Annotated in this window: 55 protein-coding genes (1 of these 55 only partly in view); 27 read left to right on the forward strand and 28 right to left on the reverse strand. The window is 58.1% G+C overall.

The features are described from left to right. Nucleotides 1-180: 180 nt before the first annotated feature. The 6 genes from AC2FLG_RS18130 to AC2FLG_RS18155 all read right to left on the reverse strand — a co-directional run bounded on the left by AC2FLG_RS18130 (nucleotide 181) and on the right by AC2FLG_RS18155 (nucleotide 3692). Nucleotides 181-843: a DUF2461 domain-containing protein gene (locus AC2FLG_RS18130; RefSeq protein ID WP_496707411.1), complete on the reverse strand. Its 663-nt coding sequence runs from the start codon at nucleotides 841-843 to the stop codon at nucleotides 181-183. Between the two features lie 16 nt (nucleotides 844-859). Further along, on the reverse strand, nucleotides 860-1204 hold the full coding sequence (locus AC2FLG_RS18135) for a TfoX/Sxy family protein (protein WP_496679459.1): 345 nt from the start codon (nucleotides 1202-1204) through the stop codon (nucleotides 860-862). After that, nucleotides 1204-1602 (reverse strand): MAPEG family protein, encoded by a 399-nt coding sequence (locus AC2FLG_RS18140; protein ID WP_496679462.1) that lies wholly within the window; start codon nucleotides 1600-1602, stop codon nucleotides 1204-1206. The genes AC2FLG_RS18135 and AC2FLG_RS18140 overlap by 1 nt, the downstream gene beginning before the upstream one ends. Nucleotides 1603-1626: 24 nt before the next feature. Next, complete coding sequence (locus AC2FLG_RS18145; protein WP_496679467.1) at nucleotides 1627-2013, reverse strand: VOC family protein; 387 nt, start codon at nucleotides 2011-2013, stop codon at nucleotides 1627-1629. Nucleotides 2014-2080: 67 nt separating this feature from the next. Then, the gene (locus tag AC2FLG_RS18150) at nucleotides 2081-3316 is read right to left on the reverse strand and encodes an RNA polymerase sigma factor (protein WP_496707413.1); all 1236 of its coding nucleotides are present in this window, start codon (nucleotides 3314-3316) and stop codon (nucleotides 2081-2083) included. A 4-nt stretch (nucleotides 3317-3320) separates the two neighbouring features. Continuing rightward, on the reverse strand, nucleotides 3321-3692 hold the full coding sequence (locus tag AC2FLG_RS18155) for a YciI family protein (RefSeq protein ID WP_496707414.1): 372 nt from the start codon (nucleotides 3690-3692) through the stop codon (nucleotides 3321-3323). Nucleotides 3693-3850: 158 nt separating this feature from the next. Here AC2FLG_RS18155 and AC2FLG_RS18160 point away from each other — a divergent pair, with 158 nt between their 5' ends. From AC2FLG_RS18160 to AC2FLG_RS18170, 3 genes are read left to right on the forward strand one after another with little or no spacing between them, the layout of a single operon-like run. Continuing rightward, nucleotides 3851-5332, forward strand: coding sequence for a DUF4153 domain-containing protein (locus tag AC2FLG_RS18160; RefSeq protein WP_496707416.1), 1482 nt, complete (start codon nucleotides 3851-3853; stop codon nucleotides 5330-5332). Further along, entirely contained in the window at nucleotides 5329-6006 is a 678-nt protein-coding gene (locus AC2FLG_RS18165) for a response regulator transcription factor (RefSeq protein ID WP_496707418.1), read from the forward strand. The genes AC2FLG_RS18160 and AC2FLG_RS18165 overlap by 4 nt, the downstream gene beginning before the upstream one ends. After that, the gene (locus AC2FLG_RS18170) at nucleotides 6003-6959 is read left to right on the forward strand and encodes a sensor histidine kinase (protein WP_496707420.1); all 957 of its coding nucleotides are present in this window, start codon (nucleotides 6003-6005) and stop codon (nucleotides 6957-6959) included. Before AC2FLG_RS18165 ends, AC2FLG_RS18170 begins: the two co-directional genes overlap by 4 nt. A gap of 51 nt (nucleotides 6960-7010) precedes the next feature. On the opposite strand, the gene AC2FLG_RS18175 is transcribed toward AC2FLG_RS18170, so the two are convergent. Genes AC2FLG_RS18175 through AC2FLG_RS18190 form a run of 4 tightly spaced genes read right to left on the reverse strand, consistent with a single transcriptional unit; the run spans nucleotide 7011 to nucleotide 10237 of the window. Then, nucleotides 7011-7304 (reverse strand): hypothetical protein, encoded by a 294-nt coding sequence (locus AC2FLG_RS18175; protein WP_496707421.1) that lies wholly within the window; start codon nucleotides 7302-7304, stop codon nucleotides 7011-7013. Next, nucleotides 7294-8346 (reverse strand): hypothetical protein, encoded by a 1053-nt coding sequence (locus AC2FLG_RS18180; protein ID WP_496707423.1) that lies wholly within the window; start codon nucleotides 8344-8346, stop codon nucleotides 7294-7296. The genes AC2FLG_RS18175 and AC2FLG_RS18180 overlap by 11 nt, the downstream gene beginning before the upstream one ends. Next, entirely contained in the window at nucleotides 8343-8753 is a 411-nt protein-coding gene (locus AC2FLG_RS18185) for a hypothetical protein (RefSeq protein WP_496692670.1), read from the reverse strand. The genes AC2FLG_RS18180 and AC2FLG_RS18185 overlap by 4 nt, the downstream gene beginning before the upstream one ends. Next, entirely contained in the window at nucleotides 8750-10237 is a 1488-nt protein-coding gene (locus AC2FLG_RS18190; RefSeq protein ID WP_496707424.1) for an FAD-binding oxidoreductase, read from the reverse strand. The genes AC2FLG_RS18185 and AC2FLG_RS18190 overlap by 4 nt, the downstream gene beginning before the upstream one ends. 567 nt (nucleotides 10238-10804) lie before the next feature. Between AC2FLG_RS18190 and AC2FLG_RS18195 the strand changes: the two genes are divergently transcribed. From AC2FLG_RS18195 to amaB, 7 genes are all read left to right on the forward strand, one after another. Continuing rightward, nucleotides 10805-12385, forward strand: a complete 1581-nt coding sequence (locus tag AC2FLG_RS18195; RefSeq protein ID WP_185956712.1) for an ABC transporter substrate-binding protein — start codon at nucleotides 10805-10807, stop codon at nucleotides 12383-12385. Nucleotides 12386-12489: 104 nt separating this feature from the next. Then, complete coding sequence (locus AC2FLG_RS18200) at nucleotides 12490-14055, forward strand: ABC transporter substrate-binding protein (RefSeq protein WP_496707426.1); 1566 nt, start codon at nucleotides 12490-12492, stop codon at nucleotides 14053-14055. A gap of 96 nt (nucleotides 14056-14151) precedes the next feature. After that, nucleotides 14152-15129 (forward strand): ABC transporter permease, encoded by a 978-nt coding sequence (locus AC2FLG_RS18205; protein WP_496707427.1) that lies wholly within the window; start codon nucleotides 14152-14154, stop codon nucleotides 15127-15129. Next, nucleotides 15126-16076: an ABC transporter permease gene (locus tag AC2FLG_RS18210; RefSeq protein ID WP_271950952.1), complete on the forward strand. Its 951-nt coding sequence runs from the start codon at nucleotides 15126-15128 to the stop codon at nucleotides 16074-16076. Before AC2FLG_RS18205 ends, AC2FLG_RS18210 begins: the two co-directional genes overlap by 4 nt. Nucleotides 16077-16080: 4 nt before the next feature. Next, nucleotides 16081-17790, forward strand: coding sequence for an ABC transporter ATP-binding protein (locus tag AC2FLG_RS18215; RefSeq protein ID WP_271950949.1), 1710 nt, complete (start codon nucleotides 16081-16083; stop codon nucleotides 17788-17790). A gap of 139 nt (nucleotides 17791-17929) precedes the next feature. Further along, entirely contained in the window at nucleotides 17930-19036 is a 1107-nt protein-coding gene (locus AC2FLG_RS18220) for a saccharopine dehydrogenase family protein (protein WP_281973853.1), read from the forward strand. An 18-nt stretch (nucleotides 19037-19054) separates the two neighbouring features. Continuing rightward, a complete protein-coding gene (amaB, locus tag AC2FLG_RS18225) occupies nucleotides 19055-20551 on the forward strand; it encodes an L-piperidine-6-carboxylate dehydrogenase (protein ID WP_496703792.1) in 1497 nt (498 codons plus the stop codon). 38 nt (nucleotides 20552-20589) lie between these two features. On the opposite strand, the gene AC2FLG_RS18230 is transcribed toward amaB, so the two are convergent. Then, a complete protein-coding gene (locus AC2FLG_RS18230) occupies nucleotides 20590-22167 on the reverse strand; it encodes a DUF5928 domain-containing protein (protein WP_281973851.1) in 1578 nt (525 codons plus the stop codon). Between the two features lie 142 nt (nucleotides 22168-22309). Here AC2FLG_RS18230 and AC2FLG_RS18235 point away from each other — a divergent pair, with 142 nt between their 5' ends. Next, a complete protein-coding gene (locus tag AC2FLG_RS18235) occupies nucleotides 22310-23128 on the forward strand; it encodes a sulfotransferase family protein (protein ID WP_142638414.1) in 819 nt (272 codons plus the stop codon). A gap of 185 nt (nucleotides 23129-23313) precedes the next feature. On the opposite strand, the gene ilvD is transcribed toward AC2FLG_RS18235, so the two are convergent. Beyond that, nucleotides 23314-25146, reverse strand: coding sequence for a dihydroxy-acid dehydratase (gene ilvD, locus AC2FLG_RS18240; RefSeq protein ID WP_271950937.1), 1833 nt, complete (start codon nucleotides 25144-25146; stop codon nucleotides 23314-23316). Between the two features lie 107 nt (nucleotides 25147-25253). On the opposite strand from ilvD, the gene AC2FLG_RS18245 reads away from it, so the two are divergent. The 4 genes from AC2FLG_RS18245 to AC2FLG_RS18260 all read left to right on the forward strand — a co-directional run bounded on the left by AC2FLG_RS18245 (nucleotide 25254) and on the right by AC2FLG_RS18260 (nucleotide 28202). Then, nucleotides 25254-25811 (forward strand): helix-turn-helix domain-containing protein, encoded by a 558-nt coding sequence (locus tag AC2FLG_RS18245; protein ID WP_142638464.1) that lies wholly within the window; start codon nucleotides 25254-25256, stop codon nucleotides 25809-25811. 2 nt (nucleotides 25812-25813) lie between these two features. Beyond that, nucleotides 25814-26083, forward strand: coding sequence for a CBU_0592 family membrane protein (locus AC2FLG_RS18250; protein ID WP_142638410.1), 270 nt, complete (start codon nucleotides 25814-25816; stop codon nucleotides 26081-26083). An 80-nt stretch (nucleotides 26084-26163) separates the two neighbouring features. Further along, a complete protein-coding gene (sseA, locus tag AC2FLG_RS18255; protein WP_496707430.1) occupies nucleotides 26164-27018 on the forward strand; it encodes a 3-mercaptopyruvate sulfurtransferase in 855 nt (284 codons plus the stop codon). Then, the gene (locus AC2FLG_RS18260; RefSeq protein ID WP_496707431.1) at nucleotides 27018-28202 is read left to right on the forward strand and encodes an amino acid aminotransferase; all 1185 of its coding nucleotides are present in this window, start codon (nucleotides 27018-27020) and stop codon (nucleotides 28200-28202) included. The genes sseA and AC2FLG_RS18260 overlap by 1 nt, the downstream gene beginning before the upstream one ends. A gap of 63 nt (nucleotides 28203-28265) precedes the next feature. On the opposite strand, the gene AC2FLG_RS18265 is transcribed toward AC2FLG_RS18260, so the two are convergent. Together AC2FLG_RS18265 and AC2FLG_RS18270 are read right to left on the reverse strand one after the other, a co-directional pair. Continuing rightward, on the reverse strand, nucleotides 28266-29588 hold the full coding sequence (locus AC2FLG_RS18265; RefSeq protein WP_281973849.1) for an ammonium transporter: 1323 nt from the start codon (nucleotides 29586-29588) through the stop codon (nucleotides 28266-28268). A gap of 33 nt (nucleotides 29589-29621) precedes the next feature. Continuing rightward, the gene (locus AC2FLG_RS18270) at nucleotides 29622-29960 is read right to left on the reverse strand and encodes a P-II family nitrogen regulator (RefSeq protein WP_142638403.1); all 339 of its coding nucleotides are present in this window, start codon (nucleotides 29958-29960) and stop codon (nucleotides 29622-29624) included. 258 nt (nucleotides 29961-30218) lie between these two features. Here AC2FLG_RS18270 and AC2FLG_RS18275 point away from each other — a divergent pair, with 258 nt between their 5' ends. Next, nucleotides 30219-32402 (forward strand): transglycosylase domain-containing protein, encoded by a 2184-nt coding sequence (locus tag AC2FLG_RS18275; protein WP_496707433.1) that lies wholly within the window; start codon nucleotides 30219-30221, stop codon nucleotides 32400-32402. Nucleotides 32403-32580: 178 nt separating this feature from the next. Here AC2FLG_RS18275 and AC2FLG_RS18280 read toward each other — a convergent pair whose 3' ends face one another. The 4 genes from AC2FLG_RS18280 to AC2FLG_RS18295 form a co-directional block, all read right to left on the reverse strand. Then, a complete protein-coding gene (locus tag AC2FLG_RS18280; RefSeq protein ID WP_496691970.1) occupies nucleotides 32581-33201 on the reverse strand; it encodes a cysteine hydrolase family protein in 621 nt (206 codons plus the stop codon). Next, nucleotides 33198-33611: a MarR family winged helix-turn-helix transcriptional regulator gene (locus tag AC2FLG_RS18285; RefSeq protein ID WP_496691971.1), complete on the reverse strand. Its 414-nt coding sequence runs from the start codon at nucleotides 33609-33611 to the stop codon at nucleotides 33198-33200. Before AC2FLG_RS18285 ends, AC2FLG_RS18280 begins: the two co-directional genes overlap by 4 nt. A gap of 246 nt (nucleotides 33612-33857) precedes the next feature. Then, the gene (gene leuB, locus AC2FLG_RS18290; RefSeq protein ID WP_496707435.1) at nucleotides 33858-34961 is read right to left on the reverse strand and encodes a 3-isopropylmalate dehydrogenase; all 1104 of its coding nucleotides are present in this window, start codon (nucleotides 34959-34961) and stop codon (nucleotides 33858-33860) included. A gap of 141 nt (nucleotides 34962-35102) precedes the next feature. Continuing rightward, on the reverse strand, nucleotides 35103-35996 hold the full coding sequence (locus tag AC2FLG_RS18295) for a LysR family transcriptional regulator (RefSeq protein ID WP_142638394.1): 894 nt from the start codon (nucleotides 35994-35996) through the stop codon (nucleotides 35103-35105). Nucleotides 35997-36082: 86 nt separating this feature from the next. On the opposite strand from AC2FLG_RS18295, the gene AC2FLG_RS18300 reads away from it, so the two are divergent. Next, nucleotides 36083-36982, forward strand: coding sequence for a sugar nucleotide-binding protein (locus AC2FLG_RS18300; protein ID WP_496707437.1), 900 nt, complete (start codon nucleotides 36083-36085; stop codon nucleotides 36980-36982). Between the two features lie 6 nt (nucleotides 36983-36988). On the opposite strand, the gene AC2FLG_RS18305 is transcribed toward AC2FLG_RS18300, so the two are convergent. The 6 genes from AC2FLG_RS18305 to AC2FLG_RS18330 form a co-directional block, all read right to left on the reverse strand. Next, a complete protein-coding gene (locus AC2FLG_RS18305; protein WP_496707438.1) occupies nucleotides 36989-38017 on the reverse strand; it encodes an endonuclease/exonuclease/phosphatase family protein in 1029 nt (342 codons plus the stop codon). Beyond that, on the reverse strand, nucleotides 38014-38844 hold the full coding sequence (locus AC2FLG_RS18310; protein ID WP_496707541.1) for a hypothetical protein: 831 nt from the start codon (nucleotides 38842-38844) through the stop codon (nucleotides 38014-38016). Before AC2FLG_RS18310 ends, AC2FLG_RS18305 begins: the two co-directional genes overlap by 4 nt. 362 nt (nucleotides 38845-39206) lie before the next feature. Further along, nucleotides 39207-39812 (reverse strand): 3-isopropylmalate dehydratase small subunit, encoded by a 606-nt coding sequence (gene leuD / locus AC2FLG_RS18315; RefSeq protein ID WP_142638386.1) that lies wholly within the window; start codon nucleotides 39810-39812, stop codon nucleotides 39207-39209. A 42-nt stretch (nucleotides 39813-39854) separates the two neighbouring features. After that, the gene (locus tag AC2FLG_RS18320) at nucleotides 39855-40409 is read right to left on the reverse strand and encodes an HdeD family acid-resistance protein (protein WP_142638384.1); all 555 of its coding nucleotides are present in this window, start codon (nucleotides 40407-40409) and stop codon (nucleotides 39855-39857) included. A 37-nt stretch (nucleotides 40410-40446) separates the two neighbouring features. Further along, on the reverse strand, nucleotides 40447-41850 hold the full coding sequence (gene leuC, locus AC2FLG_RS18325) for a 3-isopropylmalate dehydratase large subunit (protein WP_496689877.1): 1404 nt from the start codon (nucleotides 41848-41850) through the stop codon (nucleotides 40447-40449). 52 nt (nucleotides 41851-41902) lie between these two features. Beyond that, nucleotides 41903-42001: an isopropylmalate isomerase gene (locus AC2FLG_RS18330; RefSeq protein ID WP_246097255.1), complete on the reverse strand. Its 99-nt coding sequence runs from the start codon at nucleotides 41999-42001 to the stop codon at nucleotides 41903-41905. Between the two features lie 102 nt (nucleotides 42002-42103). On the opposite strand from AC2FLG_RS18330, the gene AC2FLG_RS18335 reads away from it, so the two are divergent. The 4 genes from AC2FLG_RS18335 to AC2FLG_RS18350 all read left to right on the forward strand — a co-directional run bounded on the left by AC2FLG_RS18335 (nucleotide 42104) and on the right by AC2FLG_RS18350 (nucleotide 44983). Next, on the forward strand, nucleotides 42104-43456 hold the full coding sequence (locus AC2FLG_RS18335) for a mechanosensitive ion channel family protein (RefSeq protein WP_142638378.1): 1353 nt from the start codon (nucleotides 42104-42106) through the stop codon (nucleotides 43454-43456). 162 nt (nucleotides 43457-43618) lie between these two features. Further along, on the forward strand, nucleotides 43619-43981 hold the full coding sequence (gene rsfS, locus AC2FLG_RS18340; protein WP_142638376.1) for a ribosome silencing factor: 363 nt from the start codon (nucleotides 43619-43621) through the stop codon (nucleotides 43979-43981). Nucleotides 43982-44025: 44 nt separating this feature from the next. Continuing rightward, nucleotides 44026-44496, forward strand: a complete 471-nt coding sequence (gene rlmH / locus AC2FLG_RS18345; RefSeq protein WP_142638374.1) for a 23S rRNA (pseudouridine(1915)-N(3))-methyltransferase RlmH — start codon at nucleotides 44026-44028, stop codon at nucleotides 44494-44496. Nucleotide 44497: 1 nt separating this feature from the next. Further along, a complete protein-coding gene (locus AC2FLG_RS18350) occupies nucleotides 44498-44983 on the forward strand; it encodes a flavodoxin family protein (RefSeq protein ID WP_142638373.1) in 486 nt (161 codons plus the stop codon). A 2-nt stretch (nucleotides 44984-44985) separates the two neighbouring features. On the opposite strand, the gene AC2FLG_RS18355 is transcribed toward AC2FLG_RS18350, so the two are convergent. The 3 genes from AC2FLG_RS18355 to AC2FLG_RS18365 all read right to left on the reverse strand — a co-directional run bounded on the left by AC2FLG_RS18355 (nucleotide 44986) and on the right by AC2FLG_RS18365 (nucleotide 48095). Next, complete coding sequence (locus AC2FLG_RS18355) at nucleotides 44986-45333, reverse strand: hypothetical protein (RefSeq protein ID WP_142638371.1); 348 nt, start codon at nucleotides 45331-45333, stop codon at nucleotides 44986-44988. Nucleotides 45334-45570: 237 nt separating this feature from the next. Next, a complete protein-coding gene (locus tag AC2FLG_RS18360; RefSeq protein ID WP_496707440.1) occupies nucleotides 45571-47049 on the reverse strand; it encodes a pyridoxal phosphate-dependent decarboxylase family protein in 1479 nt (492 codons plus the stop codon). Continuing rightward, nucleotides 47049-48095: a PLP-dependent cysteine synthase family protein gene (locus AC2FLG_RS18365; protein WP_496707442.1), complete on the reverse strand. Its 1047-nt coding sequence runs from the start codon at nucleotides 48093-48095 to the stop codon at nucleotides 47049-47051. The genes AC2FLG_RS18360 and AC2FLG_RS18365 overlap by 1 nt, the downstream gene beginning before the upstream one ends. A 131-nt stretch (nucleotides 48096-48226) precedes the next feature. Here AC2FLG_RS18365 and AC2FLG_RS18370 point away from each other — a divergent pair, with 131 nt between their 5' ends. Then, entirely contained in the window at nucleotides 48227-49762 is a 1536-nt protein-coding gene (locus AC2FLG_RS18370) for a winged helix-turn-helix domain-containing protein (protein WP_496707444.1), read from the forward strand. Nucleotides 49763-49992: 230 nt separating this feature from the next. Here AC2FLG_RS18370 and AC2FLG_RS18375 read toward each other — a convergent pair whose 3' ends face one another. After that, nucleotides 49993-50703, reverse strand: a complete 711-nt coding sequence (locus AC2FLG_RS18375) for a DUF599 domain-containing protein (RefSeq protein WP_496697322.1) — start codon at nucleotides 50701-50703, stop codon at nucleotides 49993-49995. 82 nt (nucleotides 50704-50785) lie between these two features. On the opposite strand from AC2FLG_RS18375, the gene AC2FLG_RS18380 reads away from it, so the two are divergent. From AC2FLG_RS18380 to AC2FLG_RS18400, 5 genes are all read left to right on the forward strand, one after another. Next, nucleotides 50786-52240, forward strand: coding sequence for an FAD-linked oxidase C-terminal domain-containing protein (locus AC2FLG_RS18380; RefSeq protein WP_496707446.1), 1455 nt, complete (start codon nucleotides 50786-50788; stop codon nucleotides 52238-52240). Between the two features lie 14 nt (nucleotides 52241-52254). Next, a complete protein-coding gene (locus AC2FLG_RS18385) occupies nucleotides 52255-53355 on the forward strand; it encodes an FAD-binding protein (protein WP_496707447.1) in 1101 nt (366 codons plus the stop codon). 4 nt (nucleotides 53356-53359) lie between these two features. Beyond that, nucleotides 53360-54682: a glycolate oxidase subunit GlcF gene (gene glcF, locus AC2FLG_RS18390; protein ID WP_496707449.1), complete on the forward strand. Its 1323-nt coding sequence runs from the start codon at nucleotides 53360-53362 to the stop codon at nucleotides 54680-54682. Between the two features lie 105 nt (nucleotides 54683-54787). Next, nucleotides 54788-55579 (forward strand): trypsin-like serine peptidase, encoded by a 792-nt coding sequence (locus AC2FLG_RS18395; protein ID WP_282022199.1) that lies wholly within the window; start codon nucleotides 54788-54790, stop codon nucleotides 55577-55579. A gap of 38 nt (nucleotides 55580-55617) precedes the next feature. After that, nucleotides 55618-56022 carry the 5' portion of a trypsin-like serine peptidase gene (locus tag AC2FLG_RS18400; RefSeq protein ID WP_496692695.1) on the forward strand. It continues 369 nt past the right edge of the window, so only the first 405 of its 774 coding nucleotides appear in the window; the start codon lies at nucleotides 55618-55620; its stop codon lies beyond the right edge, outside the window.

The raw sequence follows: 56022 nt of genomic DNA on the forward strand, positions 1-56022 counted from the left end.
GAAGCACCGTGGAAGCAAGCAGTACGAGAAAAACACTGTGACGGACCCGTAATAGATAATGCCAACCCGTAGGAAACGGGCAGCAATGTTGGTGACGCACCCTCGCTGCCTGACCCGCTCAACGTGAGACCCTTGGCGTTGAAGAAGGCGAAGGGATACCATGATCCTGTGTTAGGTCTGCTAGGTGCCAAGGGACTGCAAGGCCCGAAACACCGGGTGGAAGAGCTGAAATTGATTTAGACATTCTTCCCTAAGACCTGCCTGGGTTACGGTGGGTTGGGCGGTAAGATCCGTCCAAACGGTAAGCCCCTTGCGGCGCAGAAGGTCCAGATGGGGGTGATCACTCGCATAGCCTGACGGTCCGCGCTTCAACTCGGGCTCGCTGATCCTGACATTCCTGGCCGTAAGGTCATTGATTATTGCCATGAGATCATTGCCCGCTGGTCCTGCTACGCCGGTCCGATACCTCTCTAGGGCTGCTTTTACATATTGGAAGACGCCGCACCCAAGGGACAGGCAATCCGGGGACAGCCCGAAATGCCAAAGCGGGGGCTGGTCTCCGCAATCCCAGGGTACGAAAGACATGCGCAGATGAGGATTATAGGGTGACTTGTCGTTTGATAACCGCACGTCTCGATGAATACGGTAGATCTTGGCCGAATGGGGCATGTGCGTCATTTCGGCCAGCGCCTGTGACATCTGAGCCGCAAATTGTTCTGCGGGCTGCTTGATCGCAGCCTCATAGATCTGTTTGTTGGCGTGAAACCACTCGCGTCGGTTATTGGCTCGCAGATCAGAAAGAAACTGAAGGGCCTCGGGCGAAAAGCAGCGGAACTGATCCATCATCTTCTCCTGATATTCAACTTTTCGGCGGCAGGCTGGCGGCGTGCGCCAGGCACAGGCTCAGCCAGTCACCCAGCGCAGCCGGATCGCAGTTGGCCTCGTCTACAACGACAAACCCACCGAGTTTTCGCTTTCCGTGGACAATCGGGTTTGCAAACGGATTAGAAAGCGCCTCGGTCTCTTTGGCCTTGCCGACACGGAACATGAACCGTCCAAACCCGTCTTTGTCGCGGCGCGCGCCGCACAACATATTGCCGTTCAGAAAAAAGCAGGTGCCACCCATCATCCGCATTTCGGAAATTCCAATATGCGCCTCGAGGGCGAGGCGCATACGTTGATTCAGGTGTTCATCATTTGGCATCAGACTGATCCCACCAATTGCCAAAGAATTGACAGGGACAAGACGAGCATCACCAATGTTGTCAGTGCGGCACCGATCACCCGACCTTTGCCGTCGGGGGTGGAACGCAGGCTGACATAATGCACGGCGCGAGCCACCAACAGCACAAGACCGCATCCCCCGACCAGCCAGTCTGAGGCACCGGCAATCTCCGCCCCCGCCAAAGCCAGCAGGGCCAGTGGAACATATTCAGTAAAGTTCCCATGTGCCCGAATCCGCCGCAGCAGCTCGTCGTCATCCCCGTGCAGCAGTAAAACTCCGGTCTGGGATCGTCTGATGCCTACAAGAATTCCCATCGGAATACTCATAAGCACAAAGATTGCTGTAACAAGCAGAGCGATTTGCGGTGTGTGTTCCATGGGAATTCTCCTGTCTGCCCAAGATTAAGACGCCATGCTTTCATAAGTAATCAACGCAAACCGTGCGCCTTGTGGGTCGTTCAGAGTGGCCATCCGGCCGACCCCGGGCATATCTATGGCGTGTTGCAAGACTGAGGCTCCCTGTGCAACTGCGGCTGCTAGGCTGTTATCGACATCAGCAACCGTAAAATAGATCGTCCAGTTTCCATCCGTCTCGGGCATGGGCGAGAACCCTCCGATTGGCGTTTCACCAACCACCGCGGCGGCATAGCTTGACCCGTCCTGCATCGGCATCTCGTTAATGTTCCAGCCCAGCACATTTTTGTAGAATTGCTTGGCCTTGGTCTGGTCTGGCCCGGAATGCCCGATCCAGCCCGAGTTTCCAACGGTGGTCATGTCCAGAATGCTCATCTTTATCTCCCTTTGATTGCCCGCTGCATGCGGGACTGAACAAAGGACGCGTGAGGATCGGCCTTTCCTACAACTGGTTCAAATCTTTTTCACAGGCGGCGATTTCTTTCAGTACCGCCACACGTTCCGGTCCCGTCGGGCCGAGGTTCAGAACACGGTTAAGGGACTGGATCGCGGCGGGAAGATCGCCGATCTCTCGCAACATTGCCGCGCGCAAGGCATGGAACCAGCGATAAGACGCCAGATCATTCGCCACGGCATCCAACGCAACAAGCGTGCGGCGTGGGCCATGAACCCTGGACCCGGCGGCGATCTGGTTCAGGCGGATAACCGGCGAGGGCTGGAGGCGATAGAGCGCGGCATAATGCGCCTCGATCAGAGACCAGTCGGTATCTTCTGTCGATTTGGCATGCGCATGAACGGCGGCGATTGCGGCCTGAATACCGTAAACACCCACTTGGTTCAGCCGTTCGGCCTTTTGCATCAGGGCTGTCGCTTCGGCGATGTTGGCCTTGTCCCAAAGGGCCCTGTCCTGATCTTCCAAGGCTACAAGATCACCTTGATCGTCTAGCCGTGCTTCACGACGGGCATGTTGCTGAAGCAACAGGGCCAGCAGTGAAATCTGCTCGGCCATCGTCGGGAACAAGGCAACCAGCAGCCGGGCCAGACGTATCGCCTCATCGCATAGTTTGAGCCGGATTTGCACCGGGCCACCCGAGGTTGACCAGCCTTCGTTGAACATCAGGTAGATCATCAAAGACACTTCGCCCAAACGCGCAGCCCGCTCCTGTGGCGTGGGTGTTTCAAAAGCGACAGAACTTCCTGCGATCCTTTTCTTGGCGCGGGTAATTCGCTGTTCCATTGCCTTTGTACTGACAAGGAAACCACGGGCGATTTCTTCCACACGCAACCCGGCAACAATTTTTAGGGCCAGCGCAATCTGGTCTTGCCGGCTTAGGTCCGGGTGACAACAGATGAACAGCAGGCGCAGAACATCGTCGCGCAGCTCGTCCGGATCTGGTGGGTCATCAGCCATGGAATGAAATTCTTCCCTGTGGCGGGTCAGGATTGCGCTGCGGCGTTGGGATTTGCGCAAACCATCCAGCCCGGCATTACGGGCGGTGGTCAAAAGCCAAGCCAGCGGATCGCGCGGCGCGCCTTGTTTGCCCCATACGGTCAGGGCCTTTAGACACGCTTCGGCAAATGCATCTTCGGCAAGGTCGATGTCCCGGAAATACCGCGTCAGGGCCGCGATGGCCTGCGGGCGTTGCTGCAAGAACGTGGCCTCTAGCCAATCCGACACGCGGTCAATCCAAGGTCATCGACCCGCCTGCCCAGGCGGCGGGGCGGACCTCAAGCCGGGCAACAGGTGACGAGATCATTCGCGCATGTTCAAGCGCCTCATCCAGATCGTTGAACTCGGCCAGATATAAGCCCAGAAAACTTTCTTTCGTCTCAGCGAACGGGCCGTCGACGATCATAGGTTGCAGAGCCTCGGCAGCCGCGGGTTCGACTGTGACAGCCGTAGTCGGGGGCATCAGTTTGACGGACAGGAAATCCCCGCGCTGCCTGAGGGCATTCTGTAGCACCGTATGTCCAGCCATGACATCGTCCTGACGGTCCTGTGGCAACGCTTCGAACACACCCGCCTGACCATAGATCGAGATTGCATAGATCATTTTTACCTCCGCGATGTTGGTTTCATCCTGCTAGGACGCGCGAGCCTTTGCAAATCCGACACTCATTTCACCGATCTGCACAGTTTCTGCAGATCTTCTGCACCCGAGCTTCCTGACCTTTGGGTCAAACCAGTCCCTTAAAACACAAGAGGGAAGAAATGGCGCAGCAACTTATAATATCTGGAGTTCCGAATTCTGTGGCGCTGGACGCTTGGTGGCTGTCGGAAGAGACGGTGATTTCAGGCACCAAGGGCCCGCCGGGTTCAACCCTGGCGTTTGCCACCGATGGTCGCGCATGGCGCGTGATCGGGTTTATCTTGCTGGTCGCGCTGGCGGATTACCTGTTCTGGGGACATCAGGCGGGTGTGTCTCTGGCGGTCTTTGCTGTGGCGGTCTTTTTGTGCGGCCTGCCCGCGGATCGGTCTGGCAAAGGGGTGCTTATGCCCGCAACGGTTTTGGTGCTGAGTGTTTTGCCGGTCGTGGATTTCGTTCAACCATTATCGGTCGCGTTTCTTTTGTCCGGGCTCGTCCTTGCGATTGTCTGGGTCAGGCACCCGAAAGGCCAGGTTCTGGAACTGCTTTTGCTGGCGCTGGGGTTTCTGACTGATCTTCCAAAGAACTGGCTTGGCCCGGTCCGCGCGATACCCGGCCTGAAAACCACGATTGTCAGCGATGCCGGAGGCGGCTGGAAGCGGGTTCGGCAGTTCCTGCGCAACTGGGGTCTGCCGATTGGCGGGACGATGGTTTTTGTGACCCTGCTCGCCGAGGCGAACCCGGTATTCCAATCCCTTGTCACCCCAGATATCGCTTTCGGTCAACTGCTGCAGCGCGCCATGTTCTGGGGCGGGATTGCGCTGATCATCTGGCCGTTTGTTGACAATCACCCGCTTCGCGGACTGAACCCGCGACCATTCGCAGGCCCTCAGACGATCCCCGGCCTCAACGGTGGTTCGGTCCTGCGGGCGCTCTGGGTGTTCAATGCACTGATTGGTGTTCAGACTGTGCTGGACCTTTCGATTCTGCTGGGCGGGGCCTCATTGCCCGAGGGGATGAGCTATGCATCCTATGCCCATCGCGGCGCATATCCGTTGCTGGTAACGGCGCTGCTGGCCGGTGCATTCGCCCTGGCGGCGCGGCCGTTTCTGGATGAAAATCGGGTGCTGAAACCGCTGATGGTGTTGTGGCTGGCACAAAATGTGGCTCTGTGCGGTGCGGCATTGATGCGTCTGGATTTATATGTCGGCACCTATGGCCTGACCTACCTGCGTATCTATGCGCAGATCTGGATTGGTCTTGTTGCGGCAGGTCTGGCGCTGGTTGGGTGGCAAATAGCGTTCAGGAAATCCAATAGTTGGTTGATCGCGCGAACCGGCATTCTGAGCGTTCTGGTCCTCTATTGCGCCAGTTTTGTGAATTTTGCCCATGTGATCGCGACCCGAAACCTGAAACTGTCCGAACCGGACTATGCCTATCTGTGTTCGTTGGGGCCCATGACCGGGATGCATATCAGCTACGGGTATCCGAATTCGTTGTGCTATTTTGAAGCTGACCCGATCAACAGCTGGCAGGAATGGGGCTTTCGAAAGTGGCGCCTGTCCCGCTATGGTGCCGATCTGAGCAGTATCGGTCCGGGTATATGAATATCTTAGTTGTCGATGATGATCCGCGGTTGCGTGAAGTTGTGCGTCTGGGGCTGGAACGCGCTGGCTACAGCGTTTCGACCGCCGCCAACGGTCAGGAAGCCGTAATCAGCACGTTTCGCGACGAACCGGACCTGATCGTTCTGGATGTTGGCCTGCCCGAACTGGATGGCTTTGCCGTATGCCAGAAAATTCGAACCCGTTCGGACGTCCCGATCCTGTTCCTGACCGCCCGCGATGATGAGGTCGACCGGATTCTGGGGCTGGAGCTTGGGGCCGATGACTACGTGACCAAGCCTTTCAGCCCGCGCGAACTGGTGACGCGGGTCAAGGTGATCCTAAGGCGTGCCAATCGCGTTCAGACCGCGCCGGGTATCCTGCGGCACGGCCTGCTGAGCCTGGACCGGACGGCCAGAAACTGTGCTTGTCACGGTGCTGAAATCGCCCTGACCGGGACCGAGTTTCAGATCATGGCTTTGTTGCTGGACAACCCCGAACGCCTTGTCTCTCGCAGGGCCCTGATTGCCGAGATATGGGGCGCGCGCAGTCAGGTCTCGGACCGGACGTTGGACAGCCATCTGCGGAACTTGCGGAACAAACTGGCGCAGGTTGGATTGCCCGACGCGGTGGAAACCGTGCATGGTCAGGGTATCCGGATGCGGAGGCTGGGGTGACCCGGCGCTGGCGGCCCTCCTTGGGATTTGTGCTGGGCGGTGCGCTGGTCGGAACTTTGGGCCTGTCTTTCGCGGGTCTGGTGGCGCTGCGCTATCTGGGGCCGGAATTCGGCTTTCGGAATTCCGCTCTGGTTCTGGGCGGGGTGATCTTTCTGGCCACGTCGGGGCTGGGCTGGTTGCTGGTGCGCCTGCTGCTGCGCCCGATCAAATCCCTGCAGGCCTATGCCGGGGCGCAAGAGGCGGGTACCCAGGCGGCCTCAATCCAGCATTTCGGCACCAAAGAGCTGCACCAGACCGCAACTCAGGTCGTCACCATGGCCGAGGCGCTGCGCGACCGCGAGGCGACCATCCGGTCTTATACCGATCACGTCACGCATGAGCTGAAATCGCCGGTAACCGCAATCCGCGCGGCGGTTGAGATGCTACAGGACACCCCGGATGGCAGCGATGACTCCAAAGCCCTAATCGCGCAGATCGACGGGGCGCGGGAGCAGATCGAGACCCAGCTTGTAGCACTTCGGGATGCCGCCCGTGCGCGTGAGGCCCGATATGTCGGCACGACAACCCTGCGCGATGCGCTGCCGGCGGCGCAGCTAGAACTAAACCTGTCCGGGGCTAATGATATCGCAATCCCGATCTCGGCAGAGGGGTTGCGGATCGTTCTGGGCCATATTCTGCAAAACGCCAAAGATCATGGGGCCAGCGCGGTGGATCTGCGTTCCGAAGAAGCTGGAAATGCGGTTATTCTGACCGTGTCCGACAATGGGGCGGGGATTTCGCCCGGTAACGTCGACCGCGTGTTCGATCCATTCTTTACCACCCGCCGGGAAAGCGGCGGGACCGGTATGGGTCTGGCTATTGTCCGTAACATCCTGTCTGCGCATCGCGGTGAAATCGAAAACCTGCCCGCCCCATGTGGCGCGTGCTTTGAATTGCGGTTCTTCAGGTTCTAATCGGGGCCATAGGTCATTCGTGTATTGGCCCCGAATGTTTGACAGAATTGATCACTGTCGGGCAGGCAGTGGAAGGCAACCAGGCAGGCCCGCAGGCAGGACCAGCCGTGCCCCTTGCCGGTAAAGCGATTGGGCGAACCCGCTGCTATCCGATGTGACCGTGACACTGACTTGCGAAGAGTCGATGACCGCCACATCATCCGCTAGATTTCGCATCAACCCCTCTGAGGGAAAGACCACGACATAGGCAGGGGCCTCGTCCGTTATCAATGCGACGACCACCAGAACCGACAGCCATCCAAGCACCATAAGGGGGATGGTTGTCAGGAGTGATCTAATAGTCATGGATATGCTCAAGCGTCAGGCCGTCCCCCTGGATCTGGCGCAGACGCTGAGAGAGGTCCGGAACCTTGACCAGTATCAGATGACGATAGTCCCCGAACCCTTGTCGTTGGGCGCTGGAGATTGCATCCGGCGCAGTTGGTTGATCCGACAGGGCGGTGAACAGAATGTCGTCATTGCCAGCGATCTCGACAATCTCGACCCCCGCGCTGGCCATTTCCGCCAGTAGGTTGGTCAGGGTGCGGTAGCGCGGCGTTTCGATCTCAACTCCGTTTGGGCCTTCAGAGATAACCTTCACGCCGGGATAGGCAGACAGGCTGTCTGCACTGGCGCCGGTGATGATCATCCTCAGCGTCAGCTCATCAGCGCCGACCTGCGCAACCGCCTGTTCGATCACGCCCGCATAGGCCTGTTTGGCACCGTATTCCAGACCCAGCGCAATCGCTCTCTCGCTGTCGCGCAGGCTGCCGCTGTTTTGTTCGACCAGGCTCTGGGCGTCGTCGGCGAAGGGCCATTTATACCACGGAACCTGTTGTAGGAACTCGGCATATACGGCGGCCTGCTGTGCCGACAAATCATCCAGAGGTGCCCGCTGTGGGCCCCGCAAGGCAGAGGCCAGCCGACCGAGGGTTTCCTCATAGGCAGCCTTCAGCGCCAGCTCGGCGGAAAAGCTGGCACCGATCACATAGACCATCTGTTTGGTGGCCCCATCAACCTGACCGAGAGCGGAGGCGTTCCGGTTCAGGTCGCAAAGTGACCCCCAAAACCCGGTGATACTGCTCCAGAACCCGTAATCATGGGGGTCCTGAGTGCGCAGAACCTCGGCGTAATCCTCGTATGCGTGGACAATGTGCCACTCGGGATAAGTCATCAGCGTGCGGGTTTCGGCCCGGTGATGTGCCGGGTCGATCAGCGTGGCATAGGCCAGCGGCTGATCCGCGCCACGACAGCTTGTTTCCACATAAAGGATCGGAGCAGCCAGCGCGATCCCGGCGAGGATCAACACCAGAATCAGCCGTTTGGTCCACCACAGCAGGAACCTCATGCGGTGTGTCTCCGGTCCCGCAGCCCGGCCCAGGCGGCAACGCCGCCAAGCGCCAGATGCGGCAGGTTGGCAAACAGGCGGGGCAGGGACAATTCCGGCCCGGCCGATGGGTTTGTAAAGATACCCAGATCAAGATAGCCATAACCGGTGAAAAACCCGAACACGCCGTCCCCCAGATAAGCCAGCCCGAACAGGATCAGAAAGCTACGAGCCGCGCGGTGTGACAACAGCCCGGCGATCAGCGCCCAAAGGGCCGAGGCCACGTGCAGCGCATCGTCATAGATATCCAGTGCGAAAATGCCAAAGGCCAGACCATCCTGATCCGTCAGGCCGGGAATATAGTTCAGCGATGCGGCAATCATCAGCGCGACAAAGTAAATCAGACAGAGTTTTTGAAGGTTGCTCATAGACGCCCCAGATAGCTGTCCCAAAGGTTGTTCCGCAGAACCAGTTGCGGATCAAGCTCTCGTTTTGCCTGCGCAAACCCTTCCGCATTGGAGTAGGCTGCAGTCAGTTGATCCAGTGTCGCGTGTGGCCTGTACGGCAGGTAATAGGTTCCGCCAATCGCCACGATCCCGTCGATCAGCGCCCGGGTCATCCGCGCCATATCGGCTTCGCCGCGTTCGGTCAGCTCCTGGCTGAACGACATGACAGCGGCGATCCGCGGTTCGCTTGCATAGGACAGAACAGCCTGATCGTCCTGTGCGACATAGCGCAGCGTTACGTTCAGAAACTCTTGATACGAGGCCGGAATTACCGCGCGACACACTGATAAGAAATCGTCGAACGCATCGAACCCCACGAAATACTCGTGCAGGACGTCGGTCCGATCCGGGTTGCGGTCGTCCAGAGTCACAACCGGTTCGTTGATCAAAGTGTTCCGCGTCGCCTCACCCGAACCCAGCGCTGGGCCCAGCCGTGTTTCATTCCACCAACGGAAGGATTTGAAGGGCTCGCTGCCCAGTTGAGCCCGGTACAGACGGCTGGCCGCATGCGACATCCACCCCGACCCGGACGCTGGTGGCAGGTCCGACTGGTCCGAGCCTTCGCGATATGTCACCAATAGCGCTTTCTCGAAAAACGCATCGCGTTCAACATTCAGGCGGCCATAGGCCATTGTGACCGCCGAGTTGTCAATCGCCGCACGAAAGGCCGAGGCAAACGCTCCTGCTTCCAGAATGTCGAAACCCGGCGTCAGGAGTGAATTTGGAACCATCTCGACCTCAAGGTCCACGATCACGCCGATCAACCCGTACCCGCCCATCGCCAGATTGAACAGCTCGGCGTTCTCGGTGGGCGAACAGGTCAACAACTCACCCGAGGGCAAGATCATGCGCAACGACCGGACCGTCGCCCCCATCGGCCCAAAGGGAACTGGCCAGCCATGTGCATTGACCGAATAAGTGGCGGCGACACCGAAATCATTATTTGACTGCATGACTTTGGGGGACCAGCCTGCGGGATCAAGCGCTGAGATGACCTGTGACCAGCGGGCTCCGGCATGGGCCAGATAGGTCCCGGCTGAACCGTCGATCTGAACCGATCCATTGTCAAATGTAATCGCTGTGCCGTTGCGGGGAATGGCTTGCCCACCCATGGAATGCCGCGCGGCCCCAATGTTGACCGGGCGTCCTTCTGATCTGGCCTCCGAAAGCTCTTGCCGTATGGTGGCGATCAGCGTGTCTCTGGGGTCATCGCTGAGCACCAGATGTTTGTGGATCGGTGTCGGTGACAGTCCGCTGGCGTCATTCATCACTTTGTCGCCGGTTTCCGCAAATGTCCTTTTTGTGCCTTCATAGACAGGTAGGTCCGGTCCCAGCCACCGTGACGCGGCCCATCCTGCAAACCCTCCGCCGGCAAACAAGGCCGCCCTTCTGGTAAATGTTTTCATCTTTCGATTTCTCCCGAAGTTAACTGGGACATCTGATCAAGAATGTTTTTAAGCGCAGTTTGAAATGCCTGCGGGCCTCAATCCGGGGTATGTGCCTGACCCCTGCCAAGGTGTCCATTTGGGCATCGGGTCGAAGAATGTGCAAGTCCATGGCCTGCTGTACCGGCGTAAAGGTGTCCTAGTTGCCCCAGATCAGGCCGACGGGTACCTGCAGCATGGCGATACGCCGTGGTCAGCAGATTCGGGCAAGGTCCAAGGACCAGTTTATTGACCGCAAGTGGCTCGAAACTTGGCTTCATTCCCGGAATGTTCAACCGGAAGGCATGTTTTGCAAACTGCGGAAATCCGTACTTGTAAGACGGTCAGAGGTCACAGCTTGGCGTAAGCTTTCCGCTACGTAAGTTCATGCGCGCACGGCAGATTTGCGTCGGGGCATCCGCCAAACTGCCGTTTTTATGCTCAATCAGGTGTTGCAACTGTAACGATGATCTGGATGATCAGGACCACCAAGGCCGTAAAAATGGTCTGTCGTCCAAAGGGCGATATTAACAAAAAGGGGAGTTACAAATGATTCTAAGAAACCTGATGATCGCTGCAAGTGCGACGGCGCTGATGGCGGCGGGCGCTTCGGCGGAAACGCTGCGCTGGGCGCGGGCCGGTGATGCGCTGACGCTGGATCCGCATTCGCAGAATGAAGGTCCGACGCACACCGTGCGACACCAGATTTACGAGCCTCTGATCATCCGCGACGTGACCGGTGCATTCGAGCCCGCGCTGGCGACCGAGTGGGGCCCCAAGGCCGATGACCCGAATGTTTGGGTCTTCAAGCTGCGCGAAGGCGTGAAATTCCATGACGGTGCGGACTTCAACGCCGAAGATGTGGTGTTCAGCTTTACCCGTGCCAAGCAACCTAATTCCGACATGAAAGAGCTGATCGGCTCGATCGTCGAAGTGCGTGCAGTTGACGATTTCACCGTCGAGATTGTCACAGATGGTCCGAACCCGATCCTGCCGTCGAACCTGACAAACCTGTTCATTCTGGACAAGGGCTGGGCCGAGTCGAATGACACCGTCAATGTTCAGGATTTCGAAGGTGGCGAAATCACCTATGCCACCACCAATGCCAACGGAACGGGTCCCTATGTTCTTCAAAGCCGCGAGCCTGACATCAAGACGGTGATGGTGCGCAACGACAACTATTGGGGCATCGACCAGTTCCCGATGGAAGTGACCGAGATCATCTATACCCCGATCCAGAACGCTGCGACTCGCGTTGCGGCGATGCTGTCGGGTGAGGTGAACTTCCTCCAGGATATGCCGGTGCAGGACATTGAACGCGTCAATGGTGTCGACGGTCTGATGGTCAAGCAAGCCCCGCAGAACCGGGTGATCTTCTTTGGTATGAACCAGGGTGCCGACGACATCGAGGCGGATAACGTGGACGGCAAGAACCCTCTGGCCGATGTGCGGGTGCGTCAAGCGATGTCGATGGCGATTAACCGTGATGCGATCAAGCAGGTCGTGATGCGCGGCCAGTCGCAGCCTGCAGGCATGATCGCACCGCCCTTTGTGAATGGCTGGACCTCTGACATGGACGGCGAATCCTCCACCGATCTGGCCAAGGCCAAGGAACTGATGGCAGAGGCAGGTTATGGCGATGGCTTCTCGCTTCGGCTGGACTGCCCGAATGATCGGTACATCAACGATGAAGCTATCTGTCAGGCGGCTGTTGGGATGCTGGGCCAGATCGGCGTGACCGTGAATCTGGACGCCAAGCCAAAGGCGCAGCATTTCCCGCTGATCACCGATGGCAAGACAGATTTCTACATGCTGGGTTGGGGTGTGCCGACATATGACTCGGAATACATCTTCAACTTCCTTGTTCATGGACGCGAAGATGACATCGGCACGTGGAACGGCACCGGTTATCAGGACGATGCGCTGGACGGGAAGATCAAGTCGCTTGCCTCGAATACCGATCTTGACGCTCGGAATGCCGACATCGCCGACATCTGGCGGGTTGTGCAGGACGAAGCGCTTTACATCCCCATTCATCACCAGGTTCTGAACTGGGGCATGGCCGACGGTGTGGGCATCGAAGTGGATGCCGAAGATCAACCCAAGGTCAAATACTTCACTCTGAACTAAGCCATTCAGATCAGTGATTTGGCAGGGCGCGGTATCGCGCCCTGCCTTTTGCGCTATTGTTAAGCGCAACACCGCATTGCGGGGCAACAAAGGGAGATTTCGCCATGACCCTCAGGAACAGCGCCATTGCATTGGCCTTGCTGGCCACCACCAGCGTTCAGGCCGCCGAATTCAAATGGGCCTCGACCACTGACCCGCAGACGATGGACCCGCACGCGGTCAACTCGGCCCCGGTTCTGGGGTTTCTGAACAATGTCTATGAGGGCCTCGTGCGTCGCGACAAGGACATGAGCGTTCAACCCGCGCTGGCCGTCAGCTGGGAGACGATTGGTGACGGCGAAGGTTGGCGCTTTAAACTGCGTGAGGGTGTGACCTTCCATGACGGCAGCAGCTTTGATGCGCAGGACGTTCTGTTCAGCTATCAGCGCGCCTCGGGCGAGGCGGCGGATACCCGCAGCTGGTTCGCGCCCATCAGCGAGGTGATCGTGGTCGACGACTATACGGTCGATTTCATGACGACTGCGCCGAACCCGTTATTCCCATCCTCAATCGCCAACTGGATGATCATGGATCAGGGCTGGGCCGAGGCCAATGACGCAGCGGTGCCCGACAAAGAGGTCGGGAATTACGCCACCCTGAACGCCAACGGCACAGGCGCCTTCAAACTTGCGGCACGAGAGCCCGGCCTGCGCACGGTTCTTGAGCCCTTTGACGGCTGGTGGGATCAGGCCGACCACAACATCACAAGTGCTGAGTTCACTCCGATCCAAAACCCGGCGACAGCGGTTGCAGCCTTGTTGTCAGGCGATGTGGACATGATCAACCCGGTGCCGATCCAGGACGTGGCACGCCTGAAGGAAAACGGGGATGTCGACGTTATTCAGGGGATCGAGGCCCGCGTCATCATGCTGGGGTTCGATCATCAGGCCGAGGCGCTGAAATACAGCGACGATGCGGGCAAACCGAACCCATTCCGTGACCCGCGCGTCCGCAAGGCGGTAGCGCAGGCGGTGAATGTGGATGCCATTCTGGCGACTATCATGCGGGGCAATGCCGAAGCGGCCTCGCAACTGGTTAGCCCGGCGATGAGTGGTTATTCCGAGGCGAATGCAGACCGTCCCGCCTTTGATGTCGATGCCGCCAGGGCCCTGCTGACCGAGGCCGGATATGCAGATGGGTTTTCGTTCGGGCTGAAATGCCCCAATGACCGCTATCTGAATGATGAGGCCGTTTGCCAGGCGGTTGTCAGCATGCTGGCCCAGATCGGGATCACTGCGGAACTGGATGCCATGCCGGTCCGTAACTACTGGCCGGAACTCCGGGAAGGCAAATACGATATGTACCTGCTGGGATGGAGCCCCGGTACATTTGATGCCGAACACCCCGTGCGCTTCCTTGTGGCCACTCCAAACGAAGAGAAAAAGCTGGGCAGCTGGAATTTCGGCGGATTTTCGAACGCGCGGGTGGATGAGCTGCTGCCGATGATCCAGTCCGAGTTGGATGCGGGCAAACGGCAGGCGATGCTGGATGAGGTCACGCAGATCATTCAGGACGAACAGGTCTATGTGCCGATGTATGTGCAACCTCTGGTCTGGGGCACACGCAGCAATGTCGAACTGACACAGCGCCCGGACAACTTCTTTCTGCTGCGCTGGGTAACGGTGAACTGAAACCGGGGCGGGGCCAGAAAACGCTAGCTTGCGTTAGCGGTATCTTGACCACCCCGCCCGGGCCTGCATAGACAGTCCGATCAACGAGGAAAACGAATGTTCGCTTATATTGTCCAAAGGATGTTCCAATCCGTGATCGTGCTGCTGATCGTGGGTCTGGTTGCCTTTTCGATGTTCCGCTTTGTCGGTGATCCGATCGACAACATGCTGGGGCAGGAACGTACGCAGGCCGATATCGACCGGCTGCGGTCCGATCTTGGTCTGGATCAGCCGTTTCCAGTGCAATATTTCAAGTTCCTGCAAGGCGCGGTGCAGGGCAATTTTGGCGTGTCCTACCGGCAAGGCCGACCGGTTTCGACCATCATAGCCGAACGCGCCCCCGCGACATTGGAGCTGGCCTTTGTGTCGGGCTTTCTGGCCATCACCCTTGGCATCGCGCTGGGTGTTTTCACAGCGATCCGACGACAGGGGGTGGCGGCGAATATCATCATGACCGTGTCGTTGATCGGGGTTTCCCTGCCAACTTTCCTGATCGGGATATTGCTGATCTATGTATTCTCGGTCGAGTTGGATCTTTTACCCAGCTTTGGGAGGGGCGAGACCGTTATGATTGGCGGCTGGTCCACGGGGTTCCTGACGACCTCGGGGCTCAAGGCGCTGATCCTCCCGGCGATCACGCTGGGCCTGTATCAGATGACGCTGATCATGCGGCTGGTGCGGTCGGAAATGCTTGAGGTCCTGCGTGCCGACTATGTCCGATTTGCACGTGCGCGTGGGCTGTCGGACCGGGTGATCAATTTTCGCCACGCGCTGAAAAATACGCTGGTGCCGGTGATCACCATCACCGGGTTGCAGCTGGGCTCGATCATCGCCTTTGCCATCATCACCGAGACGGTGTTTCAGTGGCCCGGTGTGGGCCTGCTGTTCATAAATGCGATCCAGTTTGTCGATATCCCTGTCATGGCCGCGTATCTGATGCTGATCTCGGTCATGTTCGTGTCGATCAATCTGATCGTCGATCTTTTGTACTATGCCATTGACCCGCGCCTGCGTGTCGACGCGAGGGCCACATGACCGATACTTCTGAAACCTCGAGACAAGTGCCCAAATCACGACTGGCCCAGTTCTGGGACAGCGATTTCGCATGGTCCTTCCGTCATTCACCCGTGGCGATGGTTGCCTCATTTGTTGTGGTTCTGCTGGTGCTGGCGGCAATACTGGCCCCGCTGATTGCGCCGCATAACCCGTTTGATCCGGCAACGCTGAACCTGATGAACGGATTTACACCGCCGGGCACACCGAATGCCTTTACGCAGGACACGTTCCTGCTGGGCACCGACGATCAGGGGCGGGATGTGTTCTCGACCATCCTCTATGGGATGCGCATATCCCTGTTTGTCGGCGCTGCGGCGGTGCTGCTGGCGCTAATCATCGGAGTTGTTCTGGGGCTGGTCGCGGCCTATTTCGGCGGCTGGGTCGAGACGCTGATCATGCGGGTCGCAGATGTGCAGCTGACCTTTCCGGCCATTCTGGTCGCTATGCTGATCTTTGGCATCGCCAAAGGCGTGACCCCACCCGAATATCGTGACGAGATGGCGATCTATGTACTGATCATCGCCATTGCCCTGTCCGACTGGGTGCAGTTTGCCCGGGTCGTCCGCGGTGCTGCGTTGGTGGAAAAGAACAAGGAATATGTGCAGGCCGCCCGCCTGATCGGGCGCGGTTCTTTCCCGATCATGTTCCGCCACATCCTGCCCAATGTACTCAGCCCGGTTCTGGTCATCGCCACGATCTCACTGGCGCTGGCGATCATTGCCGAAGCCACGCTGAGCTTCCTCGGCGTAGGGGCACCACCAACCCAGCCGTCATTGGGCACGCTGATCCGCATCGGGCAGGGCTTCCTGTTCTCGGGTGAGTGGTGGATCTTGTTCTTCCCGGCCTGCACCCTGTTGGCGCTGGCCCTGTCTGTGAACCTGCTGGGCGACTGGCTGCGCGATGCGCTGAACCCCAAGCTGCGGTGATTTCATGAGCCTTCTGACGATCAATGACCTGACGGTCGAATTCCCCACCCGCCGCAAATTGTTCACAGCCGTGGACCATGTGGACCTGTCGGTTGAACCCGGAGAAATCCACGGCTTGGTTGGCGAATCCGGGGCCGGTAAATCCACCATTGGCGCGGCCATCATGGGATTGTTGGATCGCCCCGGCCGTATTGCCAGCGGCACGATCCAGCTGAGCGGTGACCAGATCAGTGGTCTGGATGCCGAGGCGATGCGGGGGCTGCGCGGCAAAAAGATCTCGATGATCTTTCAGGACCCGCTGACCTCGCTGAACCCGTTATTCACCGTGCGCGAACAACTGACCGAGACCATTCAGGCCCATCTGGGCGGCACGGATGCCGAGGCGAACCAACGCGCGCGCGATCTGATTGACCGGGTTGGCATTCCTGATCCGGACACGCGGCTGGACCAGTATCCGCACCAGTTCTCGGGCGGGATGCGGCAGCGTGTGGTCATCGCGCTTGCCTTGTGTACCGAACCGGATGTGATCATCGCGGATGAGCCGACCACGGCGCTGGACGTCTCGGTTCAGGCGCAGATTCTGGACCTGATCAAAGAACTGGCGCGGGAACGTCAGGTGGGCGTCATCCTGATCACCCACGACATGGGTGTGATCGCGGACACGACGGACAAGGTGACGGTGATGTATGCGGGCAAGGTTGTCGAAACCGGCCCGACCGCGCAGGTGATGGGGCAGCCCACCCATGAATACACCAAATCGCTGATCGCTGCCGTGCCGCGCCCGACCCTGAAACTGCATCGCTTTCCCCAGATCAGCTATGGTGGACGCGAGACACGCTTTGCCATCGAAGACATGGCCCGCCACTGGCCCAAGGTGGATAATGACACCAGCAAACCGGTGTTCGAAATCCGCAACCTGACCAAGAAGTTCCTGCAACGCAAAGGCCTGTTGCCCTGGGACCGCACCTATTTCACCGCCGTTGACGAGGTAAGTTTCGACATCCGCGCAGGCGAGGTGTTTGGCGTTGTGGGTGAATCCGGCTCGGGCAAGTCGACTGTCGCACGGATGATTGCAGGGTTGTACCCTGTGGATGGCGGCACGATTACATTCGACGGGCAGGTGGTCAGCGATCTGACCAATCGGACCGCGCTGGATGCCTATCGCAAGAACATCCAGATGATCTTTCAGGACCCGTATTCCTCGCTCAATCCCCGTATGCGGGTGGATGAGATCGTGGCCGAGCCGATCCGCCATCACAGGTTGATGGAAGGTGCAGATATCAAACGCCGCGTCGATGAGTTGTTGGATCAGGTGGGACTCGGCCATGAGGCCGGGCAGAAATACCCGCATGAATTCTCGGGCGGACAGCGGCAACGTATCTCGATTGCACGTGCGCTGGCCACGCAACCGCGATTCCTGATTTGTGACGAGCCAACCAGCGCGCTGGACGTGTCCATTCAGGCGCAGATTCTGAACATCTTGAAGGACCTGCAGGAACATCTGGGCCTGACCCTGCTGTTCATCAGTCATGACCTGCCGGTGGTACGTCAGATGTGCGACCGAGTGGCGGTGATGAAACAGGGCCAAATTGTCGAGTTGCAGGAAACCAATAACTTGTTCGCCAACCCCCAGACGGATTATGCCCGCGAATTGTTGCGTTTGATGCCCAGGTTGGATGACCTGTCGACCGAGGGGTTGGACGCCGAATCCTGAGGCAGTGACGATTCCAGTATTGGCGGTATGACGGAAGGTCCGTCAATATGGCGATAGTTTTGACGTTTTCGTCAAGATTGCCTCTGCAGATTGAACAACTGTGCCTTCATACTTTCTGAAACGAAAGAGGAGGCGCGTTTTGAGCTGGAATATCTGTGTCATCGGAGCAGGCAAGATCGGTCAGATGATCGCGACTTTGCTGCAATCTTCATCCAACTATTCGGTCACGGTTGCCGACCGCGATCTGGCGGCGTTGTCCGTGCTGAATCGGCAGGGAGTTTCGACCCGCCAGATTGATGTCAGCGATGAAACGCAGCTGGCTGAAGGTCTGAACGGTTTCGATGCGGTTATCTCGGCGGCTCCGTTTTTCCTGACCCCACGGATTGCCAAAGCCGCCAAATCGGCCGGCGCGCATTATTTTGACCTGACCGAAGATGTTGCCGCCACCAACGCAGTGCGCGAGTTGGCCGCCGACAGCGAGACGGCGTTTATGCCGCAATGCGGGTTGGCACCGGGTTTTGTCGGTATCGCCGGCGCGGCCTTGGCTGCCGAGTTCGATACGCTGGACAGCCTGCATATGCGGGTCGGGGCGCTGCCGCTCTATCCCACCAACGCATTGAAGTACAATCTGACCTGGTCCACCGATGGGCTGATCAACGAATATTGCAATCCGTGCGATGCCATCGTGAATGGCGAACGGGTCAAGACCGCTCCGCTTGAGGATTACGAGCGTTTGGGTCATGACGGGGTGGAATATGAATGCTTCAATACCTCGGGCGGGTTGGGCACTTTGCCAGAAACCCTGGACGGAAAGGCGCGGGACGTGTCGTACCGATCGATCCGCTACCCGGGACACCGTGATATTCTGCGTTTGCTGCTGAATGATCTTGGATTGGAACGTCGTCGCGACCTGATGAAGGAAATCTTCGAGACCGCGCTGCCGCGGACCGATCAGGATGTGGTTCTGGTTTTTTGCACCGCAAAAGGCATGATCGATGGGGCTCTGCGCGAGAAATCCCTGATCAACAAATCTTATGCCCGTACCCTCAATGGTCAGGTCTGGAGCGCCATTCAGATCACCACTGCTGCCGGTGTTCTGGGTGTGGTTGATCTGATGCGAACGGGTGCTTTGCCCGGCAAAGGGTTCGTGCGGCAAGAGCAGGTGAACCTATCTGATTTCCTGAACACCGAATTCGGTCAGCTTTACCGCACCGGGGACATAACCAAACAGAACAAGGCGGCCTGAGATATGAAAGACATCGCTATGACAGCCCAAACAACCCTTGCAAATCTGGACCTGACAGCCGCTGAGCTGATGGGCGGCACGCTGGCTGTACGCTCGCCCATTGATGGCGGCATTCTGGCCGAGGTACATGAAACGCCTGCGTCAGGGATGGGCACGGTGTTTGCCAATGCCAAGACGGCATTCAAGGCGTGGCGCACGGTTCCGGCCCCACGCCGGGGCGAACTGATCCGCCTGCTGGGCGAGGAATTGCGCGCCGCCAAGGACGATCTGGGTGCGCTGGTCAGCTGGGAAGCTGGTAAGATCACCTCGGAAGGTCTGGGTGAAGTGCAGGAGATGATCGACATCTGCGATTTCGCCGTCGGCCTGTCGCGCCAGCTTTATGGTTTGACCATCGCATCTGAGCGCCCGGGCCACCGGATGATGGAAACGTGGCACCCGGCAGGACCGGTGGGCGTGATCTCGGCCTTCAACTTCCCGGTGGCGGTCTGGTCGTGGAATGCCGCGCTGGCGCTGGTCTGCGGTGATCCGGTGATCTGGAAGCCGTCTGAAAAGACACCTTTGACCGCGATGGCCTGCCAGAAGATCTTTGAACGTGCACTGGCCCGATTTGGTGATGCGCCCGACCACCTGCTGCAGACCCTGATCGGAGGTGCCGCGCTGGGCGAGGCGCTGGTGGCCAGCGAGGACGTGCCGGTCATTTCGGCGACCGGGTCCACTCGGATGGGCCGTGCCGTAGCCCCCATCGTGGCGCAGCGGTTCGGGAAATGCATTCTCGAGCTTGGTGGCAATAACGCCATGATCGTGGGCCCTTCGGCCGATCTGGAAATGGCCGTGCGTGCGATTGTCTTTTCTGCTGTCGGCACAGCCGGTCAACGCTGCACCACGCTGCGCCGTCTGATCGTTCACAACTCGATCCGCGAGGAGCTGGTGAGCCGGTTGAAAAAAGCCTATGCCGGTCTGCCCATCGGCAATCCGCTGATCGAAGGCACTTTGATCGGTCCGCTGGTGGACGAAGCCTCGGGCGCGGCCATGACCGCTGCGCTGGACGCTGCAAAGGCCGAAGGCGGCGCAGTCTTTGGTGGCGACCGCGTGACCGAAAACGTCCCCGCCGGTGTCTATATGCAGCCCGCGATTGTCGAGATGCCTGGCCAGACAGCAACCGTAAAGACCGAAACCTTTGCGCCGATCCTCTATGTCATGGGGTACGACGCGTTCGACGAAGCCATCGAATTGCAAAATGACGTACCGCAAGGTCTGTCGTCTTGCGTATTCACTCTGAACATGCGCGAGGCCGAGCAATTCCTGACCGCAGCGGGATCGGATTGTGGCATTGCCAATGTCAATATCGGGCCATCGGGGGCCGAGATCGGTGGCGCATTTGGTGGCGAGAAGGAAACCGGTGGCGGGCGTGAAAGCGGCTCGGATGCGTGGAAGGCCTATATGCGCCGTCAGACCAACACCGTGAACTACTCAGCCGAGCTGCCGCTGGCGCAAGGCGTCAAGTTCGACATCTGATCGTGCTGTCGGCGGTACCTGATGGTGCCGCCGGCTCATCAATCTGCAAACAAATAATCCAATCGCATGATGGCCTGCGCCTGTTCCTGTGAAACATTCAGAAACCGGACAATGGCGTCTTCGTTTTCTGTCCGGTCGCTGGTTTCCCGCAGGCGTGCATGTCGATCCTGCGCGGTGCCCCGGATCAACTCGGATTCGTATTCCATCGCGTTGTGCAAAGTTGGGACAAGCCGTGCCACGGTTTCGGTCGGGCTGTCCTGACCGGCCAACCCCACACGGCGGGCGTGGCCGATCAGGTAATCGTCGGAATATTCACACTCGACTTCAAGCACATGGGTTTTGACCTGATCTGCACAGAAGTCCTGAATGATTTCGATATCTGAGGGATCGATGCATAGAACCAGCCGGTCGGTTTCGAAACTGTCAAACAGCATCCGCACAAGAGCACGCCGGTGGCGGGACCGTTTGAGCAAGGTCGTTTCGATGCCACCCAGATCGGGCAGAGCCGTATCCTGTTCGTTGAACAGATACTCGACACAAGGGATATCGGTTTCGGATTTAATCTGATCGACCAGACGCTTGGCCACATGCCATTTCTTGCATACGATCAGGAAAACATCGCGGTCCGGTCCCAGCGTATTTCCGGCCTCCCAGAACCTTTGCTTGTGGCGGCGTCCGACGCGCCCTCTTGCGGTTAAGAAACTATGGAGATTGCGGCCTTCATCCGAGATGTGAAAATCCACCCCATCCGCAGAATAGAGCTGGCCCAACCGGTCCTTCAGCTCATGTGCCTCGGGGCTGATTTTGCGGGCGAACAAAAAATCCTGCCCTAACAGCATGTCGTAATGGTCGTTATAGAATGTCACGGGCATTCCGTAGTCCGAGAACATCAGGAATGTGAGCGTTCGATTGTCGATCTCTTCACGGGGAACAAGGTGGCGGACAAGCGTTTGAAAGAAAGTCTCATCCGGTATCCAGGTGGTCGAGAAAAAGCGGATTACGTCCGGGCGCTGGGCCAGGAATTCAAAGATCATTTCAACAGTATGACGGCGCAGACACCACCACTGACTGCCGATCATGACCTGGATGTCAGCCGGAACCTCGCGGGTCAGACCAAGTTTTTTCTGTACGTCATAGGATGTATAGAATCGTCTGCTCTGGGTGCGTTCATTGAAGAAATGGCGATAGATCAGCCGGTCTTCTTTCATGCCGGTCTTGATCCAGTTACTGGCAAAAAAGTCGTGGCTTTCGACAAAATCCCTGTCGTTGTCGTTCAGGAACTGATGCGCGTATTCCGCTGTTTTGATCGCCATGCAATCCCCTGACAGCATGTAGAAATGCGTCGCGCGGGGAAAGGCCTCGAGGGCGGCTTGCACTGCGTTCAATGTGGCCTGTACCAAAGACCACTCGCCCCAACCGCATTTGATGCGTTTGGTTGCAAAAGTGACATTCGAATTGGCCTGAAGAGCGCCCTGAATGCGTGCATAGGCCTCGCGACTTGCGCGGGCGTCAAAATGTATGGCCATGCAATCGCCAGCGGCGGTTAGCTGCTCGGCCTGCGCAATGATTGCGTCAGGGTCCTTGTGGCACAACAAAATGTAGGCAATTTTTGCCATTTCAGTTCTTTGTTATCCGTTTCTGCCCGGTTCCCTCTGTGATACTGAGGATGAGCGATTGAATAAACAGATTATTTTTGGTTCTGTAGATACAAAAGCAGGCGCGAATAGTGAGTTACGACCTGTTGAGGAGGCGCAGAAAATGGGTTTTCCCGGTACATGGATGACCGAGAGCGAGAGCATGGTTTACCGTGTTGTCCCGAAATGTGCATGCTCAACCATCGGGCAAATCATGTATTTTTCGGATCATGGCCGGTTTTTTGACGGCGATATCCACGATGCCAAGGACGGGATGCATAAATGGGCGTTCGGTCCCAGCCAGGAGCCGATTTCGACAAATGTCCGAAATCATAACTCCTTTTCTTTCACCTGCGTGCGGAACCCGTACACGCGAATTCTCAGTTCGTTTTTTGATAAGATCTGTGGAATTCAGCGCAACGGCAAACGGTATCGCGGCAATCTGGTGCCGACGCTGATCTACAATTACGGCATCGAGGTTGGCGGAGAGGACGGTCAGGGTGATTTCGACCAGGTCGCCAGTTTCCGCAGATTCCTGTTATTTGCTCGTGACACGATCAGGTGGCGCCGGCCCATGGATCCGGATATCCACTGGTCCGCCATGTCTGGCCATGTGTCGACCTTTATTGCAAATGGCGGACGATATGATCGCATCTTCTGGACCGAGAAGTTCAACGATGGGATGCAAGGTGTTCTGAGCAACCTGGACACGCCACACAAGGTGGCCCTGTCCGAAATCCCGCGGTTCAACGAATCCGAAGGCCACGGACCTAAACGAAAGCATCCTGTCGAGGACTATTTCGACGACCTGTCGATGCATCTTGTCTACGAGATCTACAAACAGGATTTCGATCTGTTCAAATACGATTTTGAAGATCCGGCCAACAAGATGCCGATCGCCGAGATTGATCTGGATGAAGTCCACGCCAAGCTTGGGGATTGAGCTGGAAATCACCTTCTCCCGCCCATCGTCAATGTATCTTGCAAAACATCTCCTCTGGTTGGGTCTGGCGCCGCGCTATGCGCCGCCCCAGGCCCAAGACCGAAGCCGATAGCGCCAGAAGGCGCGGGAGCGCTTTGGGAATTGATTGGGCCGGATCACTTGATTTGGTGTCCGGCCCTTATGTCTTAGACCTCCCGCACGGCCCCTTTTGCCGCGCTGGTTGTCAGTTTGGCATAGGCTTTGAGCGCGGTTGAGACTTTGCGCTTGCGGGGCGCTGCCGGTATCCAGCCTTTTGCATCCTGCTCCTGGCGTCGTTCGGCAAGCACTTCATCTGAGACTGCCAGATGGATCGAGCGGTTGGGGATGTCGATCTCAATCCGGTCACCCTGGCGCACCAGTCCGATCTCGCCACCCTCAGCAGCCTCAGGGGAGACGTGGCCGATCGACAGGCCGGATGTGCCGCCTGAGAACCGTCCGTCCGTCAGCAAAGCACAGGCTTTTCCCAGACCTTTGGATTTCAGGTAAGACGTCGGGTACAGCATTTCCTGCATCCCCGGACCGCCGCGCGGGCCTTCATAGCGGATGACCACCACGTCGCCCTCTTTGACCTTGCTGGTCAGAATGTCGTTCACCGCCTGATCCTGGCTTTCGCAGACATAGGCCGACCCGGTGAAGGTCAGGCTGGCCGGATCGACACCGGCTGTTTTCACGATACAGCCGTCGCGGGCAATATTGCCGAACAGAACCGCCAGACCGCCATCCTGGCTGAACGCATGTTCTTTCGACCGGATCACGCCGCCTTCGCGGTCGGTGTCCAGCTCTTTGTACCGGTTTGACTGGCTGAAGGCCTGCGTGGTGCGCACACCGCCCGGCGCGGCCTTGAACAAGTCTTGCGCCTTGGGGTTGTTGGCCACCTTGATGTCCCAATTGGCAATCGCCTCACCCATCGTGCCGGAATGGACCGTGCTGCAATCCTCGTGCAGCAGGCCTGCGCGGCTGAGCTCACCCAGGATCGAAAAGATGCCGCCGGCGCGGTGGACGTCTTCCATATGCACATTCTCGGTATTGGGTGCGACCTTACACAGGCAGGGCACCTGACGGCTGAGACGGTCCATGTCGGTCATGGTGAAATCCACCTCGCCCTCATGCGCGATGGCCAGCAGATGCAGCACCGTGTTGGTCGATCCGCCCATGGCGATATCCAGGCTCATTGCGTTTTCGAACGCCTCGAACGTGGCGATTTCGCGCGGGAGGAAGCCTTTCTCGTCCAGATCATAGTGCCGTTTGGTGATCTCGACGATCCGACGACCGGCTTCAAGGAACAGCTCTTTGCGGTCCGCATGTGTGGCCAGAGTCGAGCCGTTGCCCGGCAGCGCCAGACCCAGCGCCTCGGCCAGACAGTTCATCGAGTTGGCGGTGAACATGCCCGAGCACGACCCGCAAGTCGGGCAAGCGTTTTCCTCGATATGCTGAACCTGCTCATCGGTGAACTTGTCGTCAGCGGCGGCCACCATAGCGTCCACGAGGTCGATCTTTTTGGCGTCCAGATCAGCGATGTCGATCTTGCCCGCCTCCATTGGCCCACCCGAGACGAAAATGGCGGGGATGTTCAGGCGCATCGCGGCCATCAGCATGCCGGGCGTGATCTTGTCGCAGTTCGAGATACACACCATCGCATCGGCGCAATGGGCGTTGACCATATATTCAACCGAATCCGCGATCACCTCACGCGAGGGCAGCGAATACAGCATCCCGTCATGTCCCATGGCGATACCGTCATCCACCGCGATGGTGTTGAATTCCTTGGCAACACCACCCGCCGCCTCGACCTCGCGGGCGACCATCTGGCCCAGATCCTTCAGGTGCACGTGGCCCGGTACGAACTGGGTGAACGAGTTGACGATGGCGATGATCGGCTTGCCGAAATCGTCGTCGCCCATGCCAGTCGCGCGCCACAGGCCGCGGGCACCGGCCATGTTGCGGCCATGGGTTGAGGTTCTGGATCGGTACAATGGCATGATGCTGTTTCCCTTTTGCCTCGGGTTGCATGTCTTGGGGTTTGTGCGTTATAGCGCACGTACCACATGTGCGCTATAACGCACAAGAGGATTCGAAAGACGGCATCATGGCACCGGACGAGATCACGCTGAAATTACGGGACATGCGGGCGGCATCCGGGCTGAGCCTGTCCAAAGTCGCCGAGATGACAGGCGTCAGCAAAGCCATGCTGGGGCAGATCGAGCGTGGCGAATCCAGCCCAACCATCGCCACTTTGTGGAAGATCGCCAAGGGGTTCCAACTGCCGCTGAGCGCGCTGATTGAAACCGCGAATGGGGACCCCTCTGTTTTTCAGACCGTGACTTTTCCGGGCAGCATCGAGGTCAAGATCGTCTTTCCGTTTGATTCCGCGCTAGGGGCCGAAACCTTTCACGTCAGCCTGACCCCAAACCAATGCCACGAGTCGCCCGCGCATGCGGCGGGCGTGACCGAAGAGGTTTTTGTCCTTTCCGGTACGCTTGAAATTCTGCGTGGCGAGGCCTGGGTGCCGCTAAACGCTGGACAGGGGCTGCGTTTTGCCGCCGATCTGCCGCATGGCTATCGTGCGGGCGCGCAGGGGGCTGCGTTTTTGAACATGCACCATTATGGGCAACACAGCGAGTTTCCTGAAAACGGCAAGGGCTGATCATGACTGCGTTTCTTGACACTTTGACCATCGCGGATGGAATTGGCTCAATCGGGGCGATGATCGTGGTCGCTGCGTATTTCGCCACGCAGATGCGAATGATGAATTCCGACGACCTGGCCTTTCCGGTGGTAAACCTATTGGGGTCGATTCTGATCGTCTATTCGCTGTTTGAGAACTTCAATTTGGCCTCGATGCTAATCGAATCCTTCTGGATTTTGATCAGTCTGATCGGGATCGCTCAGTTTTTCCGCCTCAGGCGGGCCCGTTAGCGGTACAGGCCGCCATCCAGCCTTGAACAGACATGCGCGCGCGTATAGGGACAAACCAAGCGCGCATAGGGGAGGCATTGATGCAGGACGATCCCAAAACCCTCGTTTCAACCGAATGGCTTGCGGCCCATCTCAAGGATCCGGACCTGCGGGTCCTGGACGGATCATGGTATCTGCCGCAACACGGACGCGACGCCAAAGCGGAATATGAAGCGACCCATATCCCCGGCGCGCGATTCTTTGACATTGATGATATTGCCGATCATCGGTCGGACCTGCCGCATATGGTGCCTCCGGTCGAGAAATTCATGTCGCGCCTGCGGGCGATGGGCGTGGGGGATGGCCATCAGGTGGTGGTCTATGACGGCTCGGGGCTGTCCTCGGCTGCGCGGGTCTGGTGGATGTTCCGCCTGATGGGGCAGGACAACATTGCTGTGCTGGACGGTGGCTTGCCGAAATGGCTTGCCGAGGGGCGAGAGGTTGAAGACCTGCCGCCTGTTATCCGCGACCGCCACATGACCGTGCGGGTTCAGAACCATCTGGTGCGTGATGTCACGCAGGTATCTGCCGCAGCCAAGCTGGGGGATCACGAGATCATCGACGCACGCGCAGTCGGCCGCTTCGCGGGTACCGATCCCGAGCCGCGCGAAGGGCTGCGGTCTGGTCGTATTCCCGGATCACGAAACGTCCCCTTCGGCACCTTGCTGAACAAGAATCACACGATGAAATCGCCCGAGGAATGCCGCGCCATTTTCGAGGCCGCTGGCGTCGACCTGTCGAAACCGGCGATTACCTCATGCGGGTCGGGTGTGACTGCCGCGATTCTCAGCCTTGCGCTCGAGCGCATGGGCAAGAAAGACCACTCGCTTTATGACGGCTCCTGGGCTGAATGGGGTGCCTTCCCGACCCTGCCCGTCGCAACCGGAGAGACCTGATGTTTGAACATCTCAAACCGCAACCTGCCGACAAGATTCTAGCGCTAATGCAGATGTACCGCGAAGACCCGCGCGATCAGAAGATCGACCTGGGTGTTGGCGTCTACAAGAATGCCGAAGGCATCACGCCAGTGATGCGCGCGGTCAAGGCCGCCGAAAAGCGCATTCTGGAAGAGCAGGAAAGCAAGGCCTATACCGGTCTGGCTGGTGATCCGGCCTATGCGGATGCGATGATTGACCTGATCCTGCGCACATCGGTGCCGCGTGGCAACATTGCCGCTGTGGCTACGCCCGGCGGAACCGGTGCTTGCCGTCAGGCATTTGAGATGATCCGCATGGCCAACCCCTCGGCCCGCGTGTTCGTCTCGAACCCGACCTGGCCAAACCATCTGTCGATCCTGAATTACCTGGGGATGGAAGCGGTTCCATACCGCTATTTCGATGGCGAGACTCGTGGCGTCGATTTCGACGGCATGATTGCCGATCTGAAAACCGCCAAGTCGGGCGATGTGGTGTTGTTGCACGGCTGTTGCCACAACCCGACCGGGGCCAACCTGAACCTGGTGCAGTGGCAGGAAGTGGTGACCATCATCAACGAGCTTGGCCTCGTGGCGATGATCGACATTGCCTATCAGGGTTTTGGCGACGGTCTGGAAGAGGATGCGCAGGCGACCCGCCTTGTTGCGTCTTCGGTCAAGGAATGCCTGATCGCGGCGTCGTGTTCCAAGAATTTCGGCGTCTACCGTGAACGCACGGGCCTATTGATGGCAATCAGCGCAGATGCGGGACAGACCGCGTTGAACCAGAGCACGCTGGCCTTTCTGAACCGCCAGAACTATTCATTCCCGCCCGACCACGGCGCGCGCGTGGTCACCACGATCCTGACCGACCCCGTCCTGCGGGCCGACTGGGAGGCCGAGCTGGAAGAGATCCGCTTGTCCATGCTGGGGCTGCGCCAGCAACTGGCCGATGAGCTGCAACGCCACAGCGGCTCCGACCGGTTCGGCTTTGTCGCCCAGCATCGCGGCATGTTCTCGCGCTTGGGCGCGGCACCGGAACTGGTGGAACAACTGCGCGCTGACCACGGCATCTACATGGTCGGCGACAGCCGTCTGAACATTGCCGGGCTGAATGCCAACACGATTCCGATTCTGGCCAAAGCGATTATCGACGTCGGAGTTTAAATCTGCGGAAAAAAAGAAACCCGGGCGACACCGCCCGGGTTTTTTGTTGGATTGGGTTGGATATCAGCCCTTGGAGAACTCCGGGTACGCTTCCATGCCCAGTTCCGCCATGTCCAGGCCGTTGATCTCATCCTCTTCGCTGACTCGAATGCCGACGGTGGCCTTCAGGATCGACCACAGGATCAAAGCGCCGACAAAGGTGAACAGACCGTAGGCGAGGATACCCAAAAGCTGCGTACCCAGGCTGGCTTCGCCGTAAAAGATCACGGCGATGGTGCCCCAGATCCCGGCGAACAGGTGAACCGGGATGGCACCGACAACGTCGTCGATCTTGAACTTGTCCAGCATTGGAACCGCAAAGACCACGATGATACCGCCTACGGCACCGATCCAAAGCGCGCCGAACAGCGTCGGGGCCAGCGGTTCCGCAGTGATCGACACCAGGCCGGCCAGCGCTCCGTTCAGCACCATGGTCAGATCAGGCTTTTTGTACAGCAGCTGTGTCAGGATCAGGGCTGCCACTGCGCCTGCCGCTGCGGCCATGTTGGTGTTAGCAAAGATCCGCGACACGTCGGATACGTCACCCACGGTTCCCATCGCCAGCTGCGAGCCGCCGTTGAAGCCGAACCACCCCAGCCACAGGATGAATGTCCCCAAAGTGGCCAGCGCCAGGTTCGAACCGGGCATCGGATGAACCTTGCCGTCTTTGTACTTGCCAATCCGCGGACCTAGGATCAGGGCACCTGCCAGAGCCGCCCAGCCGCCAACCGAATGCACGATGGTCGAGCCGGCAAAATCCGAGAAACCAGCCTCGGACAACCAGCCGCCGCCCCACTGCCACGAGCCCGAGATCGGGTACATGACGCCGGTCAGAACAATCACGAAAACCAGGAAGGGCCACAGTTTGATACGTTCAGCTACAGCACCCGATACGATCGACGCGGTTGCAGCCACAAACACCAGCTGGAAGAAGAAGTCCGAACCAACCGAAGCATAATCCAATGCCGCGGCGTCAGCACCCACGCCCACCGGATCCAGGACCGTGGTTTTGAAGAACGGTCCAACCCACCCCGCGATGGTCCAGCCGTCGCCGGGGTACATCAGGTTGAAGCCGATCAGCCAGTACATGATCGCGGCAAACGAAAACAGCGCCACGTTCTTGATCATCTGCATGGCCACGTTTTTCGACCGCACCAGCCCGCCTTCGAGCATGGCAAAGCCGGCGGCCATGAAGAACACCAGGAACCCTGCCATCAGAAACAGCAGCGTGGTGAAGATGTATTGTGTGTGCAGCGCGGCTTCGCCGGTGGCGGCCTCCTGTGCTAGGCCAATCTGCGGCAGCGCGACTATCGCGGCGGCAGGGATGAGAGATTTCATCAGGTTCATTGTCAGTCCTCGAATAGTGTTGAGTGGGGGCGCTTAAAGCGCCTCTTCGTTCGTTTCCCCGGTCCGCACGCGCAGGGCCTGCTCAACGTCGAGGACGAAAATCTTGCCGTCGCCGATCTTGCCGGTCTTGGCGGATTTGGTGATGGTTTCTACGATCTGGTCGGCCATCGTGGCGGGCACCACGATCTCAAGCTTGATCTTGGGTACAAAGTTCACCGCGTATTCGGCACCGCGATAGATTTCCGTGTGCCCCGATTGCGAGCCGAAGCCCTTGATCTCGGTTACCATCATGCCGCGTATGCCCGCGTCGGTCAGTGCCTCGCGCACCTCCTCGAGCTTGAACGGTTTGATTGTTGCAATAATCAGTTTCACGCTGTTCCCCTCTGCTTCCCCGGTCTGTCCGGCGTGTTTGCACCTGCAGAAAAAGAGCGTGCCGAAGCTGTGTAAGGAACGGTTCAGTGGTCAAATTCGGGAGGAATTGGTGAGTGAGTGCACAATTTTTGCACAGATTCTGCATATCGATTAAAATATAGGCGCGTTAGAGAGGGTGCATTCCGGAAATTCAGACCTCTACTTCATCGGTATAGCAGGGTATGGTGCCTCAAAACGATAACCGGGCAGAGTTTGAGCATGACTGAGTCCAGGCGCCGCAAGGCACCGCTTGTGGCGGACAAAAGATACGCGTCGAAGGGGCGAAAACCCACGGCGACCAAAGGCACTGCGAAACCCGCAGGCAAAAAGGCTGCGGCGCGCAAAATGACAACCCGCAAAAGCACACGGAGAAAGACACGCCGGAAATCCGGCGGTGGTGGTGGCTTTTTTCGCCGGTTGTTTCGCTGGGTCTGGCGCCTGATCTGGGGGGTAAGCTGGCGCGTGGGCGCTGTGGCTGCCCTGTTGCTGGCGCTGGCTGTCGGGGTTGTCTATACCTCTTTGCCTGATGTCGATGCTTTGCTAGACGGGCGCGCGCGCGGGTCGGTCACGTTGTTGGATCGGGATGGCAAAGTCTTTGCCTGGCGTGGGGATCAGTTCGGCGGGGTAATCACCGCGGACACGGTTTCTCCGTATCTGAAGAATGCAGTGGTCGCCACCGAGGACAAGCGATTCTACCGCCATTTCGGCGTCAGTCCTCGGGGTGTCGCTAGCGCTGTGCGTATCAACCTGCGCGAAGGGCGCGGGCCTTTGTCTGGCCATGGCGGGTCAACGATCACCCAGCAGACGGCCAAGCTGTTGTGTCTGGGTGTGCCTTACGTGCCCAGCGAATGGGAATCCGAGGCCGCCTATGAATCCGATTGTCGTCAGGGATCCCTGTGGCGCAAGGGCAAAGAGGCTGTCTATGCGATGGCGATGGAGGTCAAATACTCCAAGGATGAAATCCTGACCATCTATCTGAACCGCGCCTTCCTGGGATCTGGCGCACGCGGATTTGAGGCCGCAAGCCAGCGCTATTTCGGAATCTCTGCAGCCGAGGTCAGCCCCTCGCAGGCGGCGATGCTGGCCGGTCTGCTGGTGGCGCCGACGCGCTATGCGCCGACAAACAACCTGCAACGCTCGCAGGATCGGGCGCAGTTGGTGATCGGGCTGATGGAGGCGCAGGGCTATCTGTCCTCGGCCCAGGCCAGTGGCGCGCGCAGCAACCCGGCGCAACTGTCCGAGGCTGCGGCTGCACGCGCCGGTGGGTATTTTGCCGATTGGGTCATCACGGAATTGCCCAGCTTTTTCGGCTCGGACACCACCGATGATGTGGTGATCCGAACCACGCTGGACCAGCGCCTGCAGAAATCCGCAGAAGAGGCGTTGAAATACATCTTTGAGGAGAAGGTGCGCGAAGGGTCCAAGGCGCAAGCTGCCATCGTGGTGATGTCCGCAGATGGGGCCGTGCGGGCGATGGTCGGCGGGCGCAAGACCCGCGTATCGGGCGCATTCAACCGGGCCACACAGGCGCTGAGGCAAACAGGGTCATCCTTCAAACCCTTCGTCTATGCCACAGCGCTGGAGCTGGGCTATTCGCCGCTGGATACGGTGGTCGACGAGCCCTATTGCATCAATATCGCCGGGTCGGGGCAATGGTGCCCCAAGAACTATACCAACAAGCACTATGGCCGCGTCACGCTTGCTGATGCCCTCAAGAACTCGTTGAACATCCCGGCGGTGAAAGTGGCCGAGGTTGCCGGTCTGGAAAATGTCCGTACCGTCGCCAGTGAGTTCGGCATTGAAAGCAATCTGGCCGAGGGACCCGCGCTGGCGCTGGGCGCATCGGAAAGCACGCTGATTGAGATGACCGGGGCCTATGCCGGTATCCTGAACGGCGGTTCTGCAGTTGAGCCCTATGGGTTGACCGAGCTGAAGCTGCTGGGAGACGACGCTCCTCTGATGGCGACGAGCACCGGCATCGGTGAGCGGGTGATCAACGATAAGGCAGCCAAGCAACTGACCTGGATGATGGAACGTGTCGTGTCAGAAGGCACGGGCGCGCGCGCGAAACTGCCCGGCTGGCAAGTGGCAGGTAAGACCGGCACCACGCAGGCGGCGCGGGATGCCTGGTTCATCGGGTTCACGGCTGATTATGTGACCGGAGTCTGGATGGGTTATGACGACAACACCCCCCTGTCCGGCGTGACCGGCGGCGGGTTACCTGCGGAGATTTGGAAAGAGACGATGGTGCGCGTGACCGAGGGGATGACACCCTCTCCGCTGCCAATGCTGGCCCCCGATCCGCCCGTCCGGCAAGCGCAACCCAGACGTCAGCGCCGCAATCAGGGCAATGGGTTCGAAAATGCGATCAACAACCTACTGAACAACATCTTTGGCAACTGATGTAGGCAAGGAAAAGTCGGCGCGCAGGGTCAGCCAATGACAGCACATGGTGCAGAATGCGCGATTTGCATCCGTATCAACGTGAATTCCATCTCTGAACTGCTCTGCCGCTACCAACATGGCAATTTCTGATATGCGGGACGAAGCTGCCGTTTGCGCTTGAAAGATCAATGTCCGCTCAGCAAATGGCCACACCTGCTGACGACATCTTCTTTTCAGCGCTTTCCGTCGGTGCGGCTGCGAGCGCCCCCTCTTTCACGACGGTGACGTCATAGCCTCGTTTTCTGGCCGCCAGCGCCGTCTTTTGCACACAGTAATTCAAGTCCAAACCAACAAGGCGCAGCCTGCCGACGTCGTAACTCTCTAAAAGAGCATCCAGTTCGCCCATTTCGAATGCGTCCTGCACGCGCTTAACAAGCACATGGTCGGGTAGAGATGTAAAAACCTCGGCAATTTCGGTCCCGTCGCTGCCCTCTATCGCCTGCCCTTTCATCAAGAGTTTTGCCACTGCCTTGGTTGAAGGGATCGACCATTCCTGACGCACGGCGATGACGGGATGGCCTTGCGCTTTCGCAGCTTCTACTTCCGAAAGAATGACACCTGCGGCGGCTTCTTTTGCGGCGTTCGAGTACGGACCGCGCTCCCAGAATACCGACTGTAGATCAATCAGCAGTAGTGCTGATCCATTCCGGTCCGATATCGTTTCTCCTACACTGACCGCGCCAATGCGTCTTATACCGTTGGCGAGCCAGAGAATTAGGAGCAAGACCGCGGTGGCCAAGATAACACCGAAAGTCATTCGCTCTCTCCCGCTTGGGTTTTTAGTCTGTCCGTCACTGTGAGCACGACCTCAAGCGCCGTGGAAATGCTCTCACTGCGTAGGTTCGCACCAACCCTCTCCATAAGCTTCATTTCGTTCGAAATGATCTCTTCAATGAGGGTGCGACCGTGATCGGTCAACGTCAGGACAGGAGACCGCTTGTGGCGAGGATTTGGGCGGTGCTCGACCAGACCTGAGGCCAGCGTCTCATTGCACATGATCTGAACGTATTGCCGTTTGATTTCGAGTCTTGCCGCAATCTCTGGGACGGTCTGCTCTCCGTATTTGTCCAGCATCTCCAGAACGGCGCGCATCCGGACTGTTAGGTTGGTTCCGACCAAGCCCGTTTCAACGCAGGCTTCTGCGGCCTGCATCAAGGGGCGTGACATCCAAATCAGTTGGTGAAGTTGTTCTGCCTTCATAACGACATTATACATGTCATTTTGACAAGTGCAATGTCATCTCTAAAAAGCTGACATTAGTACATCGTGCAGCATCCGGTAAGTCTGGGCTCAAAGCAGACTAACGTCGTCCGTGGCAAGAGCCCGTGCAGACTACGTGCCTGTGATCTACGCCGTCGGCTATAGATGGGCGGCGCATCTGGCGCCGCCTCTATTTTCGGGTGTGACCTCTGATCAGAGGCTGTCGTCCAGCGCCGCCAGAATCGCGTCGCCCATTTCCGTGGTGGTAACCGGCGTGACGCCTTCATCCGCCAGCAGGTCGCCGGTGCGGACGCCATCAGCCAGGACTTTTTCGATCGCAGCTTCCAGTCGGTCAGCCTCGGCCCGCTGATCGAAGCTGTAGCGCAGGGCCATGGCAAAGCTCAGGATACAGGCGATCGGGTTGGCTTTGCCCTGACCGGCGATATCGGGGGCGGAACCGTGGACCGGCTCGTACATCGCCTTGGGGCGGCCATTGGCCATTGGTGAGCCCAAGGAGGCGGACGGCAGCATGCCCAGTGAACCGGTCAGCATCGCGGCACAGTCCGACAGGATGTCACCAAACAGGTTGTCAGTGACGATCACATCAAACTGCTTGGGCGCACGCACCAGCTGCATCGCGCCATTGTCGGCATACATGTGGCTCAGCTCGACCTCGGGATAGTCCTGAGCGACCCGGTTTACGACTTCGCGCCATAGAATGCCGGATTCCATGACATTGGCCTTTTCCATCGAGCACAGTTTCTTGTTCCGGCGCATCGCCAGCTCAAAAGCCGAGCGTGCGGCGCGTTCGATCTCGGATTCGGTATAGCGCTGGGTGTTGATGCCGACGCGTTCATTGCCTTCCTCGAAGATGCCGCGCGGCTCACCGAAATAGACGCCCGAGGTCAGCTCGCGCACGATCATGATATCCAGACCGGCAACGATGTCTTTCTTCAGCGACGAGAAATCCGCCAGCGCGTCAAAGCATTGTGCCGGGCGCAGGTTCGAATACAGGTCCATCTCTTTGCGCAGCCGTAGCAAGCCGCGCTCGGGCTTGAGGCTAAAATCCAGATCGTCGTATTTGGGTCCACCAACAGCACCCAGCAGAACTGCGTCCGCCTCCTGCGCCTTGGCCATGGTTTCGTCCGACAGCGGTTTGCCATGGGCGTCATAGGCGGCACCGCCGACCAGATCCTCGCTCACGTCGAATTCCAGGCCGCGCTTGGCACCGAACCAGTCGATGATACGGCGCACTTCGGCCATGACTTCGGGGCCAATTCCGTCTCCGGGCAGGATGAGGAGCGAGGGGTTGGACATGAAGGATCTCCTTGCGTTTGACAGCAAAGGCCCTAGCGCCTGCGCCGCATCGGGTCAATGAGACGAACCGGCCTAAACGCAGGTTCTGCACGGGAAATCGGGTTTCCGTGCCCTTGCTACGCCACGGATAGTGTGAATCAGTCAGAGATCGGCCTTTATCCCTTCGGCCAACATATCCCAGACTCGTCGGATTCGTGTCGTTTGCCGCATCGCCTGCGGTGCGGCAAGCCAAACCGGCAGCGCAGGGATTTCGACGTTTATGTCCAAAACCTCTACCTCTGGGTCGGCCTCGGCAACTCTCACGGCGCTAAAACCGATACCGCAGCCCGCGCGGACCAGTTCCCAATAGGCAGTCTGAAAGTCGCAGCGTGTGGCAAAGCTGTCCCGGTTCACCGGCCAGCCCATTTCGCGCATGCCGATAATGATCTGCTCGTTCGCATCAAACCCGACAAGGTCATGGCTCAACAGATCGTCGGGGGAATTGGGGCGGCCGGCACGATCCAGATAGGACCGGCTTGCGCAAAAGCACAGTCTGATTTCCCCCAGATGTTTCGTGATGATGTCCATCTGTTCCGGCCGAAACATCCGCACTGCGATATCGGCCTCGCGGTAGAGCAGGTTCTCGGTGGCATCGGTGGCGACCAGTTCCAGTTGTATCGCGGGTTCTGCTGCCCGTATTTGGGCCAGAATCGGCGGCAGCAGGTGATGAGAGGCAAAGACCGACGCGGTGATGCGCACCGACCCTTCCAATTCCTGAGACTGGCCTGCGGCCGTCAGGCTGAACGCGTTCATGGCTACGTGCATCTGTTGCGCCATCGGGAAAAGCTGCGCTCCGACTTCACTTAGCTTCAAGCCCCGCGCATGCCTGTCAAACAGCGAGACGCCAAGCTCATCCTCAAGTGCGTGGATCTGGCGACCCAGGGTGGGCTGGCTGCGGTTCAACTGCCGGGCAGCGGCAGACAAAGATCCGGTTTCCGCTACGGCCAGAAAGCTTTGAATCAGAGACCAGTCAGAGTGGGTGATAGATTTGTCCATTCAAAAATGAATACACGTTCTGCGTTTGGCGGCAATTCCTGAATTGAACTGAATGGCTCATATTAGATGAACAAGAGGAGGCTTATATGACGGGAACAGTCCTTATTCTGGGTGCGACGGGTCGGTTTGGACGCAATGCCGCAATAGCTTTTCGCGAGGCGGGCTGGACCGTACACTGCTTTGATCGCAAGACGCAGGACCTGAAGCGATCTGTCGAAGGGGTGGATGTTGTCGTCAATGCCTGGAATCCGGCCTATCCGGACTGGGCGCGACAAGTCCCCGAACTGCATCGTGACGTGATCAATGCGGCAGCGGATCACGGTGCAACTGTGATCCTTCCCGGCAATGTCTATGTTTTTGGCGCGCAAACGCCGGGGCCATGGTCGGGTGCAACACCGCATGCGGCGCATAATCCCCTGGGCAGGATCCGGGTTGAGATGGAAGAAGCCTATCGAAAATCCTCGGTAAGAACGATTCTTCTCAGGGCAGGTGATTTCATTGACACTTGCGCCTCGGGGAACTGGTTCGATCAGGTCATGATCAAGCCTTTGGCACGCGGCAAGATGGTTTATCCCGGTCGCCCTGATATCCCACACGCCTGGGCCTATCTGCCCGACCTGACCCGAGCGGCCGTTGCGTTGGCTGATATCCGCCAGGACCTTCCCCGTTTCTGCGAGGTTCCTTATGCCGGGTTTAACCTGACCGGCCGGGATATTGCGCAATCCTTGTCGCGGGTGACCGGTGCCGAAATAGCTGTCAGCCCCATGAAATGGTGGCCGATTCAGGCACTGCGGCCTTTCTGGAAGTTGGCGCCACATCTGGTTGAGATGCGCTATCTATGGGATCTGCCGCATAGTTTGGACGGCGCATTCTTTGACGACCTTATCCCTGGATTTCAGACGACCGACTTGGACGCGGCGATGGCTTCTGGGATCCCGAAAACAGCCAAGCAAAACGCGACCTTGGTCAGAACTGCCCGGGCCTGACCAGCGTTAGCGATGTCCCAGGTCCACCCAGACAAGCCGGTGCCGGCTGGCCTGTTCGGCGATTGCGCGCAAGTCTGCGCCCGTGTCGGGCCAAAAGATGCCTGCATCCACAACGCGTAGATCTGCCGAGGGCAGAACGTAATCAACCCGCATCTCTCCGACGGCTTTCCACTCAACCGTGGCCAATGCCCCCGAGGGGGTGGCAGGCCTTGCATCCTGCAACCGCGGGTCTGCCAGCAAGCCCTGGATAGCCTCTTTCCGGCCTTCCCCGCGCGTGGGGTCCAGATTTGCATCCCCAGCAATCACGAAAGGCCCGAGTGGGGCAGGGCCCAGAGCACCGTCCAGCACAGCGTTCCACAAGCGAATTTCGTCACGATTGCGCAACCCGTTCCGGTCCTCGGGTCCGTCGAAAACGGGCGGGGTCGCGTGAAATGTCATCAGGTTCAGGTGGCCGATCGGGGACTCGATTGGTACGATCCAATGTGCCACCGAGGACAGTCGCTGAATGCGCTGGGCGGCTTCAGAGGGAAATGGTGTGCCATCGACCGTCGGCAGATCAGCCCCCGGCAGGTCGCGCCACAGTACTCCCGAGAAATCCTGCATGTCGTCATGGCTTATGGGAAACCGGGACAGAATGGCCAGCCCGCCCTGACCGGTGAACTCGCCATAGCCTTGGGAATCTCTTGGTCCATTGGCCTGCCCGTCCCCGTCCAGATCCAGACTGGTTTCTATTCCTGAATTAGGCTTGGCGGTAAAGCGATAGGGATAGTCCAGCCCCTCGTCGCGCAGCGCCTCACCGAATGCGGTCAGCGTTTCGCCATTGAGATCCCAGTCGATGCCCTGCAAGGCAACGATATCGGGTTGGGTTTCCAACAACACCCGCATCACAGCACGAACCTGCGCATCCCCGCGCCGGATATCGCGCAGCAGAATGCCCGGTCCTTTACGGCTGAGTTCGGTGTTGAAAGTAGCTATGCGTATCGTGTCTGCCTGTGCCGCGAATGGCAGCAAAAGCAGCAGAAAAACACGAATCATGCGGTCTGTGTTGATTCAGTCGTAGAATAGGCGCGGCGTTTTTCGACAATCAGGTTTGCAATGCGCAGTGTCGCCATTCCCCGCATGATCATGCTAGCAGGCAGAAAGGCCCAAGCGCTCAACGTCCAGATCAGCGTCTGGGGGCTGTTCAGCGAGATCGGGCTCACATAATCGGTCAGGATCTTGATCAGAGCCGGGATTACAAACGGCAGCAGGACGCCGATCGAGATGTTCAACCGTCCATCACGCTGCAGACGGGTCACGACATCGCCACCCTTGGTCGGATCGAACAGCGGCAGATTGGTCCAGACGTTGAAGGCTCCGTTTCCGGTGGGCCAACCACGTATTTTCACCGCGTAGTAGAAACTGGCGATTGTGACCATAGCTGCGACATAGGCCACACTGGCAGCGATACGAACAAGTTCGATCAGCGGCGCGCTTGCGTTGACAGGCAGCATCAACACGATCAGACGCACGGGTGAATAGGGGAAATCGACCACATTGGCGACGCCCAACCCGATCACATAAAAACCTGAGGTCAATTCTGTCGGCGAATAGGCGTTTTTGCAGATCAGCGTCAGGAAAGCGACCATCGAAACCAGCCCAACAAAGCGCAGGCGGTTCACTGGTGGTGCGTCGCGAAATTCAATAAAGCTTGGGAAGGCCGAATTATATTCGGCGAAGGTCAGGAAAAACGCGAGAATGGCGAGAAAGACGACAATCTCGGTCCCATTCGTTGATGATACGGGCAAGTACAACGCGGGTGTCAGCACTAAAAGTGCAACCAATATTCCCCGAATTGCCGCCCCTGTTGTGCGCGCAATCACTATCCGAACCCTTTCAAACTGGATTAGCCGATTCTTTGCCGACTTCATTCCAACTTGTGCCTGCCACGTTACCGTTGCAGCAGATGTCATCTCTCACCAATGTTTTGCCATGGTGGGTGCCTGTACCCGCCGACATTGGCGATAAGCGACATTTCGCTCAAGCCAGGTGGCAGAAAACACTCAATTTTGGGCAAAATGATGGCGCAACTGGTGCGGGATTGCATCATTTTTGACGCAAATCCGACGTGTGTTTCAAGTCGAGACCTATATGTAGTGGTTTCGCCGTTCAGAACCCCAAGAAGGCGAATGGGGACGCCGTGGCGTCCCCATAAAGTTGAGTATCAACAGATTCGTTCCCAGAATCACACCCAGGGGCGTGCCTGGCCCGCATGATCCTCGAATTTCTCGATGTGATGGTCTTTTTCCATCGTCAGGCCAATATCGTCCAGACCGTTCAGCAGGCAGTGCTTACGATGAGAATCCACCTCGAATTCGATCACGACACCATCGGACGTGGTGATCTGCTGATCTTCCAGATGCACGGTCATGCGGGCGTTTTCGCCTCTATGCGCGTCTTCCATCAGAACCGCATGATGTTCTTCCTCGACCACGATGGGCAGAATGCCGTTCTTGAAGCAGTTGTTGAAGAAGATGTCGGCAAAGCTGGTCGAGATCACAACCTTGATGCCGAAATCCTTGATCGCCCAGGGCGCGTGTTCGCGCGATGAGCCGCAGCCGAAATTGTCGCCGGCCACCAGAATCTCGGTTTGCCGATAAGCGGGTTTGTTCAGAATGAACTCTTCATTCTCACCGCCGTGATCATGATAGCGCATCTCGTCAAACAGTACGACGCCAAGGCCGGATCGTTTGATCGTTTTCAGGTGCACTTTCGGAATGATCATATCGGTGTCGATATTGATCAATGGCATCGGGGCGGCCACCCCGTGGACTTTGTCAAACTTTTCCATGTCTACACTCCTGCGGGGGAGGGCCGCGCCCATGCCCCGCGTTTAAGCTTGTTTCGCTTCAGTTGTTTCGTCTTTGGGTGCGTCTTTGATGAACAGCGCCATGAAGACCAGACCCAGACCGTTGAACACCATCTCGATCCCCAGCAGGATTCCGAGCAGTTGCAACAGCACGACAGGATCGGTTGCTGCGAACCGCCAGATGAGCATCGCCAGAACAATCGACATCACGCCCGAGATCAGTGTCGCCCAGAAATACTGCGTACCTTTCATCTGGAACGACAAAATGACCCGCGCAATACCGCCTGCCATGAACAGGATCAGGCAGACCGTCGCCAGCGTCACGGTGCCCTGCAGCGGGTGATCCAGGAAGGACCAGCCCAGAAACAGCATCACCGCACCCATAATAAGCGACAGGATCTTGTTGCCGGTGCCCTCGACGGTGAACCCGCCGACCACCTGCAATGCCCCTGAAATCAGCAGCAGTACGCCTGTCACCACCGTTACGGCAATCGACGCCACTGCAGGCGCGCCCAGCACAAAAAGGCCGAACACTATGGACAGAAGCCCCATCAGGAGCCATTTGATCCAGTCACTCATGTCTTAAATCCCTCAAATATCCAGTTATGAGGGCAGCTTACATCAACTCGCGGACGTCTGTCAGCCGTCCTGTGATTGCCGCTGCGGCAGCCATTGCGGGGCTTAGCAGGTGGGTGCGTCCGCCGCGGCCCTGACGGCCTTCGAAGTTGCGGTTCGAGGTCGCGGCGCAGCGCTCGCCCGGTTGCAACTGGTCGGGGTTCATCGCAAGGCACATGGAACATCCCGCCAGACGCCATTCGAACCCGGCCTCTTTGAAGATCTCGGCCAGACCTTCTTCCTCGGCCTGCGCGCGGACAAGGCCTGAACCGGGCACAACCATCGCCCGCATCCCGTCCTTGATCTTTTTGCCCTTCAGAATCTCGGCAGCGGCGCGCAGGTCCTCGATGCGGCCGTTGGTGCAGGACCCGATAAAGACGGTGTCGATTTCAACGTCGCTGAGCTTCTGACCGGCTTCCAGACCCATATATTCGATCGACCGGCGGGCCGCATCGACTTTGCCACCTTCGAAATCCTCGGGGTGAGGCACGGATGCAGTGATCGGCAGCACATCCTCGGGGCTGGTGCCCCAGGTGACGACCGGTGCGATGTCTTCGCCGCGCAGGGTGATGACCTTGTCGAAATGCGCGTCTTCGTCAGTGAACAGCGTTTTCCACCAGTCCATCGCTGCTTCCCACTGGGCCCCTTTCGGGGCGTGTGGGCGGCCTTTGACATATTCGAACGTGGTCTCATCCGGGGCGATCAGGCCGGCTCGGGCGCCGCCCTCGATGGCCATGTTGCAGACGGTCATGCGGCCTTCCATCGACAGATTGCGGATCGCTTCGCCGCAATATTCGATGACATAGCCGGTGCCACCAGCAGTGCCGGTCTCGCCGATCACGGCCAGAGTGATATCCTTGGCGGTCACGCCCGGCTGCAGTGTGCCGGTGATTTCCACCTTCATGTTCTTGGATTTCTTCTGGATCAGGGTTTGCGTGGCCAGAACATGCTCGACCTCGGACGTGCCGATGCCATGGGCCAGCGCACCAAACGCTCCATGAGTCGCTGTGTGGCTGTCGCCGCAGACAACGGTCATGCCGGGCAGGGTCCAGCCCTGTTCGGGGCCAACGATGTGCACGATGCCCTGGCGAACGTCATTCACCGGGTAATAGTGAATGCCGAAATCCTTGGCGTTCTTGTCCAGTGCCTCGACCTGAATGCGCGACTCGGGGTTTTCAATGCCGTTCACGCGATCCGGCGTGGTGGGCACGTTGTGATCCGGTACCGCGATGGTCTTTTCCGGCGCGCGCACCTTGCGACCCGCCATGCGCAGGCCTTCGAATGCCTGCGGGCTGGTCACTTCGTGGACCAGATGGCGGTCGATATACAGCAGGCAGGTGCCATCATCGGCTTCGTGCGCGACATGGGCATCCCAGATCTTGTCATAGAGTGTTTTGGGGGACATCGGTCCTCTCCCGTATGTATTGAGATTTAGCTGGCGAGTGGCTGGACGCCGTTTATAGGCGGGCCAGAACCGTGCGGGCGGCCCCAAAGAACCGTTCACGCAGTCGCGTGTGGTCTTGCAACGTAGGTGCTGGGGTCAGATTGAGTCTCATGCGCATCAGATATATCGCGTCAGTCCGTCAATCAAGGCGCAATCCTGCGGCGGGCTTGCATCATGCGTCAACGCTGTCCAAGCTGGCAAGCAGGAGACGTGCATGAACCCAGACCTGATACCCAGTTCGCTGTCTGATCTGTATCAGACCATGATCGAGGCCTTTTCCCTGCAATTCGATAGACTGGTCGATCTGGTCATTACACCGGGCTGGCGTCAACATCAGCTGGTCATCATCCTGGGTCTCTGGGCGCTGGCCTATGTGTTGAAGCTGGTTACGCAGGGCCGATGGGAGGCCTGGGCCCGTGCCCGCTCTGGTTGGCCCAAATGGCGGTTGCGCACGCTGATCCAGCTGATGCAACGTCTGACGCTTGTCTATTTCGTCACGCTGTCCTGGATGCTGTATCTGGTGATGCAGCAGATCACCTGGCCATCGCGCAGCTATATCATCGGGGTGGTAGCAACTTTGGCTACCGCTTGGCTGGCGATTGCGCTAGTGGCCCGTCTGGTCCGAAACCGGACGCTGCGGCGAATTTTCAAATGGGCAATGTGGGCCTATGCGACGCTGATTGCGCTGAACTTGACCGATGACGTCGCCGGGTTTCTGGATGGGGTGGCGATCTCGATCGGGGATCTGCACCTCTCGGCGTTGGGTATCCTCAAGGCGCTTTTGCTGATTGGCGTGTTGTTGACGCTGGCCCGTCTTGGCACCGGTGCTGCTGAACGTGGCCTCAAACGCAATGACGATATCTCGCCGTCAATGCAGGTCTTGTTGGCCAAGGGATTACAGGTCGTCATCTATGGCGCCGTCTTCATGGCCGCCATTCGGACGCTGGGCTTTGACTTGACGGGTATTGCGCTGTTGTCGGGGGCCATTGGCGTCGGCATCGGCTTTGGTTTGCAGAAAGTGGTGTCGAATCTGATCTCGGGCATCATCATCCTGATGGATCGGTCGATCAAACCGGGCGATGTGATTTCGCTGGGCGACACGTTCGGCTGGATCAACGCGCTGGGCGCGCGCTATGTCTCGGTGGTCACACGGGATGGGCGCGAATACCTGATCCCGAACGAGGATTTGATCACCAATCAGGTGGTGAACTGGTCGCATTCGGACCGGTTCGTGCGGCTGGATCTGACATTTGGCACAAGTTACACGGATGACCCCCATAATGTGCGGGCAACGGCAATCCATGCGGTTAAATCTGTCGAGCGTGTGCTCAGTGGCAGCGGACATGACGCGGTTTGCCATATCACCGGCTTCGGCGACAGCAGCGTGGACTATGTGCTGCGGTTCTGGATCAGCGATCCGACCAAAGGGCTGACCAATATACGGGGCAATGTCTATCTGGCGCTGTGGGACGCATTCCAGGCCGAAGGCATCTCGATCCCCTTCCCGCAGCGAGAGGTGCGCGTGCTGAACGACGACACCGATGCGCAACAGCTTGCCACCGACTAAGCAAACGTTGCGGCCCTTTGACCCCGTGTTCATTGAAATGTTGCAATCTCCTTGCTACCTTATTAGTACCCCGGCGCCGGGATATCATGGCGCGCAGCAAAGGAGGACTATGTCCTGTCTCTACACACTCAGGCGGGTTTGCCCGCCGAAGATGGGGCCAACATGATGGCCCACTCTCAGTCAATCAGCGACAAGCTGCTTGAACGTATCCTTTCCTCACTTTCCGATGACAAGGCCGAAGACGTCGTGCAGATCAACCTGCAGGGCAAGTCGTCCGTCGCGGATCACATGGTTATTGCCTCGGGTCGGTCGACCCGTCAGGTCTCGGCCATGGCGGAAAAGCTGACGGATCGCATCAAGCAGGAATTCGGTTTCACCTCGAAGGTCGAAGGCAAGGATGCCGGCGACTGGGTGCTGATCGATACGGGCGACGTGGTCGTTCATATCTTCCGCCCCGAAGTGCGTGAATTCTATCAGCTGGAAAAGATGTGGCAGCCTGCGGGCGGCAGCGCCTCGGCGAACTGAGGCGCTATCCCGGCCTGCATTAACGGGTCGGCGGCGAGAGAGATATGCGGATCAGCATAGTTGCGGTCGGGCGATTGCGCGCCGGACCCGAAAAGTCCCTGCTTGATGATTACCTGACCCGATTTGATCGGACCGGCCGCGCGCTGGGCCTTGGGCCTGCGCGGGTGATCGAGGTCGAAGACAAGAAAAACGCAGGGATTGGGGCCGAGGCCACATTGCTGCGCAAGGCGCTGCCCAAAGGCACCGTAATCTGCACGCTGGATGAACGGGGGCGGGTGATGTCCTCGCCCGATTTTGCACAAAAACTGGGAGGTTGGCGTGATGCGGGGCGGCAGGATCTGGCGCTGCTTATTGGCGGTGCCGACGGAATAGACCCTGATCTGCGCGCCGAGGCGGATTTCTCCATCTCTTTCGGGTCCATGGTCTGGCCCCACATGCTGGTCCGTGTGATGCTGGCCGAGCAACTTTATCGGGCCGCAACCATCCTGTCGGGCGGTCCCTATCACCGGGTCTGACATGGCGCAGCTATTGATCGTTTACCATTCACGCACCGGCGGCGCCCGGCAGATGGCCGAAGCTGCTGCCGAAGGTGCGCACGATGAGGCCGACACCGTTTTGAAGCCCGCAGAGCGGGCCGGACCCCAAGATCTGCTGGCCGCAGATGGCTATATCTTCTGCGCACCCGAAAACCTGGCGGCGATTTCGGGCGTGATGAAAGAGTTTTACGACCGCTGTTATTATCCGGTTCTTGGTCGCATCGAAGGTCGCCCCTTTGCCCAGATGATCTGTGCCGGGTCCGACGGGCAGAATGCGGCACGACAGACGGCCCGAATTGCAACCGGATGGCGGCTGAAAGAAGTTCAGTTGCCGTTGATCATATGCACCCATGCACAAACGCCCGAGGCGATCCTAGCCGAAAAACGCATCCCCGAAGAAGCACTGCAGACATGCCGCGACTTGGGGCAGGCGATGGCCGCAGGGCTGGCGTTGGGCGTATTCTGAGGTCAGTTCAGCGGCACAACAATGGTTTCGTCTGCCCAGCCATCCACGCTGCAACGGGCCTGTATCTGGACCTGAGATGTACCATCCGGAATTGCCACCCCGCCCAGCGAGCGGGTAAAGGGCTGTTCCGTCTCATGCGGGTGATGCAACACACGCATCCCCAGCTCATTCCCGTCCATATCCAGCACACGCCAGCCATCGGCATAGTGATCCCATCCGGTGTCCGGATGCCGGATCGTCACGTCGAAACGCCAACTGCCACCGCTGGACGAGGCGTTGACCTGCTCGATCGTTGGCGGATCGGCTAGGGTGGGGCTGGCCAGAAAGGTGCAGAGAATCACATATCGCATGTTTCGATCCTAAACTCTTGGCGGGCCCCACAAAGGTTTTCTTTTTGGCTGCATAGCGTTTTACGCGGGTAGATCCGACTCCAAACGGAGGGCTGGGGAATTGTCCACGGCAGCAAACCGACATCCTAGTGCTGCCAGATCGCCAACAGCACGTGGGCAACTTCTATGCAACCAGTTGCAATCACTATAGTATCAGAGCATCACATGAAACGTAGTTTGCACGCACAACCAATAGCTTCAGTATGGTTCGTTATCGGGCAAGGTCGATCTGCATGTCGGGATCAATTCCTCTATTTGCTCTATAAGTATGTCAAAATCACTCAGTTGCGTTCGGTGATTGGAAATGGCGCAGCGCAGCGCATAAGTTGAACCAACTCTCGTGTCAGAGAGCGCCGCAACCCCATCTTCCTGCAGTCGCAGCATGACTTCTCGGTTGAGGGCTTCGAGATTGGATTCCGTCATATTGGGCAGGCAAATGCGAAAGCACACGATGTCCAACATAGGATCGGCTAAAAGTTCGATATCCTGTGCCACTCGGATGCGATCCGCCAGATACTCTGCTTGGTTGATGTTCTGGTCGATCAGCCGACCAAATTTTTCGACACCATGTTCCTTCAGGCTCATCCAAACCTTAAGCGCTCGGAACCCGCGCGATGTCTGAATGCCAAAATCATGTAGCCAATCGGCAGCGGCGACGCCACGTGGTTCCTTCTCCAGGTATGACTGGCTAAGTGCGAAAGTATCAACATGTTGCGATTTGTCTTTGACCACACAACAGCCAACCTCAAACGGTGCATGCAGCCATTTATGTGGGTCCAGCGCAACAGAGTCAGCTTTGTCCAGACCGTTTAGCTTAACTCCGTTTTTAGGAGCGATAGCGGCTAGTGCTCCGATGCAACCGTCCACGTGAAGCCAGAGACCTTCGCGCCGGGACACATCTGCGAGTGCGGACAAATCGTCAATTGCGCCGGTGTTGATAGTTCCAGCTGTTGCGATAATGGCGACTGGCTGGATGCCATGCGCGCGGTCTTCGGCAATCTGTGCACGCAAGGCTGTAACGTCCATCGTATAGTCTGATCGGGATGGCAGGCACCGCAGGGAATTTGATCCAAGGCCCAGCACTTCCATTGCAGTCAGATGGCAGCCATGAACCTGATCGGACGCATAAAACGCTAGCCTAGCACCGCCGACCCCATGTTCCCTGATGGTTTGCTGGCCGAGCGCTGTGTTGCGCGCAACCGTGAGGCCTATCAGGTTGGCTACGGAGCCACCACTGGTCAAGGTTCCACTAGCACCAGCCGGGAACCCGACCATGGTCTTGAGCCAGTCCACCACTTGCTGGTCCATAAGGGCTGCGGCGTGATTTCCGCCGCCGAGGTTTGACCCCAGAATGGCAGCTAAAAAGTCGCCGAGAGCGCCGGTGAAATTGCTGGCACCCATATACCACATCCAAAATCTGGGATGGATGTTACCCATTGGATAGGGCAGCAAGTTGGTTTTCATCTCTTCAAAGACTGTATCAAGTGGCATTCCCGATCTCGGTAGCGCTTCTTTGTATGTCGCGCGCACGCTGTCTGGCATGTTTTGCCAAACAGGAGATTCGCGCACATTGGAAAGCCGAAACACAGCTTCATCCACCATGCGGTACGCCGTGACACGCATGGCCTCCCAGTCTTCCGGGTCGAGTGTTTCTTCCTGATGCAGCATTCTGTCCATTACTCGCCCGCCATTTGCGCACTTGGTGTGGACAGGGAAATCGCGCGTTCCTCGTCGGTCATCTCGGCCTCGATGTCGTCAAACAAAGGCGTCGAAAGATAGCGTTCAGCCGTATCTGGCAACATCGCCAAAATAACGGATCCTTCAGGGGCGGTCTTAGCAACTTGCAGTGCTGCCAGAACCGTGCCGCCACCTGACACCCCCGTCAGAATGCCCTCTTTCTGGGCAAGCTGCTGTGCCATTTTGATCGCGCCAGGACCGGCGACAGGCATCAGTTCGTCAAATGATCCGTTGTCCAAAGCTTCTTGCAACACAGCCGGGATAAAGTCAGGTGACCAACCTTGAAACGGGTGCGGTTGCCAAGCTGAATGACCGGCGGCAGGGCTTCCATCAGAATTGCGATCCTGCGCAATCCCACTTCCTACGAGTCCGGCATTTTCAGGTTCGGTCAGGATAATCCGGGTATCGGGTGACTCGCGGCGCAGCACGCGCGCAACTCCGGTCAATGTCCCTCCTGTGCCAAATCCCGTTACAAAATGCGTCAGCCGCTTATCCTTGAAATCTGCGATAATTTCCGGACCTGTTGTCATTTCATGAACTTTTGCATTCGCGTCCGTTTCAAATTGACGGGCCAGAAACCAACCGTTGGCCTCGGCCAGCTCCACCGCCTTGTTGTACATTCCTATCGCCTTTTCGGCCCGCGGTGTCAGCACCACTTTCGCCCCCAACACCCGCATGAGGCGCCGCCGTTCGACGGAAAAACTGTCCGCCATTACGATCACCAATGGATAGCCCTTTGCAGCACACACCATCGCCAGACCAATTCCGGTGTTGCCGCTGGTTGCCTCAACAACCGTTTGGCCCGGTTTTAGTGCACCGCTATTTTCGGCCTCTTCGATAATGCTAAGCGCTAGCCTGTCTTTGACAGATGCTGCGGGGTTGAAAAATTCGGCTTTGACAAAAAGCTCTACGTGATCTGGTGCCAGATTGTTGATCCGGACTACCGGCGTTTGTCCGATTGTTTCGTTGATATTTGCGTAAATCACTTTCCTGGCCCCTCTTTGAATGGATGATGTTCTGCATTAATGTACTGACTTTGCCCGATGGTTCGCGCACAAGCTTGCAGACAGCTTGTAGAAATGGTGTAGAATTCCGCGACTTCTGATAGATTTCTTGCATGAAATTCTGTTTTGGCAATTTTGAGCTGGACCACGCTGCCGCTGAATTGCGGTATTCGGACGGTCAAGGCGTTCACCTTGAACGGCAAGTTTTCCTGTTGCTGAGCTTATTGGTCCAAAACGGCTCGCGCGTGACGACATTGGACGAAATTGTCACCAAAATCTGGAATGGCGCACCAATTTCAGACGCCGCTATTGCAAGCCGTATCCGATCTGCCCGTGCCGCTTTGGGGGATGACGGGAAAACGCAACGCATCATCCGCACGATCCGGGGACAGGGCTTTCGGTTCGAATTGCCGGTGACCAAAAAGGTCGACGCAAACCTCGCAGAGACGCTGATCATCAATGAAGGGGTCGCTCCATCCATTGCCGTGTTGCCGTTTCAGGCCTTTGGAGAAACAGATCAGGCTAGGGTGATCGCTCCGGCCCTTGCACATGAATTGATTGTGTCGTTGTCGCTGACAAAGTGGGTGACGGTCATTGCGCGCGCCTCAAGTTTCCAACTCGGTAGCGTTGCAAACACGCAAAGTGTGCGCGAGCAGTTAGATGTAAGATATGTGCTGTCGGGTAGCGTCGAGATTAACGGACCAAATCTGACCGTGTCTCCGGTGCTTGCTGCTGCGGATTCCGGACAAGTGATCTGGGCTGATCGCTACACTGGCCTGATTGATGACATTTTTTCTATCAAGGCCGATGTCACCAATTCTGTAGTAGCAGCGGTCGAACTCCATGTTCCGCGCCACCAGGCCGCCGAGGCCCGACGGCAGGATATTGAATCCCTCGACGCCTGGAGCTTTTTCCACCTTGGACTAAACCACATTTATCGGTTCACCCAAGAAGACAACGCTTTGTCTGCCAGATATTTCAAAGAAGCTCTTGCCCGGGCACCCAATTTTGCACGTGCCCATGCCGGGCTTTCTTTCGTTTCTTTCCAGAGGGCGTTTACCGGTTTCGGCGCTGATCGCGGTGTTGCCGCTCAGGATGCCTTATCTGCTGCTGAACGGGCAATGGAACAGGCCCCCGATGACCCGTTTTCCAATTTTGTGCTTGGGCGGAGCTATTGGATTCAGCAAGATTTGGATACCGCGGTGCATTACTTGCAACAGGCTGTTTCGCTAAATCCAAATTATGCGCAGGGTCACTACTCGCTCGGTCTAGTGCAAGCGTTGAACGGCGTCAGTGATAACATTGACCAACGTGCAGATCTGGCGACGCGTCTCAGCCCGCTAGACCCGTTGCTCTATGGAATGCACGGCATGAAAGCATGGGCACGGATCAACAGTTGCCAATGGGAAGAGGCCGCGCATTGGGGGGATCTGTCTGCACGCACACCCGGCGCGCATTTCCTCATCGATATGTTAGCGGCTATGGCCCATCAGGCGAATGGAAACATAGAAGACGGCCGTAGATTTGCTGATTGCGCCCGCAAGCGTCGCCCGGACGCGTCACTAGATCATTTTTTCGCGGCCTTCCCCCTTCCTAAGGGTGAGGCAAGAAACACAACACGTGCAGCGCTCACAGCGTTAGGATTTTAGGATTACGTCAGAAATCAGCGCCGTGATTGGTTTTGGTGGGCGACCAAAAAGTAATGAGCGCCGTTACCAACGATAACTAGTCATTGGATTGAGGCGCAGCAATCGGCATTTTGGGCTCAAATCGGCAATTCATTGTGCGTTGATCAAAAAGTCCGTTTCGACCCACACGAAAACCTGCTCGCAAGGAAGAACTAAAGGCGGCGCAGTAACGCCACAGCCATGGCATTAGATCACGACGGCGTATTGTCTGCCTGTGCCAGTAGGATCGCGCGGGATTGCGAGGCGAATTCGCGTCGGTAAAGCAGGCCTGCAGTGATAACTGTGCCGACGATCAACGCGAGTGGTCCCAGAAACCATGCAAGCAAGGCCAGTGCGAAATAGGTAGAGCGCAGCCCGCGGTTAAAGCTGCGGGCGGCGGTGACACAGATCTCGGCCGATTGCGTGGCGCGGGGATAGGCGATGGGATTTTCGGGCTCATTCGGGACCGCGGCCATCAGTACCGCGCAATAGCCGAACAGACGATGCGCCCAGACATATTTCAGAAAGGCATTGGCCAGCAGCAGCACGACGGCGAGTATCTTGATCTCCCACACCAGGGCTGGAAAGCTGCCGATGGCCAGATCACTGGCGACACCGGCCAGACGCTCGGTATTGCCCAGCAGGGCCAGTCCCCCACCGATGGCAATCATCGTGGTCGAGGCAAAGAAGGTACTGCCTTGCCGCATCGTGGCCACGACCTGCGCGTCAAACATCCTTGGCTGGCGTGTGACCATCTCGCGCATCCAGTCGCGGCGATACTCATCCATCATCAAGGCCACTGACCGCTTCTTTGGCGACGGGTTTTCGATCATCCACCCAAGGCACAGCCAGGCCCCCATCATCAGCGTTATGGCGGCAAAATCCAAAGGGGCAAACAGAGCGGCGCGGTCAATCCAGGTCATGGCCGTGACAGTACTTCCGGAAGTCGGAACTTGCCATACTGACAAATTGGTAATATTATTTTACCAAACCAAGGAGCCTGCCATGGAAATGCCAAAGCCAAGCCCTGATGTCCTGCGTCGCAAAGATGCGGTGGTGGCGCGCCTGTCGGGGGTTCTGCCGGACGACGCGATCATTCATGACCCGGCCGAGACACGCGCCTATGAATGTGATGCTTTGACCGCCTATAGATGCCCGCCGATGCTGGCGGTTTTGCCTTCGACCACGCAGCAGGTCTCGGATATCTTGCGCATTTGCCATGACGAAGGCGTGCCGGTGGTACCGCGTGGTGCGGGTACGTCGCTGGCCGGGGGCGCGCTGCCAACAGCTGATTGCGTCATACTGGGCGTGGCCCGGATGAACGACGTGCTAGAGGTTGATTATGACAACCGATTCATCAAGGTCCAGACTGGGCGCACCAACCTGAGTGTCACCGGCGCGGTCGAGGAAGAGGATTTCTTTTATGCCCCCGATCCGTCGTCGCAACTGGCTTGCGCGATTGCGGGCAATATCGCGATGAATTCCGGCGGGGCGCATTGCCTGAAATACGGGGTGACCACGAACAACCTGCTGGGTGTGACCCTGGTGATGATGGATGGCTGCGTAGTCGAAATCGGTGGCGCTCATCTGGACGCGCCGGGTCTTGAGCTGCTGGGGGTGATCTGCGGGTCCGAAGGGCAACTGGGCGTCGTCACCGAAGCGACCCTGCGCATCCTGCGCAAGCCAGAAGGCGCACGGCCCGTCCTGATGGGGTTTGATGACAATGAAATCGCAGGCCAATGCGTTTCGGACATCATCAAGTCCGGTATCTTGCCTGTTGCGATTGAGTTCATGGATCGCCTGTGCATTCAGGCCTGCGAAAACTTTGCACATGCCGGGTATCCGGAATGCGAAGCATTGTTGATTGTCGAGGTCGAAGGCTCGGAGGCCGAGATCGACAGCCAGCTGGCCAAGATTGTCGAGATTGCAAAACGCCACGATCCGGTCGAGCTGCGCGAGAGCCAGTCGGCGGATGAAAGCGCCCGGATCTGGTTGGGCCGCAAATCGGCCTTTGGCGCCATGGGGCAGATGAACGACTATATGTGCCTGGATGGGACCATCCCGGTATCGGCGCTGCCCGCCGTATTGCGCCGGATTGGTGAGCTGAGCGATGAGTTCGGCCTGCCGGTTGGAAATGTATTCCATGCCGGCGACGGGAACATGCACCCTTTGATCCTGTTTGATGCCAATAAACCCGGCGACCTCGAAAAATGTGAGGCGTTCGGGGCGGAAATCCTGAAACTTTGTGTGGATGAGGGCGGTTGCCTGACCGGTGAGCACGGTGTGGGAATTGAAAAGCGCGATCTGATGCATCATCAATATGCCCCTGCCGATCTTGAGGCGCAGATGGCGGTTAAGGATGTGTTCGATCCAGGATGGTTGCTGAACCCCGCCAAAGTGTTCCCGCTGGATGCCTCCGAATCCCGTCGCGACCCGCAAATGGCTGCAAATAGGCTCTAACAAAGAGAAATATGATGAAACCCACGTCAGAAACTGAACTGGCCCAGATGGTGGCCGGGTTGACAGGCGCCGTGCGTATCGCCGGCGGCGGCACCCGTGGTATCGCGGGGCCTGACGAAGTGATTGAGACCAGCAGGCTGACAGGCATCACACTGTATGAACCCGGTGCCCTGACGCTGGTTGCGCAGGCCGGGACACAGTTGGCCGAGGTTGAGGCCGCATTGGAGGCCGAGGGCCAGCAACTGGCCTTTGAGCCGATGGACCATCGCAGCCTGTTGGGCACCCAAGGCGAACCGACCATCGGCGGTGTGGTTGCTGCTAACATCTCGGGGCCGCGCCGCATTCAGGCAGGCGCATGTCGCGATTTCTTGCTGGGGGTGCGATATGTCGATGGCACCGGGCAGGTGATCAAAAATGGCGGGCGGGTGATGAAGAATGTCACTGGCTATGATCTGGTCAAGCTGATGTGTGGGTCCTGGGGAACGTTGGGCGTGCTGACCGAAGTATCGCTGAAAGTCCTGCCCAAGCCAGAACACACAGCAACGCTGTCAGTGACCGTATCTAATGCAGAAGCAGCGATAAAAACGCTGTCCGCAGCGCTTAGATCTCCGTTCGAGGTCACTGGCGCAGCTTATGACCCGGAAGGCGAAAAGGCCTTAATTAGAGTCGAAGGTTTTGCCGATTCCGTCGCTTACAGAACCGAGAGGCTGACATCCGAACTGTCTGGGTTCGGCCAGATCGCAAATGTCGATGAACCGGCAACGCTGTGGACGGCGATCCGCGATGTTCACGCGTTCCGGGGCAAGGCTGGCGACGTGTGGCGTCTGTCTGTCACGCCCGGTGACGCCCCGATGATCGCGGCGCGGGCCGAGGCTGAACAGGTGCTCTACGACTGGGGCGGGGGTCTGATCTGGCTGCGTCTTCCTGCGGGAACCGATTTGCGGGCGCGTCTTGGCACTTTTTCTGGTCATGCAACCCTTGTGCGCGGCGATGCGGAAATGGTCGAGCGGCTGGGCCGGTTCCAGCCTGAGAGTGTAGCTACACAGGCTCTAATAAAAGGCATTCGGGCGAAATTTGATCCCCGAGGGATGTTTAACCCGGGGCTGATGGGGTAGGGTAATGCAGACAGATTTCACCGAAAAACAGCTGCAGGATCCGGCGATCCAGAGATCGAACCAGATCCTGCGCAGCTGTGTTCATTGCGGCTTTTGTACTGCCACCTGCCCGACTTATCAGGTGCTGGGGGATGAGCTCGACAGCCCGCGCGGACGGATCTACCTGATCAAGGACATGCTTGAGAATGAGCGTGTCCCGGATGAGAAAACCGTCAAACATATCGACCGCTGCCTGTCCTGTTTGGCCTGCATGACCACCTGTCCGTCGGGCGTTCACTATATGCACCTGGTCGATCACGCGCGCGGGTATATCGAGCAAAACTACAAACGCCCACTGACCGATCGCCTTCTGCGTTGGGTTCTGGCGCAGATTCTGCCCTATCCGACGCGGTTTCGCTGGGCCCTGATCGGGGCCAAGCTGGGCCGTCCCTTTCGGTTTCTGATGCCGGATGCGCGGCTGCGGGCGATGCTGGAGATGGCACCAAAACATATCCCTCCGGTCAGCCGCAACGATGACCCGCAACGCTTTGCCCCTAAAGGAGCGCCGAAAAAGCGCGTGGCACTGATGACAGGCTGCGCCCAAAAGGCGCTGAACACGGATATCAACGATGCCACGATTCGCCTGCTGACCCGGCTGGGCTGCGAAGTCGTTGTGGCCAAAGGCGCGGGATGCTGTGGTGCGCTGACCCATCACATGGGCAAGGTGGCTGACAGCCACAAAGCGGCGGCGGCCAATATACAGGCCTGGACCAATGAGATCGATGGCCAGGGGCTGGATGCCGTCGTCATCAACACCTCGGGTTGTGGTACGACCGTCAAGGATTACGGGCACATGTTCCGAAACGAGGCTTTGGCGGCAGATGCCGCGCGGGTTTCGGAGATTGCCATGGATATCAGCGAATTGCTGGTGCAGCTGGACCTGCCCGGAGGCCAGCACAAGGGCATGACCGTCGCCTATCATGCCGCTTGTTCTTTGCAGCATGGGCAAAAGATCAAAAACCATCCCAAAGACCTGCTGAAGAACGCGGGTTTCACCGTGTTAGAGCCTTCAGACAGCCATCTGTGCTGTGGCAGCGCCGGGACCTATAACCTGATGCAGCCCGAAATCTCGGGTCAGTTAAAGCAACGCAAGGTTCGGACGCTTGAGGCTAAGAACCCCGATGTTATCGCTGCAGGCAATATTGGTTGCATGATGCAGATCGGTTCGGCCACGCAGATACCCATTCTGCACACGGTCGAGCTGTTGGATTGGGCTACCGGTGGGCCTTTGCCGCGCGCGATGCAGCACGGTCAAAAGGCGGGAACAGCGGTGCCGATCCTGCGGTAGCTGCCTGATGCAGGGTTGCATCAGCTAGGCGCGAAACGTACCGGCCCTATTTTCGCCGTACCCCACAGCTAGGAGTATGTGCCGAAAGAAACGCCGGAGAACCGCTTGAGAAACTGGATCAAGGCTTTTGCGCTGGCACTGATGCCGATGGCCGCAATGGCGCAGGATAGCGGGCTGAAAAGTCTGGACACCACCGATGCCGGGCGGGCCTGGATGGCTGTCGGGCGCTTGAATATTGACGGCGAAGCATTCTGCACCGCGACGCTGATTGCGCAGAACCAGGTGCTGACGGCAGCGCATTGTCTTTATGATAAGGCCACAGGCCAACGTATTGACCTGTCTAAGGTCGAATTTCTTGCCGCCTGGCGTCTGGGTCGGGCATCAGCCTATCGTGCGGCGCGCAGGGCGGTGATTCACCCCGATTACTTTTACGACGACGAAACCCCGACCAACCGGATCGGTAGCGATATTGCGCTGATCGAGCTATGGCAGCCAATCCGCAGTACCTCGGTCATTCCATTTGATACCGGCGATCGGCCCGTTCGCGGACAGGAAGTTGGGGTTGTGTCCTATGCGAAGGACCGCGCCGAGGCGCCATCACTGCAAGAGGTCTGCTCGGTCGTGACCGGCGTTTCCGAGGTTCTTGTCCTGTCCTGTGATGTCGAGTTTGGATCCTCCGGCGCCCCGGTATTTGCGTTCGAGGGCGAAAGACCACGGATCGTCTCGGTCGTGGCGGCCAAGGCGGAATTCAATGGCGAGCCTGTGGCCATAGGTACCGCAGTCGAGGTTTCGCTGCCTTTGCTGCGGAGTGAACTGTCCGCCGGGCGCGGATTCAGCGGCTCGGAAACCGGCGATTCGGCAAGCCGTCATATTGGCGCCAGGTTCGTCCGGCCATGATGCGATTTTGGGCAAGTCTGTTTTTATGCCTGTCTATGATGACAACGATGTCCCAGGCGCAAAGTGCAAAACGCAAACTCACCGACCGCGATGACCTATATGGCTGGGAGGCCGTCGGCCGCCTGGATATCGGCTCCGAGGGGTTTTGTACGGGTACGTTGATCGCACAGGATCTGGTACTGACCGCGGCCCATTGCGCCTTGGACAAAAGAACCGGTCAACCCTATGGGCCGGGGCAGGTAACCTTTCGGGCAGGGCTAAGCGACGGAACTGCGTTGGCAGATCGCAAGGTGGTGCAGATCGCGGCACATCCGGATTACACACGTTTCGCTCAACTGTCGCCCGATGCCGTGCGCGTTGATGTCGCGTTGATGCGGCTGGATCAACCGATCCCCTATTCCGTGGCCGATCCCTTTGCGTTGCATAACGGGCGCGTGGCGGGA

The organism is Ruegeria sp. CDSA193 (genome assembly GCF_059611885.1).

Excerpts from the sequence above, each read along its gene's own strand:
- AC2FLG_RS18130 (WP_496707411.1), bottom strand. The coding sequence starts at position 843 with ATGGATCAGTTCCGCTGCTTTTCGCCCGAGGCCCTTCAGTTTCTTTCT.
- AC2FLG_RS18135 (WP_496679459.1), bottom strand. The coding sequence starts at position 1,204 with ATGCCAAATGATGAACACCTGAATCAACGTATGCGCCTCGCCCTCGAG.
- AC2FLG_RS18140 (WP_496679462.1), bottom strand. The coding sequence starts at position 1,602 with ATGGAACACACACCGCAAATCGCTCTGCTTGTTACAGCAATCTTTGTG.
- AC2FLG_RS18145 (WP_496679467.1), bottom strand. The coding sequence starts at position 2,013 with ATGAGCATTCTGGACATGACCACCGTTGGAAACTCGGGCTGGATCGGG.
- AC2FLG_RS18155 (WP_496707414.1), bottom strand. The coding sequence starts at position 3,692 with ATGATCTATGCAATCTCGATCTATGGTCAGGCGGGTGTGTTCGAAGCG.
- AC2FLG_RS18160 (WP_496707416.1), top strand. The coding sequence starts at position 3,851 with ATGGCGCAGCAACTTATAATATCTGGAGTTCCGAATTCTGTGGCGCTG.
- AC2FLG_RS18165 (WP_496707418.1), top strand. The coding sequence starts at position 5,329 with ATGAATATCTTAGTTGTCGATGATGATCCGCGGTTGCGTGAAGTTGTG.
- AC2FLG_RS18175 (WP_496707421.1), bottom strand. The coding sequence starts at position 7,304 with ATGACTATTAGATCACTCCTGACAACCATCCCCCTTATGGTGCTTGGA.
- AC2FLG_RS18180 (WP_496707423.1), bottom strand. The coding sequence starts at position 8,346 with ATGAGGTTCCTGCTGTGGTGGACCAAACGGCTGATTCTGGTGTTGATC.
- AC2FLG_RS18185 (WP_496692670.1), bottom strand. The coding sequence starts at position 8,753 with ATGAGCAACCTTCAAAAACTCTGTCTGATTTACTTTGTCGCGCTGATG.
- AC2FLG_RS18190 (WP_496707424.1), bottom strand. The coding sequence starts at position 10,237 with ATGAAAACATTTACCAGAAGGGCGGCCTTGTTTGCCGGCGGAGGGTTT.
- AC2FLG_RS18195 (WP_185956712.1), top strand. The coding sequence starts at position 10,805 with ATGATTCTAAGAAACCTGATGATCGCTGCAAGTGCGACGGCGCTGATG.
- AC2FLG_RS18200 (WP_496707426.1), top strand. The coding sequence starts at position 12,490 with ATGACCCTCAGGAACAGCGCCATTGCATTGGCCTTGCTGGCCACCACC.
- AC2FLG_RS18205 (WP_496707427.1), top strand. The coding sequence starts at position 14,152 with ATGTTCGCTTATATTGTCCAAAGGATGTTCCAATCCGTGATCGTGCTG.
- AC2FLG_RS18210 (WP_271950952.1), top strand. The coding sequence starts at position 15,126 with ATGACCGATACTTCTGAAACCTCGAGACAAGTGCCCAAATCACGACTG.
- AC2FLG_RS18215 (WP_271950949.1), top strand. The coding sequence starts at position 16,081 with ATGAGCCTTCTGACGATCAATGACCTGACGGTCGAATTCCCCACCCGC.
- amaB (WP_496703792.1), top strand. The coding sequence starts at position 19,055 with ATGACAGCCCAAACAACCCTTGCAAATCTGGACCTGACAGCCGCTGAG.
- AC2FLG_RS18230 (WP_281973851.1), bottom strand. The coding sequence starts at position 22,167 with ATGGCAAAAATTGCCTACATTTTGTTGTGCCACAAGGACCCTGACGCA.
- AC2FLG_RS18235 (WP_142638414.1), top strand. The coding sequence starts at position 22,310 with ATGGGTTTTCCCGGTACATGGATGACCGAGAGCGAGAGCATGGTTTAC.
- ilvD (WP_271950937.1), bottom strand. The coding sequence starts at position 25,146 with ATGCCATTGTACCGATCCAGAACCTCAACCCATGGCCGCAACATGGCC.
- AC2FLG_RS18245 (WP_142638464.1), top strand. The coding sequence starts at position 25,254 with ATGGCACCGGACGAGATCACGCTGAAATTACGGGACATGCGGGCGGCA.
- AC2FLG_RS18250 (WP_142638410.1), top strand. The coding sequence starts at position 25,814 with ATGACTGCGTTTCTTGACACTTTGACCATCGCGGATGGAATTGGCTCA.
- sseA (WP_496707430.1), top strand. The coding sequence starts at position 26,164 with ATGCAGGACGATCCCAAAACCCTCGTTTCAACCGAATGGCTTGCGGCC.
- AC2FLG_RS18260 (WP_496707431.1), top strand. The coding sequence starts at position 27,018 with ATGTTTGAACATCTCAAACCGCAACCTGCCGACAAGATTCTAGCGCTA.
- AC2FLG_RS18265 (WP_281973849.1), bottom strand. The coding sequence starts at position 29,588 with ATGAACCTGATGAAATCTCTCATCCCTGCCGCCGCGATAGTCGCGCTG.
- AC2FLG_RS18275 (WP_496707433.1), top strand. The coding sequence starts at position 30,219 with ATGACTGAGTCCAGGCGCCGCAAGGCACCGCTTGTGGCGGACAAAAGA.
- AC2FLG_RS18280 (WP_496691970.1), bottom strand. The coding sequence starts at position 33,201 with ATGACTTTCGGTGTTATCTTGGCCACCGCGGTCTTGCTCCTAATTCTC.
- AC2FLG_RS18285 (WP_496691971.1), bottom strand. The coding sequence starts at position 33,611 with ATGTCACGCCCCTTGATGCAGGCCGCAGAAGCCTGCGTTGAAACGGGC.
- leuB (WP_496707435.1), bottom strand. The coding sequence starts at position 34,961 with ATGTCCAACCCCTCGCTCCTCATCCTGCCCGGAGACGGAATTGGCCCC.
- AC2FLG_RS18295 (WP_142638394.1), bottom strand. The coding sequence starts at position 35,996 with ATGGACAAATCTATCACCCACTCTGACTGGTCTCTGATTCAAAGCTTT.
- AC2FLG_RS18300 (WP_496707437.1), top strand. The coding sequence starts at position 36,083 with ATGACGGGAACAGTCCTTATTCTGGGTGCGACGGGTCGGTTTGGACGC.
- AC2FLG_RS18305 (WP_496707438.1), bottom strand. The coding sequence starts at position 38,017 with ATGATTCGTGTTTTTCTGCTGCTTTTGCTGCCATTCGCGGCACAGGCA.
- leuD (WP_142638386.1), bottom strand. The coding sequence starts at position 39,812 with ATGGAAAAGTTTGACAAAGTCCACGGGGTGGCCGCCCCGATGCCATTG.
- AC2FLG_RS18320 (WP_142638384.1), bottom strand. The coding sequence starts at position 40,409 with ATGAGTGACTGGATCAAATGGCTCCTGATGGGGCTTCTGTCCATAGTG.
- leuC (WP_496689877.1), bottom strand. The coding sequence starts at position 41,850 with ATGTCCCCCAAAACACTCTATGACAAGATCTGGGATGCCCATGTCGCG.
- AC2FLG_RS18330 (WP_246097255.1), bottom strand. The coding sequence starts at position 42,001 with ATGAGACTCAATCTGACCCCAGCACCTACGTTGCAAGACCACACGCGA.
- AC2FLG_RS18335 (WP_142638378.1), top strand. The coding sequence starts at position 42,104 with ATGAACCCAGACCTGATACCCAGTTCGCTGTCTGATCTGTATCAGACC.
- rsfS (WP_142638376.1), top strand. The coding sequence starts at position 43,619 with ATGATGGCCCACTCTCAGTCAATCAGCGACAAGCTGCTTGAACGTATC.
- rlmH (WP_142638374.1), top strand. The coding sequence starts at position 44,026 with ATGCGGATCAGCATAGTTGCGGTCGGGCGATTGCGCGCCGGACCCGAA.
- AC2FLG_RS18350 (WP_142638373.1), top strand. The coding sequence starts at position 44,498 with ATGGCGCAGCTATTGATCGTTTACCATTCACGCACCGGCGGCGCCCGG.
- AC2FLG_RS18355 (WP_142638371.1), bottom strand. The coding sequence starts at position 45,333 with ATGCGATATGTGATTCTCTGCACCTTTCTGGCCAGCCCCACCCTAGCC.
- AC2FLG_RS18360 (WP_496707440.1), bottom strand. The coding sequence starts at position 47,049 with ATGGACAGAATGCTGCATCAGGAAGAAACACTCGACCCGGAAGACTGG.
- AC2FLG_RS18370 (WP_496707444.1), top strand. The coding sequence starts at position 48,227 with ATGAAATTCTGTTTTGGCAATTTTGAGCTGGACCACGCTGCCGCTGAA.
- AC2FLG_RS18375 (WP_496697322.1), bottom strand. The coding sequence starts at position 50,703 with ATGACCTGGATTGACCGCGCCGCTCTGTTTGCCCCTTTGGATTTTGCC.
- AC2FLG_RS18380 (WP_496707446.1), top strand. The coding sequence starts at position 50,786 with ATGGAAATGCCAAAGCCAAGCCCTGATGTCCTGCGTCGCAAAGATGCG.
- AC2FLG_RS18385 (WP_496707447.1), top strand. The coding sequence starts at position 52,255 with ATGAAACCCACGTCAGAAACTGAACTGGCCCAGATGGTGGCCGGGTTG.
- glcF (WP_496707449.1), top strand. The coding sequence starts at position 53,360 with ATGCAGACAGATTTCACCGAAAAACAGCTGCAGGATCCGGCGATCCAG.